This is a genomic window from Millisia brevis NBRC 105863, assembly GCF_001552615.1.
In the GTDB taxonomy this organism is placed as follows: Bacteria; Actinomycetota; Actinomycetes; order Mycobacteriales; family Mycobacteriaceae; genus Millisia; species Millisia brevis.
The window spans coordinates 56,977-113,742 of record NZ_BCRN01000013.1; the positions used below are offsets into that span (position 1 = coordinate 56,977).

At 68.2% G+C, this 56,766-nt stretch carries 53 protein-coding genes (2 of these 53 cut by a window edge); 17 read left to right on the top strand and 36 right to left on the bottom strand.

The window, feature by feature from the left end:
• Both MB1_RS17420 and cofG read right to left on the bottom strand, forming a co-directional pair.
• Positions 1-37, bottom strand: the beginning of a protein-coding gene (locus MB1_RS17420) for a flavin-containing monooxygenase (RefSeq protein WP_066910154.1). 1,421 nt of this gene lie to the left of the window's left edge; the window shows 37 of its 1,458 coding nt (coding positions 1-37); its start codon is at positions 35-37; its stop codon lies off the left edge, out of view.
• Positions 34-2,292, bottom strand: coding sequence for a 7,8-didemethyl-8-hydroxy-5-deazariboflavin synthase CofG (gene cofG, locus MB1_RS17425; RefSeq protein WP_066910157.1), 2,259 nt, complete (start codon positions 2,290-2,292; stop codon positions 34-36). Before cofG ends, MB1_RS17420 begins: the two co-directional genes overlap by 4 nt.
• A gap of 340 nt (positions 2,293-2,632) precedes the next feature.
• Here cofG and MB1_RS17430 point away from each other — a divergent pair, with 340 nt between their 5' ends.
• Positions 2,633-4,015: a purine-cytosine permease family protein gene (locus tag MB1_RS17430; RefSeq protein WP_066910160.1), complete on the top strand. Its 1,383-nt coding sequence runs from the start codon at positions 2,633-2,635 to the stop codon at positions 4,013-4,015.
• A 52-nt stretch (positions 4,016-4,067) separates the two neighbouring features.
• Here the strand turns inward: MB1_RS17430 and MB1_RS17435 are convergent, their stop codons facing one another.
• The 5 genes from MB1_RS17435 to MB1_RS17455 form a co-directional block, all read right to left on the bottom strand.
• Positions 4,068-5,039 carry an MsnO8 family LLM class oxidoreductase gene (locus MB1_RS17435; RefSeq protein WP_066910163.1) on the bottom strand — a complete coding sequence of 324 codons (972 nt, stop codon included), beginning with the start codon at positions 5,037-5,039 and terminating at the stop codon, positions 4,068-4,070.
• 90 nt (positions 5,040-5,129) lie between these two features.
• Complete coding sequence (idi, locus tag MB1_RS17440) at positions 5,130-5,684, bottom strand: isopentenyl-diphosphate Delta-isomerase (RefSeq protein WP_066910167.1); 555 nt, start codon at positions 5,682-5,684, stop codon at positions 5,130-5,132.
• The gene (locus MB1_RS17445; RefSeq protein ID WP_157084138.1) at positions 5,681-6,403 is read right to left on the bottom strand and encodes an NPCBM/NEW2 domain-containing protein; all 723 of its coding nucleotides are present in this window, start codon (positions 6,401-6,403) and stop codon (positions 5,681-5,683) included. Before MB1_RS17445 ends, idi begins: the two co-directional genes overlap by 4 nt.
• A gap of 97 nt (positions 6,404-6,500) precedes the next feature.
• Entirely contained in the window at positions 6,501-6,749 is a 249-nt protein-coding gene (locus tag MB1_RS17450; protein ID WP_066910476.1) for a metal-sensitive transcriptional regulator, read from the bottom strand.
• Positions 6,750-6,877: 128 nt separating this feature from the next.
• Positions 6,878-8,236, bottom strand: a complete 1,359-nt coding sequence (locus tag MB1_RS17455; protein WP_157084139.1) for a low temperature requirement protein A — start codon at positions 8,234-8,236, stop codon at positions 6,878-6,880.
• A gap of 213 nt (positions 8,237-8,449) precedes the next feature.
• Between MB1_RS17455 and MB1_RS17460 the strand changes: the two genes are divergently transcribed.
• Positions 8,450-10,432, top strand: a complete 1,983-nt coding sequence (locus MB1_RS17460) for an MDR family MFS transporter (RefSeq protein ID WP_245650241.1) — start codon at positions 8,450-8,452, stop codon at positions 10,430-10,432.
• A 49-nt stretch (positions 10,433-10,481) separates the two neighbouring features.
• On the opposite strand, the gene MB1_RS17465 is transcribed toward MB1_RS17460, so the two are convergent.
• From MB1_RS17465 to MB1_RS17490, 5 genes are all read right to left on the bottom strand, one after another.
• A complete protein-coding gene (locus MB1_RS17465) occupies positions 10,482-11,168 on the bottom strand; it encodes a hypothetical protein (protein ID WP_157084140.1) in 687 nt (228 codons plus the stop codon).
• Positions 11,169-11,402: 234 nt separating this feature from the next.
• Complete coding sequence (locus tag MB1_RS25695) at positions 11,403-12,449, bottom strand: DUF8320 family protein (protein ID WP_157084141.1); 1,047 nt, start codon at positions 12,447-12,449, stop codon at positions 11,403-11,405.
• Entirely contained in the window at positions 12,446-13,621 is a 1,176-nt protein-coding gene (locus MB1_RS17480) for a sensor histidine kinase (RefSeq protein WP_157084142.1), read from the bottom strand. Before MB1_RS17480 ends, MB1_RS25695 begins: the two co-directional genes overlap by 4 nt.
• Positions 13,618-14,214 carry a helix-turn-helix transcriptional regulator gene (locus MB1_RS17485; RefSeq protein ID WP_084352104.1) on the bottom strand — a complete coding sequence of 199 codons (597 nt, stop codon included), beginning with the start codon at positions 14,212-14,214 and terminating at the stop codon, positions 13,618-13,620. Before MB1_RS17485 ends, MB1_RS17480 begins: the two co-directional genes overlap by 4 nt.
• Before the next feature lie 263 nt (positions 14,215-14,477).
• A complete protein-coding gene (locus tag MB1_RS17490; RefSeq protein ID WP_066910187.1) occupies positions 14,478-15,797 on the bottom strand; it encodes an acetyl-CoA C-acyltransferase in 1,320 nt (439 codons plus the stop codon).
• Between the two features lie 192 nt (positions 15,798-15,989).
• Here MB1_RS17490 and MB1_RS17495 point away from each other — a divergent pair, with 192 nt between their 5' ends.
• Genes MB1_RS17495 through MB1_RS17505 form a run of 3 tightly spaced genes read left to right on the top strand, consistent with a single transcriptional unit; the run spans position 15,990 to position 18,471 of the window.
• A complete protein-coding gene (locus MB1_RS17495; protein ID WP_066910190.1) occupies positions 15,990-16,841 on the top strand; it encodes an ABC transporter substrate-binding protein in 852 nt (283 codons plus the stop codon).
• Between the two features lie 2 nt (positions 16,842-16,843).
• Positions 16,844-17,734, top strand: a complete 891-nt coding sequence (locus MB1_RS17500; protein ID WP_066910193.1) for an amino acid ABC transporter permease — start codon at positions 16,844-16,846, stop codon at positions 17,732-17,734.
• Positions 17,731-18,471 carry an amino acid ABC transporter ATP-binding protein gene (locus MB1_RS17505; protein WP_066910196.1) on the top strand — a complete coding sequence of 247 codons (741 nt, stop codon included), beginning with the start codon at positions 17,731-17,733 and terminating at the stop codon, positions 18,469-18,471. The genes MB1_RS17500 and MB1_RS17505 overlap by 4 nt, the downstream gene beginning before the upstream one ends.
• A 253-nt stretch (positions 18,472-18,724) precedes the next feature.
• Here the strand turns inward: MB1_RS17505 and MB1_RS25700 are convergent, their stop codons facing one another.
• Together MB1_RS25700 and MB1_RS25225 are read right to left on the bottom strand one after the other, a co-directional pair.
• Positions 18,725-20,041 carry a hypothetical protein gene (locus MB1_RS25700; RefSeq protein ID WP_157084143.1) on the bottom strand — a complete coding sequence of 439 codons (1,317 nt, stop codon included), beginning with the start codon at positions 20,039-20,041 and terminating at the stop codon, positions 18,725-18,727.
• Between the two features lie 32 nt (positions 20,042-20,073).
• Complete coding sequence (locus tag MB1_RS25225) at positions 20,074-20,970, bottom strand: OmpA family protein (RefSeq protein ID WP_218000263.1); 897 nt, start codon at positions 20,968-20,970, stop codon at positions 20,074-20,076.
• Positions 20,971-21,800: 830 nt separating this feature from the next.
• On the opposite strand from MB1_RS25225, the gene MB1_RS17520 reads away from it, so the two are divergent.
• Complete coding sequence (locus MB1_RS17520; protein ID WP_066910485.1) at positions 21,801-23,150, top strand: FAD-binding oxidoreductase; 1,350 nt, start codon at positions 21,801-21,803, stop codon at positions 23,148-23,150.
• Between the two features lie 141 nt (positions 23,151-23,291).
• Here MB1_RS17520 and MB1_RS17525 read toward each other — a convergent pair whose 3' ends face one another.
• The 4 genes from MB1_RS17525 to MB1_RS17540 all read right to left on the bottom strand — a co-directional run bounded on the left by MB1_RS17525 (position 23,292) and on the right by MB1_RS17540 (position 27,658).
• A complete protein-coding gene (locus MB1_RS17525; RefSeq protein ID WP_084352065.1) occupies positions 23,292-24,164 on the bottom strand; it encodes a sulfurtransferase in 873 nt (290 codons plus the stop codon).
• 19 nt (positions 24,165-24,183) lie between these two features.
• Positions 24,184-25,089 carry a LysR family transcriptional regulator gene (locus MB1_RS17530; protein ID WP_066910205.1) on the bottom strand — a complete coding sequence of 302 codons (906 nt, stop codon included), beginning with the start codon at positions 25,087-25,089 and terminating at the stop codon, positions 24,184-24,186.
• Between the two features lie 137 nt (positions 25,090-25,226).
• Complete coding sequence (locus MB1_RS17535) at positions 25,227-26,459, bottom strand: acyl-CoA dehydrogenase family protein (protein ID WP_084352067.1); 1,233 nt, start codon at positions 26,457-26,459, stop codon at positions 25,227-25,229.
• Positions 26,456-27,658 (bottom strand): LLM class flavin-dependent oxidoreductase, encoded by a 1,203-nt coding sequence (locus MB1_RS17540; protein WP_066910208.1) that lies wholly within the window; start codon positions 27,656-27,658, stop codon positions 26,456-26,458. Before MB1_RS17540 ends, MB1_RS17535 begins: the two co-directional genes overlap by 4 nt.
• A gap of 421 nt (positions 27,659-28,079) precedes the next feature.
• On the opposite strand from MB1_RS17540, the gene MB1_RS17545 reads away from it, so the two are divergent.
• From MB1_RS17545 to MB1_RS17560, 4 genes are all read left to right on the top strand, one after another.
• Positions 28,080-29,552 carry an HNH endonuclease signature motif containing protein gene (locus tag MB1_RS17545; protein WP_066910211.1) on the top strand — a complete coding sequence of 491 codons (1,473 nt, stop codon included), beginning with the start codon at positions 28,080-28,082 and terminating at the stop codon, positions 29,550-29,552.
• 133 nt (positions 29,553-29,685) lie between these two features.
• The gene (locus MB1_RS17550; protein WP_066910494.1) at positions 29,686-32,736 is read left to right on the top strand and encodes an alpha-mannosidase; all 3,051 of its coding nucleotides are present in this window, start codon (positions 29,686-29,688) and stop codon (positions 32,734-32,736) included.
• Positions 32,737-32,742: 6 nt separating this feature from the next.
• Complete coding sequence (locus tag MB1_RS17555) at positions 32,743-34,014, top strand: hypothetical protein (protein WP_066910214.1); 1,272 nt, start codon at positions 32,743-32,745, stop codon at positions 34,012-34,014.
• A 162-nt stretch (positions 34,015-34,176) separates the two neighbouring features.
• Complete coding sequence (locus MB1_RS17560; RefSeq protein WP_066910217.1) at positions 34,177-34,668, top strand: GNAT family N-acetyltransferase; 492 nt, start codon at positions 34,177-34,179, stop codon at positions 34,666-34,668.
• Between the two features lie 6 nt (positions 34,669-34,674).
• Here MB1_RS17560 and MB1_RS17565 read toward each other — a convergent pair whose 3' ends face one another.
• Positions 34,675-35,319 (bottom strand): TetR/AcrR family transcriptional regulator, encoded by a 645-nt coding sequence (locus MB1_RS17565; RefSeq protein WP_066910220.1) that lies wholly within the window; start codon positions 35,317-35,319, stop codon positions 34,675-34,677.
• A gap of 105 nt (positions 35,320-35,424) precedes the next feature.
• Between MB1_RS17565 and MB1_RS17570 the strand changes: the two genes are divergently transcribed.
• Positions 35,425-36,228, top strand: a complete 804-nt coding sequence (locus MB1_RS17570; RefSeq protein WP_066910223.1) for an alpha/beta hydrolase — start codon at positions 35,425-35,427, stop codon at positions 36,226-36,228.
• 23 nt (positions 36,229-36,251) lie between these two features.
• Here MB1_RS17570 and MB1_RS17575 read toward each other — a convergent pair whose 3' ends face one another.
• Positions 36,252-36,857, bottom strand: coding sequence for a cysteine hydrolase family protein (locus MB1_RS17575; RefSeq protein WP_066910226.1), 606 nt, complete (start codon positions 36,855-36,857; stop codon positions 36,252-36,254).
• A 77-nt stretch (positions 36,858-36,934) separates the two neighbouring features.
• On the opposite strand from MB1_RS17575, the gene MB1_RS17580 reads away from it, so the two are divergent.
• Positions 36,935-37,372 carry a VOC family protein gene (locus MB1_RS17580; protein ID WP_066910229.1) on the top strand — a complete coding sequence of 146 codons (438 nt, stop codon included), beginning with the start codon at positions 36,935-36,937 and terminating at the stop codon, positions 37,370-37,372.
• A 102-nt stretch (positions 37,373-37,474) separates the two neighbouring features.
• On the opposite strand, the gene MB1_RS17585 is transcribed toward MB1_RS17580, so the two are convergent.
• Positions 37,475-38,722, bottom strand: a complete 1,248-nt coding sequence (locus MB1_RS17585; protein ID WP_066910232.1) for a lipase family protein — start codon at positions 38,720-38,722, stop codon at positions 37,475-37,477.
• Positions 38,723-38,817: 95 nt separating this feature from the next.
• On the opposite strand from MB1_RS17585, the gene MB1_RS17590 reads away from it, so the two are divergent.
• Complete coding sequence (locus tag MB1_RS17590) at positions 38,818-39,978, top strand: LLM class flavin-dependent oxidoreductase (protein WP_066910497.1); 1,161 nt, start codon at positions 38,818-38,820, stop codon at positions 39,976-39,978.
• Positions 39,975-40,652, top strand: a complete 678-nt coding sequence (locus MB1_RS17595) for an FMN reductase (protein WP_066910235.1) — start codon at positions 39,975-39,977, stop codon at positions 40,650-40,652. The genes MB1_RS17590 and MB1_RS17595 overlap by 4 nt, the downstream gene beginning before the upstream one ends.
• Positions 40,653-40,662: 10 nt before the next feature.
• On the opposite strand, the gene MB1_RS17600 is transcribed toward MB1_RS17595, so the two are convergent.
• The gene (locus MB1_RS17600; RefSeq protein WP_066910238.1) at positions 40,663-41,310 is read right to left on the bottom strand and encodes a TetR/AcrR family transcriptional regulator; all 648 of its coding nucleotides are present in this window, start codon (positions 41,308-41,310) and stop codon (positions 40,663-40,665) included.
• Between the two features lie 91 nt (positions 41,311-41,401).
• Here MB1_RS17600 and MB1_RS17605 point away from each other — a divergent pair, with 91 nt between their 5' ends.
• Positions 41,402-42,364, top strand: coding sequence for an NAD(P)-dependent alcohol dehydrogenase (locus MB1_RS17605; RefSeq protein WP_245650242.1), 963 nt, complete (start codon positions 41,402-41,404; stop codon positions 42,362-42,364).
• Positions 42,365-42,506: 142 nt separating this feature from the next.
• On the opposite strand, the gene MB1_RS17610 is transcribed toward MB1_RS17605, so the two are convergent.
• The 4 genes from MB1_RS17610 to MB1_RS17625 form a co-directional block, all read right to left on the bottom strand.
• Complete coding sequence (locus MB1_RS17610) at positions 42,507-42,932, bottom strand: tautomerase family protein (RefSeq protein WP_066910241.1); 426 nt, start codon at positions 42,930-42,932, stop codon at positions 42,507-42,509.
• 101 nt (positions 42,933-43,033) lie between these two features.
• Entirely contained in the window at positions 43,034-43,810 is a 777-nt protein-coding gene (locus MB1_RS17615) for an SDR family NAD(P)-dependent oxidoreductase (RefSeq protein ID WP_066910244.1), read from the bottom strand.
• Positions 43,807-45,048, bottom strand: coding sequence for an acyl-CoA dehydrogenase family protein (locus MB1_RS17620; RefSeq protein ID WP_066910247.1), 1,242 nt, complete (start codon positions 45,046-45,048; stop codon positions 43,807-43,809). Before MB1_RS17620 ends, MB1_RS17615 begins: the two co-directional genes overlap by 4 nt.
• Before the next feature lies 1 nt (position 45,049).
• Entirely contained in the window at positions 45,050-45,847 is a 798-nt protein-coding gene (locus MB1_RS17625; RefSeq protein ID WP_066910250.1) for a crotonase/enoyl-CoA hydratase family protein, read from the bottom strand.
• 96 nt (positions 45,848-45,943) lie between these two features.
• On the opposite strand from MB1_RS17625, the gene MB1_RS17630 reads away from it, so the two are divergent.
• Entirely contained in the window at positions 45,944-46,486 is a 543-nt protein-coding gene (locus MB1_RS17630; RefSeq protein ID WP_066910253.1) for a winged helix-turn-helix transcriptional regulator, read from the top strand.
• On the opposite strand, the gene MB1_RS17635 is transcribed toward MB1_RS17630, so the two are convergent.
• The 8 genes from MB1_RS17635 to dinB form a co-directional block, all read right to left on the bottom strand.
• A complete protein-coding gene (locus tag MB1_RS17635; RefSeq protein WP_245650243.1) occupies positions 46,483-47,463 on the bottom strand; it encodes a zinc metalloprotease in 981 nt (326 codons plus the stop codon). The two genes, MB1_RS17630 and MB1_RS17635, sit on opposite strands and share 4 nt — an antisense overlap.
• A gap of 30 nt (positions 47,464-47,493) precedes the next feature.
• Positions 47,494-47,826 (bottom strand): hypothetical protein, encoded by a 333-nt coding sequence (locus tag MB1_RS17640; RefSeq protein WP_066910256.1) that lies wholly within the window; start codon positions 47,824-47,826, stop codon positions 47,494-47,496.
• Positions 47,823-48,896 carry a M28 family metallopeptidase gene (locus MB1_RS17645; RefSeq protein ID WP_066910259.1) on the bottom strand — a complete coding sequence of 358 codons (1,074 nt, stop codon included), beginning with the start codon at positions 48,894-48,896 and terminating at the stop codon, positions 47,823-47,825. The genes MB1_RS17640 and MB1_RS17645 overlap by 4 nt, the downstream gene beginning before the upstream one ends.
• A gap of 60 nt (positions 48,897-48,956) precedes the next feature.
• Positions 48,957-49,442, bottom strand: coding sequence for an SRPBCC family protein (locus MB1_RS17650; RefSeq protein ID WP_066910262.1), 486 nt, complete (start codon positions 49,440-49,442; stop codon positions 48,957-48,959).
• Positions 49,443-49,488: 46 nt separating this feature from the next.
• Entirely contained in the window at positions 49,489-51,399 is a 1,911-nt protein-coding gene (locus tag MB1_RS17655; protein ID WP_066910265.1) for an FAD/NAD(P)-binding protein, read from the bottom strand.
• Between the two features lie 101 nt (positions 51,400-51,500).
• Positions 51,501-52,514 (bottom strand): alpha/beta fold hydrolase, encoded by a 1,014-nt coding sequence (locus MB1_RS17660; RefSeq protein ID WP_066910268.1) that lies wholly within the window; start codon positions 52,512-52,514, stop codon positions 51,501-51,503.
• Positions 52,515-52,679: 165 nt separating this feature from the next.
• Entirely contained in the window at positions 52,680-53,276 is a 597-nt protein-coding gene (locus tag MB1_RS17665) for a winged helix-turn-helix domain-containing protein (protein ID WP_066910271.1), read from the bottom strand.
• A gap of 4 nt (positions 53,277-53,280) precedes the next feature.
• Positions 53,281-54,531 (bottom strand): DNA polymerase IV, encoded by a 1,251-nt coding sequence (dinB, locus tag MB1_RS17670; protein WP_084352070.1) that lies wholly within the window; start codon positions 54,529-54,531, stop codon positions 53,281-53,283.
• A 102-nt stretch (positions 54,532-54,633) separates the two neighbouring features.
• Here dinB and MB1_RS17675 point away from each other — a divergent pair, with 102 nt between their 5' ends.
• Positions 54,634-56,148 carry a flavin-containing monooxygenase gene (locus MB1_RS17675; RefSeq protein WP_245650244.1) on the top strand — a complete coding sequence of 505 codons (1,515 nt, stop codon included), beginning with the start codon at positions 54,634-54,636 and terminating at the stop codon, positions 56,146-56,148.
• On the opposite strand, the gene MB1_RS17680 is transcribed toward MB1_RS17675, so the two are convergent.
• Both MB1_RS17680 and MB1_RS17685 read right to left on the bottom strand, forming a co-directional pair.
• Positions 56,096-56,587: a roadblock/LC7 domain-containing protein gene (locus MB1_RS17680; protein ID WP_066910274.1), complete on the bottom strand. Its 492-nt coding sequence runs from the start codon at positions 56,585-56,587 to the stop codon at positions 56,096-56,098. The genes MB1_RS17675 and MB1_RS17680 overlap by 53 nt on opposite strands.
• A gap of 3 nt (positions 56,588-56,590) precedes the next feature.
• Positions 56,591-56,766 carry the final stretch of a GTP-binding protein gene (locus MB1_RS17685; protein WP_066910277.1) on the bottom strand. It continues 442 nt past the right edge of the window, so only the last 176 of its 618 coding nucleotides appear in the window; its start codon lies off the right edge, out of view; it ends in the stop codon at positions 56,591-56,593.

The window sequence follows — 56,766 nt, forward strand, 5'->3', positions numbered from 1 at the left end:
CGGCACCGACCACCGCCACCCGTACCCGCAGGGTCACCGGGCCACTCCATAGGTGGTCGTGCGGATGCGCAACTGTCGGCCGAGGGTCTTGGCGATCCGGCGGGCATCCTCGACCGGCAGCTGCCGACCGAACTCGACACCGGCCTCCGGCACCACCCGGCCGTCGAGCAAGGTGCCGCCGAGATCGTCGGCGCCGGAACGCAGTACGGTCAGCGCCCCCTCGACGCCGAGCCGCGTCCACGCCGCCTGGATATGCCGGATGCTGCCGTGCAACATCAGCCGGGCCACCGCGTGTACCGCCCGATGGTCGTCCTCGGTATGGGAGCCGCCCGGAAAGGCCATCGGCACCAGTTCGGTGAAGCCGCCGGTATCCGACTGGATTCGCCGCAGCCCCCGCAGGTGCGCGACCAGCTGTTGTGGCGTCTCGCCGTGCCCGTAGAACAGCACCGACGTCGAGCGCAGCCCCAGGCCGTGCGCCGCGCGGATCGCCTCCTCCCACCGCTGCACCGGCAGGTCGGTGGGGAAGACCCGCGCCCGGTAGGCCTCGTCGAGGATCTTGACCCCGGTGCCCGGCACGGTGTCGACCCCGGCCGCCCGCAGGGCCGCGTACTGCTCGGTCACCGAACGCCCGGTGCGCCGGGCCCCGTCGATCACATCGGCCGGGCGGAAGGCGTGCAGGTGCAGACCGGGGGCGGCCCGCTTGACCGCCGCCGCGATCCGCTCGTAGACGTCATCCGGGGCATCGGGACCGGCGGTGCCCTGGATGCACAGCTCGGTCGCGCCGAGGTCGACGGTGTCGCGGGCGACGTCGGCGACCACCGCGGGATCCCATACCCGGTCCGAGCCGAGGTTGCGGTTGCCCACCTGGGTGATCGTCGCGCCGACCATCGAGCGGCGCAGTTCGTCGGCCAGCTCGGTCAGCCGGTCCAGTTCGGCGCCGCGTGCGGTCAGCAGCGCCGCATAGTCGTCGTCCGAGAGCCCGGAGGGGTCGTCGGCGGCCCGTTCGATCGGATCGCGTCGGGTCCGGCCGGAGGTCTGTGGGTCGGCGGTCGAACCGAGCGGGGTGACCGGGCGGGCGCCGAAGCCGGCCAACCCGTCCTCGCCGGCGAGGGCGAGCACCGGCTCGTGCAGGGCCGGATCGATCCACCGGTCGCGGTCGTGGATATACGGCGGGTGCACGGTGATCCGTTCGCGCAGGGTGTACCCGGCGGCGCGGGTCGCCGCGGCCAGGGCCTCGACCTGGGGCCAGGGCCGTTCCGGGTTGACGTGATCGGCGGTCAGCGGGCTGACGCCACCCCAATCGTCGATGCCGGCGGCGACCAGTCGGGAGAACTCGGTCGGGTCGCTGAGGTTCGGCGGTACCTGCACGCGGGCGTCCGGCCCGAGCACGATCCGGGTGGTCGCGACGGTGGCGATATAGGCGTCCATATCGGCGTCGTCCGCGGCCTGCATCGCGGTTCCCGGCTTCGCCCGGAAGTTCTGCACGATGATCTCCTGCAGATTGCCGTGCCGCTGCTGGGCATCCCGCAGCGCGAGGATCGTCTCGAACCGTTCCTGCGGGGTCTCGCCGATGCCCATCAGCAGACCGGTGGTGAACGGGATGCGCAGCGTGCCGGTGTCCTCGAGGACCTGCAGCCGCACCGCCGGGTCCTTGTCGGGGGACCCGAAGTGAGCCTCGCCCGGGTCGGTGAACAGCCGGGTCGAGGTGGTCTCGAGCATCATGCCCATCGACGGCGCCGTCGGGCGCAGCGCGACCAACTCGTCGTGGCTCATCACCCCCGGGTTGAGGTGCGCGAGCATGCCGGTCTCCGCGGTGATCCGCCGCGCGAGGTGGCCGATGTAGTCGAGCGTCGAGGCCCACCCGTGTGCGTCGAGCCATTCGCGCGCGACGTCCCAGCGCTCCTCGGGGCGATCGCCCAGGGTGAGCAACGCTTCCTTGCAGCCCAGGTGCGCGCCCTGGTGGGCGGTCGCGAGGACCTGCTCCTCCGACAGATAGGGCGGGATGCCCTTGCGGGTCAGCTTGGCGGGGGTGTCGACGAAGACGCAGTAGTGGCAGCGGTCCCGGCAGAGGGTGGTCACCGGGATGAACACCTTGCGCGACCAGGTGATGACGCCGGGGCGGCCGGCTCGCTCGAGCCCCTCGTCGCGGATGCGCCCGGCCTCGGCGACCAGCTCCGCCAGCTCGTCACCGCGCGCCAACAGCATCGATACGTCGGGGGCGCGGCCACCGGAAACCACCGCGCGGGCGGGGCCGTGCGCGGGTCGCGTCGTGCCATCGACCACTGCTGCCATGGGCGGGTGCCTCCTCGTGCTGCCCGGCGGTCACCGTCGCGGAGGGGTCCGCGTGGTGCTCGACGGGCGGTTCGCGCCGACGTGCCTAGGTGGAACGCCACGACGGCACGGAATAGTCCGTCGACTCCCTCGAGGATGGCACGCCGCGCGGATCGGCGAGCGCACCCACCGCGTCTACCGCTGGTCGCTACTCGTGCACCCGGCGAGGTTGCGGTGTCCGGGTTAGCATTTTGTCCGATATCGACGCGTGCGATATCGGCGGCGGGCGCATCGGGTCCGCCGGATACGGGGCGGGCTCTGGCGTCGGTGCGGGATCCCCAGGCGAAATTCGGGAGTCTGCATGTCCTCTCTCTACGCCCGACTCGATCGGTATACCTCGGCGCAGGCGGAGGGTGCGGGCCCGGTCCGCGGCACCCTGTCCACCGGTCGCATCGGCATGATCTGGTTGGCCGCGAACCTGGTGGTCACCACCCTGCTGACCGGCACCCTGCTCGTCCCGGCGATCAGTTTCGGCACCGCGATCGCGATGATCGTCGTCGGCACCGTCATCGGGGCGATCGTGCTGGTCACCGTCGGCAATATCGGCACCCGCACCGGCCTGCCCACCATGGCGTTGACCCGCGGCTCCTTCGGCATCAACGGCAGCCTGCTGCCGGTCGCGGCCAATGTCGTCATCCTGATGGGGTGGAGCTGGGTGCAGGCGATGCTGGCCGGCCTGACCGTCGACTATCTGATCGCCGACCTGACCGGCTTCTCGAGCCCGATCCTGTTTGCGGTGCTCTGTCAGGCGATCGTGGTGGGACTGGCCATCTTCGGGCACGAGGGCATCGCCCGCGTCGAACCGTGGCTGGCCGCCATCATGCTGCTGATCATCGCGTGGGTCTTCGTCACCGCGTTCACCACCTTCAGCCCCGTTGAGTACCAGGCGATCCCGGTCGACATCGACCTCGGCTACACCCCGGTGATCGTGCTGGACATCGTCATCGCCACCGCGATGTCGTGGACGGTGTTGTCCGCGGACTTCAATCGGCTCGCCGGGTCCTCGCGGGCCGGCATCGTCGGTGGCGGCCTGGGCTATATCCTGTCGACGATCATCTCGATGTCCCTGGGCGCCACCGTCATCGGCTACGTCATCCTCAGCGGCGACGAGGCGATCTCCTTCGACCCGGGTGTGTTGGTCGCGGCCTTCGGTGCGCCGCTGGCGATCGTGATCTTCGTGTCGGTGATGGCGACCAATTCGATGGTCGTCTACGGCATGGTCACCTCGGTGGTCAACGCCCGCGTCGGCGGTCCGCTGAAGTTCCTGCCCACCGCGCTGGTTCTCGGGCTGGTGTCGATCCTCGGTGCCACCTGGTTCGGGCTGCTCGCCCAGTTCACCGACTTCCTGGTCATGATCGGCGCCCTCTTCGTGCCGGTCTTCGCGATCATGATCGTCGACTACTACCTGATCAAGCGCGGCTCGTATTCGCGCGACATCCTGCGGGCCCGCTCCGGAAAGTACTGGTACACCGCCGGAATCAACCCCCGCGCGGTGGTCGTCTGGCTGATCGGAGCGATCGTGTCCTATGTCTGGACCTATGTGTGGCCGCTGCCGATCGGCGCCACCATCCCGGCCTTCCTACTCAGCGCGGTGCTCTACGGCCTGGTGATGTTGCCCTACCGGGTGCAGCCCACCGACGCGCCCGCGGGCCACCTCGCACCGGCCACCGAGTCGGCTTCCTGAACGACTCCTGCCGAACGGTCCCTGCTGAACGACCCTCGCTGAACGACCCCCGCTACGAGCCGCCGAGCGAGGCCAGGACCTCGTCGGCGTGGGCGACGTCGGCGCGCTCGAAGGTGCTGACGCTCGCGAGGACCTCCGACGCCCCGGTGCGCTTCACCACCTGCGTGAGCGCCTCGGCCACCTGTTCGGGGGTACCGGCGATCGCCGAGTCGGTCCGGGCGCGCACGACCTCGAGCTTCCGGTCGCTCGCCTCGGTCCGCAGCAGCTCGCGGACCTCGTCGACGGGTCGCAGCGCGCGGAACTCGCCGACATCCCGCGAGTCGGCGTAGGCCCAGGAGTCGGGGAGCAGCAGGTCGCGCGCCTGCTCCTCGGAGTCGGCGACGGCGACCTCGACCCCGACCATCAGGTACGGCTCGGGTGCGTGCTCGCTGCCCCGGTAGGTACGGAAGTACGTCTCGACGGCGGCCGTATCGGTGACCAGTGGCCCGGCGATCACCGCCGGCATCCCCAATGCGGCGGCCAGGGTCAGACCGTTGCGGATGGCGAGCAGGAACAGTGGCGGCGGCGGCACGGACGGTCGGGCGGTGACCTCCGCGCGGCCGTCCAGGTAGGCGCGGACGCTCTCGATCTCGGCGGCGTACTGCTCGTCCCGCAGCTGCGTCCGCCCGAGGGCGCGGCGGATCGGGGCGGTGAAGCCGAGCGAACCGCCGAGGCCGATGTCGATGCGGCCGGGATACAGCGATTCGAGCAGCAGGGCCTGTTCGGCGATCACCAGCGGTGGGTGGTTCGGCACCATGATGCCGCCGGTGCCCAGGCGGATCCGTTGGGTGCGCGCGCCGATCGCAGCGAGCAGCACCGCCGGTGCGGCGGAGGCGATACCGGGGACCGCGTGATGTTCGGCGGTCCAGAACCGTTGGAAACCAAGCGCTTCCGCGCGCCGTGCCCGCGCGACGGTGGCGGCGACCGCTTCGGCATCCGATTCGCCCGCACGGGTGCGGGATCGGTCGAGCAGCGACACCCGCATCGGTCCGCACCCCCTCGGCTCGTCGTTCCTCATCGGGTGGAACCGGCGCGGGTGCCCCCGGATTCCCGGTGGATCGGATGCCCGGTGGAGCTAGGGGGTCTCCGACCCTCGGAAGCCGGGGACGTGGTCCGCCGCGGCGTCGATGACCGGTGCCAGCCACGGGGCGTGCGGGACGCCGTCATCGGGACGCCCGGCGACCCAGGCGAAGGCGGAGACCTCCGAGGGATCGGGATCGATCGGGGTGTCCGGTGTGATCTCGCCGACCAGGACGTGGTCGTATTCCCACTCCTCCCATCGGGAGTCGGGCATCGCGGCCTGGTACTCGAAGCGTCCGACCTCGGTCAGGGTCTCGACGGTGATCCCGAGTTCCTCCCGGACGCGGGTGCGCGCATCCTCGATCAGCGTCGCCTCGGAGGCGGGGTGGCCGCAGCAGGAGTTCGCGAGATAGCCCGGCCACCGCTCCTTGGCGCTCGACCGGATCTGCAGCAGCACCCGACCGGCGCCGTCGTGCAGGACGACGCTGAACGCGCGATGGCGGGCGGCCGGCGCGAGGTGCGCCTCGGTGACCGGGGCGGTGCCGGTCGCGCGGCCGTCCGCGTCGACCAGTTCCACCCGGGCCTCGGTCGCGCCGGTCGCCGCGCTCATTCGGTCAGGGTCGGGTCGCCCCAGGCGGCCTCACCGGCATTGCTGCACCGGCTCAGGTCGCCGTCGATGAACAGGTAGCCCAGCCGCAGGTTCTGCGTATTCGCCACCGAGATGTCGACATCCGCGGACTGTCCCTGGTCGAGATTGCCGGAGGTGTAGACCAATTCGTCGTCGGCGTAGATCTCGAAGCGCACCACCGAGCGGCTGTCGCTGTCGTCGGTGGTGCCGACGGTCGTCGCGAAGGAGCGGTAGTCGCCGCCCAGGTCGTAGGTGAACGACCCGTTGGTGTCACATCCGCCGATCCGCGTCGACAGCGAGTCGGGGAAGCTGCGCCCGTCGATCGTCGCCTCGCCGGTGGTCGGCCGCGTATCGCCGGTCGTCTGCAGGCTCGCCAACTCGGTGGTCCGCGCCGTCGTTGTGGTGGTGCTGCGGGTGGTCGTGGTCTCGCCGGTGGTGGTCGACTCGCTCGCCGAGGTGGTCGTCGACTCCTCGGTGGTCGTCTCGGCCGTGGTGGTCGACTCCGCGGTCGTGGTCTCCGCGGCGGACGTGGTGGTTTCGGCCGCGGTGGTCGTCGTGGTCGCCGACGCGGAGGTGTCGGCCGGCTCGTCGCCACCGCCGCGGGTGGCCGCGTAGGTGACCGCGCCGGCGGTCAGCAGCGCGACCAGCAGCATGACCAGGGTGGGAACGCGCGACTTCCGCCGACCGGAACCAGTAGACACGTCCGCCATCGTGCCCCGGGTGCCACCACGGGCGCCGCAGAATCGCGGCACCGCGACACAATTGTGGTGCGGTCGACGCCCCTACCGCGGAAGGCGCTCAGGCGAGAGCGAGGAACAGCTTCTCGAGTTCCTCTTCGGTGAGCGGGGCCTCCACCCCGTCGCCGTCCGCGGCGATGCACTGCCGCATGCCACTGGCGACGATCTTGAACCCGGCCCGGTCCAGGGCCCGCGAGACCGCCGCGAGTTGGGTGACGACGGCGCGGCAGTCGCGGCCGTCCTCGATCATGCCGATCACCCCGTCGAGCTGCCCCCGCGCGCGGCGCAACCGGTTGAGCACCGCGGCCATCGCCTCTTCGTTGTGCAGGGCCGGCGCGTCGGTCGGCTTGCTCTGCTCGCTCACCTGTAACTCCTCTGCGCTCATCGCGATCTGACCGCCCTCCCGTTCGAGGGCATCGTCCAGCATACCCCCGGGGGTTACTTCTCGGCGGTGGGAGGCGATACCCCATCCGGTATATCGGTCCGGTCGCCGCGCCTCCGACGGCGGGCGGCGAGGATATGCCAGAGCAGCACCGCGGCGACATACCAGGCCACCGTGGTGCCCCGGGTCTGGTCGGCGGTCGCGCCGATGATCGCCGGCAGCACGATCCCGGCGATCACCCACGGCACGAGCGACCGCCGCCGACGGTTGCCGCCCGCGACCGCCGCGATCAGTCCGACGCCGAAGTAGATCATCACCGCTGCGCACATCAACCAGCGCTGCGCGGTAGGCAGCGGCTGCCCCGCCACCTCGATCGTCTCTGCGAGCGCGGTCGCCAGCGCGGCGATCGATCCGGCGACGACGAAGTGCAACGCCAGGGTGACGCGGATGCCGAGCACCCCGGGCCGCAGATAGGGAATTCCGGCGTGCCCGTACAGCAACGACAGGGTGAACAGCCCGACCAGCAGCAGGAAGCCGACCAACCCGGCGCCGAGGAGACCCCGATCCCACGGGACCTCCCAACTGGTGCGGACCATCTGGATGATCCCCTCGCCGAGCACGATGATCACGAAGAGCCCGAGCCGTTCGGCGAGGTGTTCGGGGTCGAGACGAACGGAACCGACGCGCATCGCCTCGAGTCGGTCGAGCGCGGTGCGCCGATTGCCGCGCCGATCGTGATGCACCGGAAGCGGACCCTGCTGCGCGGATCGGTCGACACGACGGCGCATCTCGTCCGCCCGCCGCTGGTACGACGCGAGCATTCGCGAGCCGTTGATGATGATCAGACCGCCGACGTCGATCGCCAGGCCGAGGCCCCAGAGGGCCAGCTTCGCCTCGCCGTCGACCCAGAGTGACACCACCCACGGCAGGATGCCGAGGGTCTGCTGGGCGATCGGGAAGTCGGTGACCAGTTGTCCGCCGCGCCAGGACTGGGCGCCGAACCAGCGGGCGATCACATAGGCGAGGGCAAAAGCGTTGGCCGCCAACCAGGCGCCGTCGGTTGTCTCGTGGTGCAGCACCGCCTCGGTGACGCCGGGGATCGCCGCCGCCATCACCCCGAGCCCGAACATGCCGATAAGCAGCCGTACCAGCCGCAACTCGCTGCCCGCGGAATTGCCGTAGAGGGTGAAGATCAGCCACGTCATCCAGAAGGCCAGGAAGAGCGCCACGTACAGCGCGGGCGCCAACGGTCCGAACTCGCCGGCCAAGACGTGCGCCAACCCGGCCACCCCGGCGACCGCGACCAGATCGAAGAACAACTCGGCCCAACTCGCGTGCCGCTCGGTCAGCATCCCGGAATCGGGTGAGGCGGAATCCGCGGGATCCGATCCGGAGGGCTGCGGTTCGTCGGTCACATCGGTGCACGCTAGCCCCCGAATCGGGGAATGGGTGCGCAGGTGGGCCACATATGGGAAGTTGGGGAAGCTGTCGTGCAGGTCCACCGAAGCCGGAATAGGACATAAGCGATGAATCGGTCGAATACTGTTGCCTCGTCGACGGAATCGGAACCCAACCCGAGTCCCTCGACCACGCACGAAGACGGCGGTATCAGCCGCACGCAGATGAACATGGTCTTCATCACCGTGCTCTTCGGCATGCTGTTGTCGGCGCTGGATCAGACGATCGTGTCGACGGCCCTGCCGACGATCGTCGGTGATCTCGGCAGCGCCGGGCATATGAGCTGGGTGGTCACCGCCTATCTGCTCACCCAGACGGTGTCGACGGCGTTGTCCGGCAAATTCGGTGACCTCTTCGGCCGCAAACGCGTCTTCCTGATCAGCGTGGTCATCTTCATTCTCGGCTCGTTCCTCTGCGGTCTGGCCACCGATATGTCGATGCTGATCGCCAGCCGGGCCCTGCAGGGCATCGGCGGCGGCGGTCTGATGGTCACCGCCGTCGCGCTGATCGGTGAGGTCATCCCGCTGCGCGAACGCGGCAAGTACCAGGGCGCACTCGGTGCCGTCTTCGGTGTGACCACCGTGATCGGGCCGCTGCTCGGCGGATTCTTCACCGACAACCTGTCCTGGCGGTGGGCGTTCTACATCAACGTCCCGGTCGCGATCATCGTGGTGCTGCTCGCCCTGCGCACCATTCCCGACCACGGCCGGGTGGCGTCGCCGAAGGTCGACTATCTCGGCGTGATTCTGGTCGGCCTCGGCGCGACCGGCCTGACCCTGGCGACGTCGTGGGGCGGCACCCAATATGCGTGGGGGTCGGCGACGATCATCGGGCTGTTCATCGCCTCGGTGCTGGCCCTGGTGGCCTTCGTCTGGGTGGAAAGCCGCGCGGCGGAACCGATCCTGCCGTTGCGCCTGTTCCGCAGCCGGGTGGTCACCGTGTCGACGGTGCTCAGCTTCATCGTCGGATTCGCGATGATGGGATCGTTGACCTACCTGCCGGTTTTCCTGCAGTACGTCGGCGGCGCGTCGGCCACCATCTCCGGGGTGCGGACCCTGCCGATGGTGCTCGGTCTGCTGTTGACGTCGATCACGTCGGGAACGATCGTCGGACGGACGGGGCAGTACAAGGTCTTCCCGATCGCCGGTTCCGTGGTGATCGGTATCGGCCTGGTGTTGCTGTCGACCATGGATGCGAGCACACCGATCTGGCAGCAGAGCCTGTATTTGTTCGTGCTCGGCACCGGTCTGGGATTGATCATGCAGATCCTGACGATCATCGTCCAGAACACGGTCAGCCTCGCCGATCTGGGCTCCGCGACGTCGGCGATCACCTTCTTCCGCACCCTCGGCAGTTCCTTCGGTGTCGCGGTGCTCGGCTCGCTGTACAGCAACGACCTGCAACGACAACTGCCGGCGGCGATGGCGCAAGCCGGGGTGACCGAGGCTCAGATCGCCACACCTGCACTGGTGCACAGCCTTCCGGAGGCGGCGCGCGAACCGATCGTCGACGCCTACGCGACCGCGCTCAACCACCTCTTCCTGTGGGCGGCCCCGGTCGCCGTGGTCGCCTTCGTGTTCGCGCTGATCCTGCCGCAGGTCACCATGCGGTCGGTGGCGGCGAAGAACGCCAGCGATCCGGGCGGTGGATTTGCGATACCCAAGCCCGACAACGACGCCGACACCCTCGAGGACCTGGTCTGCCGCTCGATCACCGGCAGCGAGAGACATACCCTCGACGACGCGATGCGCCGCTCCGGGGTGACCACCGACCACGCCAAACTCTGGGGCGTCGCCCAGATCGCCCTGGCGGACCGCATGTTCGGCAAACATCCGACGCAGCAGCGCCTCGAGTACCGCATCGGCGTACCCGAACGCGTGCTCGACAGCTACATCACCGGCCTGATCGACGAGGGCTACCTGACCGAGGCGCCCACCGGCGAGCTGTATCTGGCCGAGCGCGGCAGTCGAGACTTCGACGCCGTCTACGCCACCTGGCGGGCAATCATCCTCGAGGACGTCCGCGACTGGGTTCCCGACGCGGGCGACCCCGGCCCGGCCCTCGACCAGGCGATCACCACCGTCGTCACCCGGCTGATCCGCGAGGACTTCGATGCGCGCCGGGACCAGAGGATGCGCAGCGCGCGGGTGTAGCGCCGATCCACTCGACGGCAGGTTGCCGACGGCCGTTCGCAGACGTCGATCAGCCGTGCGGGCCGTCATCATCGAAGTTCTGTAGACGCCTTGTGGCTTCCTTGACGAACTCGATATCGGTCATGGCAAGACGAATCGAACCGGAGATGTTGTCGTGGATCGTTCGGTACAGTTCCAGCACCGAGATCGATACCTCCGGGACCGCGAAAGGCGGAGGAGCACGGTCGTAGCCGGCGGCGGTATCGGTATACAGCTTCGCCAACGCCTCGATGGTCACGACCTCATCTCGGAAGTCCTTCAGCTTGAGCTTCGATCGCTCGAGGGAGGTCCAGAAGGGGCTGGATACCCGCTGCCCCCAATCAGCTTCCGCTTGTTTCAGAAATTCACCGGCCGCCTCGAGATGGCCCGGTAGTCTTCCGATCGCCTCCCATGCCCTTCTGTTCGAGTCCGACATCACCTCGGTCAACCGGGCATGTTGGTCCCGGCGGTTTCGTGCCTGTTCGTGGCTGATCCTCGCTGCGCGCTCGAGGTCACGATTCTTCTGCTCGACACTGTCTTCACGCTTTTTCACAGCTGCGGCCGTATACGACAATGTCACTCCCGCTGCGGTCAAGGCGAAAGCCAGGTGTATCCAGTCGTTCGGGTTGCCGTCGCTGCCGGTCGTGATCAGCAAACTGACCGGCGCGAGGAGGATCATGGTGTTGGCGATTCGGCCAGTGAATCTCGAGGTGGTCATGCTGTTTCCGTGTCGCTCGCTGCCGAATGCGGGCCGACGGGATTGCAGCTGCCGGTCCGGGTGCACCATGTGCGATGTGCCGGTGCGGGTGATGCACCAACGAGCACATGTGTAGTTCTTTTCGACCCGAATGGACGTTAACTTGGTGACGCATCGTGTCACCAGACCCGAATGGAGGGACCCCCGAGCAGGGGGCATAGTTAGTGCAGCTAATGAGATGGTTCGTTCGGGTCGCTACTCGCGCCGATTCTCGGAATCGACAGGTGTTCCGTCCGTGCCGAATTCCAGGCGGTCCGATCGTTCGCCGTGGACTGCCAATACGGTTGCCAGTCGTGTGCGTCCGGGAGGTAGAACCCGGGCGGTCACCGTGCCGGCGAAACACCGATCGAGCTGCGCGGAGATGCCGGCCAGGACGCGGGCGGTGGGCTCTTCGGCGACATGGTCGAGGCCTCCATCATCGAGCAGGACCACTTCGACACCACGCTGCCGGGCGGCGTTCGCGGCCGTCGAGACCGGCTCCGTCGCCAATTTCGGCGCGCGCAGACTATCCCGCAGCTGCGCCTCGAGAAGCGCACATTGCGTTAGCTCGGTGGTATCGAGCGGGCGGTCGGATGCGATTCGCTCGAGCAACGGACGCGTGAGAATGTCGAGTTGCTTCGCCAAGGCCTTTCGCTCGACCAGGGCCGCCCGGGCGGCCGACTCCGCGGCGGCTTGTCGAACGGTGCGTTCGCGCAGCACGAAGACCGCCCGCGCGATCGGTCGAATCTTGAACGCAAAGAAGGTGGCCATCAGCAGGGGCCCAGCTCCGGCAAGTTGGACCCCGACATTCATCAATGGCTCGCTACCGTTCATCGTGTTCCAGGCGATCAGGACGACGATGGTTGATGTCCATCCGGCCCATGCCAGTGCGGTTCGACCCCGTGCTGCCAGGAATGTCTGAGCAGGGGTTGCCGCGGTCGCAGGCCACAGGTACCAGGCGAATGTTGGTGGCCAAGCTGTAGACGCCAGGATGATCGCACTTGCGACCGGAGCCGCCAGCGCCGTGACCGTCGCGGCCGTCCGGGGCATGGGATCCCCGTCCACCGATATGACCAGGATGCTCCCGACTGCAACGACAGCAAGGGCGCTGAACGTGGCCACGGCGGAAGTCACGCCGGGCATGGTGTTGACCGCAATCAGACATATGACGGCAAAGAAGCCGGCCACCAGCACGCGTGCCGTCCACGTCTGCAAGCCGAGGAGGGTGCGGATGTCGCCGGATCGGTAGGGATCGGAGATCACGTGGTCCGCCCCCAGCCGAGTGTGACGGTGGTGCCTCGGCCCGGTGCGGAGTCGATGGCTGAAGTCGCGCCGGGGACGGTCCGCGTCCGATTGTGGATGCTGACCTGGATCCCCAGTCGGTGCGGGGGGACCGCACGCGGGTCGAACCCGCATCCGTTGTCGGTGACTCGAATACCGACCCTATCGGTATCGACGACCAGCGATATCGAGCGCTTTGCCGACCCGCCGGCATGCCGGACGCTGTTTCGGACGGCTTCGGCGGTGGCATCGACCAACACTCGCGCCGCCTCACCCGGAAGTCGAACGGCGATCGGAGCCAGGTCGAATTCGACGTTTGCATCGCCATCCAGATCACCGATGGCGGAGCGAACCGACGCTGCCAGATACGACGCATCGACGGTGCCGTCGATGTCGAAATCGGTAGACAGATCTCCCAGATCTTGGAGCGCCTTGTCGGCGCTCCGCCGAACCGTGGGTGTCGATCCTTGCCTGTTGACCGCGAGCAGTGTCGCCATGATGTGGTCGTGGACCAGTGCGTCGAGACGCTGCCGTTCGGAGGCCCGCGCCCGCGCAGCGGCCGCCCCTGCTGCAGCTGCCTCCGAGGTCGCGCGCGTTTCGTCGAGAAGACGACCCGTCCGCATGGCCATGACGGTAGCCGCGACGAACAAGGAGCTGAATGACGTGGCAAAAGCAACGTCCGTCCAGAACAAGTCATTGTTGTTGGAATTGACGAGATAGCTGAGCGTCTGAGCGGCGAGGGCTGAAACCGGCAAGTAGACGAGGCCGACCCGGTAGCCGCTGCCGGCGACGGCGGCCATCGTGCACAGCGCCGGGAACGCGGCAAGCCAGACCGGTGGTGGCGTGCTGGTTTGTGGGCCCACCCACGCAATGAAGCCGGTGGCCAGTGCGATCAGATAACCGCCCGCTGCGATATTCGCGCACCAACGCATCCGTCGTTGAGTACCGCGGAATCCTTCGACGCCGAGCCACAGTCCCGGTAGGAAGACGACCACCAACGCCAGCGGAGTCCACCACTCCGCAAATCGAGATGCATAACCGAGCGCATTCGGTACCGACAATGCCAGGTATATGACGTACCCGGCCGCAATGAACTGTACGAAGACTCGTCGAATGCGTGACTCGGCCGGCCCGGGAGTGATTGTCGCGCTCATGACCGCCGAAAGGACCGGCGTGGCACGGGAAGGTATCCGTCTTCCAATGCCCGTTTGTACAGTTCGGTCCTGGTTGGCGCCGGGCGACCGGCTTCGGCGTACCGCAGCCTGATGCGCCGAACGTAGTCGATGACCGTGTTTTCCTGCAGACCTGTCAGGCGAGCCACTCGGGACGTGGTTTCACCGGAGGCATACAACTCCAACACCTCGCGTTGTCGTGGGCTCAGGCCCACCGCGTCGAGTCCCGGGTCGCTGTCGATCGCGGCGGCCCACTCGGTGGTGATGATCCCTTCACCTCGGACCGCCATGCGGATCGCCGACACGACCGCCGCGTTCGGTTGGGACTTCCTCAACACGCCCAGGACTCCGGCCGACGCTGCGAGCCTGACCAGATATGGATCTTCCCCGCCGGTGAAGACGAGAACCGGGATACCCAGGGCTCGCAGCTGCCCGACGTTGCTAGTTGGCGAGGAGCCGTCTTCCAGGCGCAGATCCAGAATCACCAGGCTCAAGGTGGTGCTCTGTTCGAGCAATCCGTCAACGGTCGGAGCGTGCGCCGCCAGGTGGAGGTCCGGCTCGTCGGCGAGAAGCATCGATAGCCCGGCGATAACCGATTCGTGGTCCTCCACCAATCCGATCGAGTGGATGGCGTCATCGTCCGGGCTCGAGCGGTCGTCGACCACATTCTTCGCCACAATGCCTCCGCACGACGACTACTTACCGGGATCGCATCAACCTCTCGGATACGGGAGTAAGGGAGGGCGCCATTGGGTAATGCGCTGGAATGCGACCAGGGAATAATAGCCCTCGCTCGGACCAAGTGATCGAGGCCGGGAAAGTAGTTCCGGTCCGGCTGTCACTCCACCCGTTCGAGAATCGCCGAGGCCCCGATGCCCCCGGCGGCGCAGATGCCGAGCAGGGCGGTCTGCATTCCGGTGCGGTGCAGTTCGTTGGCCATGGTGGTCACCATGCGGGCGCCGGTCGCGGCGAAGGGATGGCCCAGGGAGATCGAGCCGCCGTGCACGTTGAGGCGGTCGATGTCGATGTCGCCGACGGGCTCGTCGGTGCCGAGGCGCTCGACTGCCCAGGTCTTGGAGGCCAGTGCGTCGAGCACCGACAGGGTCTGCGCGGCGAACGCTTCGTGGATGTCGACCAGATCGACGTCGGCCAGGGACATTCCGGCCTTCGCCAAGGCGCGGGGCATCGAGATCGCCGGACCGATCAGCACCTCGTCGGCCGGATCGACACCGGTGTAACTCCATGACCGGAACGCCGCGAGCGGGGTGAAGCCCAGGGCGCTGGCCTTCTCCTCGCTCATCAGCAGCACCGCGGACGCGCCGTCGGTCAGCGGGCTCGCGTTGCCCGCCGTCACCGAGCCGTTCTCCGCGAATACCGGCTTCAGCCGGGCGAGCTTCTCCACCGAGGTATCGGCCCGTACGAGACCATCGGTCGTCACCAAACCTCCGGCGGGCGTCGGAACGCTGATCACCTCGTCGTCGAAACGACCGGACGCGATCGCGGCGGCGGCCCGATGATGCGAGCGCGCGGCGAAGGCGTCCTGATCCGCGCGGCCGACGCCGTGGATGCGGGCCATCTTCTCCGCGGACTCGCCCATCACCTCACCGGTGGTGCGCTCGGCGATCTTCGGGCGCTTGGGCAGCGCATCGTAGAACGGGGCCAGCTGCCGGGCGGCCTCCAGATAGTCCTTGAATCCCGGCTTGCCCAACGCGATCGGCGCCGACGCGTGCACCACCTTCTGCGGCAGCTTCACCTCCGCATTGCTGGTCGAGTCGCTGCCGCCGGCGACCATGATGTCGTACTCGCCGCGTTCGATCGCCGCGGCCGCGCTGGTCACCGCCTGCAGGCCGGACGCGCAGGCGCGGGTGACGGTGTAGCCCTCGCAATCCGGGTCGAGCTTCAGATCGATCGCGATCTCGCGTGCGATATTTGGTGCGGCGCTGGGCAGTACGACACCACCCCAGACGATCGCCTCAATAGCGTTCGGCGCCAGGCCGGTCCGGTCGATCAAACCCTGCACCGCCGCGTCCGCCAGATCGATGCTGTCGAGGCGGGTGAAATCGGTGAACGCCCGCAGGAACGGGGTCCGAATCCCGCCGACGATGACGGCGCGCCGCCCGCTGCTCGTATTCGACCCGGCTGTGCCCGACCCACCCATATCCGACGCTCCTGTCGTGGAACCACTGGTGCGATACATGGTACGTGATGTCCCACTAAATGACCCGGGTCGGATCGGTGGAAACGGGGCGCACGCTGCGTTGTGTCCGAATCGATGCGATGAATACTCTGATGCATTCCCGGCATATGCGGCAGCATGTGTCGCGCCCGACCGCACCGATCCGGAGAAGAGATGTCCCGACGCGCCCTCGCTGCACTCGCCCTCGCCATGTCCGCCGCACTGGGATTGACCGCCTGCTCCTCCGGTTCGAGCGACAGCGCCTCGACCACCACCGACGCCGCCGATGACGGCTACGTCACCCCCGGCCGCTTCACGGTGGGAACCGGCGAACCGGCGTACTTCCCCTGGGTGATCGACGACGATCCGTCGTCGGGTGAGGGGTTCGAGTCGGCCGTCGCCTACGCCGTCGCCGACCAACTCGGCTTCGAACCCGACCAGGTCGACTGGGTGCGCACCACCTTCGACTCGGCGATCGCGCCGGGCCCCAAGGACTTCGACGTCAACCTGCAGCAGTTCTCGATCCGCGAGGAACGCCGCCAGTTCGTCGACTTCTCCAGCCCCTACTACGTGACGACCCAGGTGGTCGTCACCCGCGAGGGTTCCCCGGCCGCGGGCGCGACGTCGTTGGCGGATCTGCGCGATGTGCTGATCGGCGCCCAGTCCGGCACCACCAGCTTCCTGGCGGCGGAGCGGGCGATCGACCCGACCCGTCCGGTGGCCGCGTTCAACAACAATGACGACGTCAAGGTCGCGCTCGAGACCGGCCAGGTCGACGCCGTGGTCTTCGACCTGCCGACCGCCTTCTACGTCTCCTCCGCCGAACTGACCGGCGGCATCATCGTCGGGCAGCTGCCCGAGGCCGACGGCGAGCAGGGCGACGAACTCGGATTCGTGCTGCCCAAGGACAGCCCGCTGACCGGTGAGGTCACCGCCGCCGTCGACACCCTCCGGGAGAACGGCACTCTCGACCAGCTCGCCGACCAGTGGCTCGGCGGCGACGGCGTCGCCCCCGTACTGTCCTGAGCGTGACCGGTCCGGACCCGGCGGCGACAGGCGTCGCCGGGAACCCGCCCGCCTGGGTCCCCAGCAGTATCGAGGTGGAACGGCGGGCCTATCGCCGCCGCCAGACCGGCACTTCGGTGCTGATCGCCGCCGCGTCGACCCTGGTCTTCGCGGTGGCCATCTGGGTGCTGGTGATTCGGTCGCCCGGTTGGGAGCAGGTGCAGGACTTCTTCTTCAACCGCGACGCCCTTATCGCCGCGTGGCCGCGGGTTTTCGAGGGCCTGCTGCTCAATCTGCGGGTGCTGTTCTTCGCGGTGATCGGTGTCGCGATCCTCGGGTTGCTGCTGGCCGCGGCCCGCACGATCCGCGGCCCGATCTTCTTTCCGCTGCGCTTCCTGGCCGCCGCCTATACCGACGTCTTCCGCGGTACCCCGTTGCTGATCGTGTTGTACCTGGTTGGGTTCGGGCTCCCGGGTCTACAGATCTTCCCGCGGATGCCGATGGAATTCTGGGGCACGATCGCGCTGATCCTCACCTACTCGGCGTACGTCTCGGAGGTGCTGCGCGCCGGCATCGAGGCAGTGCACCCGTCGCAGCGGATGGCGGCCCGCTCGCTCGGTCTCTCGCACACCAAAACCATGCGGCTGGTGGTGCTTCCGCAGGCGGTGCGCAAGGTGACCCCGGCATTGATGAACGATCTGGTCGCCATGCAGAAGGATGTGGGACTGATCTCGGTGCTCGGCGCGGTCGACGCGGTGCGCGCCGCGCAGATCGAAACCTCGGCGCTGTTCAACTTCACCCCGTACGTCCTGGCGGGCCTGCTCTTCGTGGCGATCGCGTTCCCGTTGATCCGGGTGACGGACTGGCTCACCGCGCGGCAACGGCGGCGCGAACAGTTGGGAGCGGTCGTATGAGCGCGGTCCTGCGGCTCGAGGGTGTTCGCAAGGCCTACGGGTCGCGAGTGGTACTCGACGCCATCGACTTCGCGGTGGAGCAGCACGAGGTCATCGCCCTGATCGGGGCGTCCGGCTCCGGCAAGTCGACCCTGTTGAAGGTCGCCGGGCTGCTCGAACCGATCGACGACGGGCAGATCTTCCTGGGGGAGCAGGACATCTCCGATCCCCGCGTCGACGGGGACGCCGTTCGGGCGCGCATCGGCACGGTCTTCCAGCACTACAACCTGTTTCCGCATCTGAAGGTGATCGACAACGTCACCCTCGCCGCCCGACACGTCCACAAGCAGCCCGCCCGCGCCGCGAGGGCGCGCGGCCTCGAATTGCTCGAACGGATCGGCCTGGTCGACTTCGCCGACAGCTACCCCGACCGGCTCTCCGGCGGACAGCAGCAGCGGGTGGCGATCGTGCGGGCGATCATGAACTCGCCGGAACTGCTGCTGTTCGACGAGATCACCAGCGCCCTCGACCCGGAACTGGTGGGCGAAGTCCTCGACCTGGTGCGCGAACTCGCCGCCGACGGCGCCACCATCGTGATGGCCACCCACGAGATGTCCTTCGCCCGTGAGGTGGCGCATCGGGTGGTCTTCCTCGACGCCGGGGTGATCCGCGAGCAGGGGCCGCCCGAGCAGCTTTTCGGTGATCCGCAACAGGAGCGCACCCGCACCTTCCTCTCCCGGGTCCGGGTCATCGATTAGTTCCCTCGAATGTCCTTCCTCAACTTTTTCTGGTCCTTGCTGGTTGTCGGTTGGTTGTTGGCCCGAGTGTGCTTATCCAGCAATTCGCGCCGTTCCGCCGTTCGTTGAGAGGATTGGTTTGTCTTGTGATCGTTGTATTGCGCGGCGAGATGGGGAGGAAGACCGGATGCCGCATGAGTGCTGGCTGCGAACATGGCGGTCGATAGAAAGGTGTCTCCGGCTCGCTTTGCCTTCTTGCCCCAATTAGACCAACTCACTTTTTCAACTCCGAGTCCTCGACCCCTCCAGAAGAAGCCGAAAGTTGCGACAGCGTTTCAAGCTGGGAGAGGGTGGTTTCGAGGGGAACCCAGTCCAAGGTGGCCGGAGGTAGTTCGCCAACTGGTCCCGTGCCCTGATGAATCGACCGCGAATACCTGATTGTCGCGTCCTCGGGGCTGTTGATGGCCATAGAGCAACTCTTGGCTCTCAGGATCTGTCCCAGTCGTTGTCCTTCCAGGGTCAACTTCATGATGTCCTCCTCGAGAATGGCGGATAGGCGGCGAAGCGATTGGCGACTGCGGGAGTTTCGGTCAATTCCGTTGGCGTATGCATCGAGAAGCTCGGTCTCCGCAGATCCGTCGCGATACTCCGCTGCGTACACCACCCAGTTGAGGAGACCTGTAGCTGCACCCAGGACGATGCCGACGACAATGGCTACGGCAAGGCTCATCCCGGCCTCGATGATGTCGTTGCCAACGCGGAAGCCCATCAGACCGGCAATTGCAATCAGGATTCCCAACGCGAGCGCCCGCTCTGCCCGAAGCTTGCGATGGTCGGCCCACTGGCCGCTATCGTTCTTGTAGGCTCGGTGATGAGAGCCGATATACTTGAGGCCTCTGGCGACGGCGATGGTCGCCAACAGGCTGATGACCACGGCGAAAACCATTCGAATTATTCCTGCCGGCGTCATCCAGAAGCTGGTGATTGGAACGTTGAGCGCGCCAGTCAGGAAGTAGACGAATAGTGGAAGATCTAGCCAAATGAGTTTCTCAACGAATTTCCGTTGACGAGGAGGGACGCGACGGTGTTTCGTAATGCCATTCGCGCCCGCCGCGGATAAGACCTGATCAATGTCCCTGTGACGCTTGCTCGCAGCTTCCAGGCTGAGTGCTTCTCCGTGAGGACCGATTACCAGGTCATCATCCATGATGTCCTGGTCTCGCTCGTATGTGTTGCGTTCCTCCACCTTTACCGCAAGGGACTTGACAACGGGCTCCAGCTTTCCCTGGACAGACTTGAGTACCTGTGAGTTGATTCTTGCCTGCATCCGATGGCGGACGATCCACTCTTCGTGTGAGAGTTGCTCGGGCGAACGACGATATCCGATTCGATTCTGTTCATTCACCATCGCCCTGGCATCCGCCAAACCGCTTCGAGGACAAGGTTTATTGAAAAGCCAGGAGCGGACAGTATCACCCGCTCTGATCTTCGCTTTGCCGACAGGCTCCGAATAGTCCAACGACTCGTACGATGTCTGGTCCGAAATTGAGGTGCCGATCCGCACCGCCCGGGGTTCGATTGTATCAGTCACCCTATCGCAGCCTTTCGTGGCCATCTTTGATTCTACTTGACTTCGACGCTGATCTCCACGCGCCGGTTCATTGCAGCCAGCGCCTCGTCGAACTGGCCATCTACGTGGTTATCGACGCGACGCTCGGTATCAGCGGCTCCTCTGATTTCCGCGAAATACCTATCAGGAACACCAAGCTCGACCAGCCGATTTCGAGCCATGTATGCGCGCTGTTCAGAGAGATCCTCCCCGTCAATTCGGTCTGGATCTACGTCCGCTGAATGTCCGACTATCCGGATCGCGACTCCGGGTGAGCATGCAGTGAACTGTCGGGCCAACGCGGATAGAGATGCGTCTGCACTTGGTAGGAGTCGTGCAGTGTCGGGCTGGAATAGCACCGAATCGGGAATTCGGATCAAACCCGAACGACAGGAGGGCTCCTCGGTCGAGAGATGAGGTACGGCAACCACAGAAACGGGCAAGGTGGCCAGTGGCACTGTGAGGGTCACTTCTTGATCGGAGATCTCGCAGCTCTCGGCGCCTGATGCGGCACACACCTCCCGCCACAATTCAATCAGCAATTGCCGCTGCGGGCGCGGAAGTGCAGGTTGTGTACCGAGGGCTGTTCCGATTCCGCTCATAGAAACGTGGCGCCCCGCAGCGTCCGGGATAAGCCCTCGTTCTGCCAGGTCGATAGCTGCCTGTCGGGGGTCGAATGACCACCCCAACGTCGATAGATTGAGTGGATCGACAGTTTGGATGCCAGATGAGAGCACCATGACGGTGCCTCCCGGTGGTGTGCGTCTAACACCGCGGTCGAGTACAGTCAGCAGGTCCAGTTCGCTGGTCCCAGCGGTAAGCCTCGAAAGCGTCGCAGTTAGATCGGCAAGCCGTGCATCCACCAGGTGTCGAGCGCGCTCTGGAATCGCCTCGACCTCCTCATTGCGCATGGGTGTCAAGTCGACCGTTGTCGTCCTGTCCTGTCCTGCTGTAATTATCTCCACAGCGCCATCGCCGGGCTGAATTGAAGAGAGGGCCCGCTCAGCGAGGAGATCTTCGATGCCATCGATGGATGGAGCAGGCTCGGCGGCAGATGATGTCGTTACAATTGTTAAGGGTGAGGCTGATGTACCGCATGCTGATGCCATGGAAACGGTCAGAATAGTTAGAGCAATTCTGCAGATTCGGGTTGTCGAGTTAATCCGAGTAGGGATTCTTTGACGATTATGCTTGTGGAACATTGGTTAACTCGGACCTTGTCTCCGTGTGAACCGAAGCCGTCGGACGAGGATGTTGGCCTCAGTTATTGGGGTGAACCGCTGGAAGTAGTAGGAAAGTCGCACCTGGCACGAGCGATGGGCGAAGGCGCCCTTGGAGATTAGCGACAGCGGCCCCCGGGGTCGCAAGACGCCATTTTGGGTCCCAAGAAGAATGGGGCGAGGGCGGACAGATCGATCTATCCGATCGATTCGTCGGTTCGACTTCCTTTGATGCCCCTATCCGACTCGAGTCCCACGCGGTTGGCCCATTCCGGGGTATGGGTACGGACAACCGTCGAACTGAACTAGGTTCCTGATGACAGGGCGGTATCGGAGATGTTTCGGTTCCGCTCCACGGTGACGTACGCCTCAGTTCGGAATCCACCTGTTCATCGGAATTGAGAATGTGCACCCATCGGCAACTTCGATTCGCGGAATCTGTTCGGCGCCCGGCACCCGCGCGACGATGGAGGGTGGCCTCGATCGATCACCGGGATCGGTCGGCGAACGACGGGAGCGGGATGTCCACCCCGACACATATTTCGGTCGACGGGATAGCGGACCTGGTGACGGGTGATGCCGTCGAGGAGCGCTACCGCACGGATCGGTCGGGGTACATCGCGCCGGGACGACCGGAAGCCGTGGTGCGAGCGCACACGGTCGAGGACGTGCAGGCGGCGGTGCGCTACGCGGCGGGCGCAGGCCTTGCAGTTGTCCCGCGGGGCGCGGGAACGGGACTGGCCGGGGGAGCGGCGGCCGGCGCCGGAAGTCTGGTGATCGACCTGACCGGGCTCAACCGGATCGCCGACATCTCACCCGGCGAGGATCTGGCCGTGGTCGAAGCCGGGGTCATCACCGCCGACCTCGACGCCGCCGCCGCGGAGGTCGGGCTGCGCTACGCCCCGGACCCGGCGAGTGCCGCGATCAGCACGATCGGCGGCAATATCGCCACCAACGCCGGTGGGCTGCGGTGCGTCAAGTACGGGGTGACCGGCGACAGCGTGCTCGGGCTGAGCGTCGTGCTCGCCGACGGCACCCTGCTGCACACCGGTCGGCGCACCGCCAAGGGGGTCGCCGGGCTCGACCTGACCAGCCTGTTCACCGGCTCCGAGGGCACCCTCGGCGTCATCGTCGGCGCGACCGTTCGGCTGCAACCGATCCCGCTGCGCACGGTGACGATCGCCGCCCGCTTCGACGACGTCGAAACCGCCGCCGCCGCGACCTCCCGCGTGCTCGCCGAACGGGTACGCCCCGCGATCATGGAACTGCTCGACGAAGCGTCCACCCGACGGGCGCAGGACCACCTCGGCCTGGACGGCGCCGCCTCCGGAGCCTTTGTTGTCGCCCAGACCGACGGCTTCGGCGCCGACACCGAAGCGCAGATCGTCGCGGATACGTTCCGCACCTTCACCTCCCGCGTCGACGTCGGGTCGGACCCGGAGACCGTCGAGCGGCTGCTCGCCGTGCGGCGCGCCGCCCTTCCGGCCCTGGAGGCGCTCGGCCGGCCACTGATCGAGGACATCGCCGTCCCGCGCCCGCGCATCGCCGACGCCGCCCGCGCGGTCACCACCATCGCGGACAGCCACCGGGTGCCGATCTTCCTGTTCGGGCACGCCGGTGACGGCAACCTGCACCCGATCATCGTCGTCCCCGACGACCCGACCGCCGACGCCCGCGCCGAGCAAGCGGCCGCCGACATCTTCGCGCTCGCCCTGGATCTCGGCGGAACGATCACCGGTGAGCACGGGATTGGTGTCCTCAAACGCCGCTGGCTCGCCAAGGAGACCGGCGAGGAGTCCCTGTCCGTGCAGCGGGCGATCCGTGCGGCCCTGGACCCGCAGCTGCTGTTCAATCCCGGCAAGGTCTTCTAGCGACCCGGTGAGTCCCTGTTCACACCCGACCGTTTTTCAGGCGCCAAGACAATAGTCTCCTCGGCGGGTCGAAAACGTCGAGGTGTGAACAGGTACCACCGTCGGCTGGGTGAATCCGGTGCGTCGGTTAGGACTGCGGAGTCAGGACTGCGGAGCGGGATCGCCCACGGCGACGGGGTTGCTCGCCTCCGAGCTCCACTGCGACCACGACCCCGGAAACAGCGCGGCCGATACGCCGCGGCTCGCCAACGCCGCGAGGACCACCGACGCGGTCACCCCCGAACCGCAGTAGGCCGTCACCGGGCCGATGCCATCGACTCCCGCCGCCGCAAAGAGCTCGTCCAGGGTGGCGTCGTCGCGGAAGCGTCCCTGCTCATCGAGCAGCGACGTGCTCGGCAGATTGCGGGCGCCCGGGATGTGGCCGGCGACCGGATCGACCGGTTCGACCTCGCCCCGATAACGCTCGGGTGCACGGGCATCCAGCAGCAGCCCTTCGATCCCGTCGACCTGCTGGGCGGTCACCGTCGGCAGGCCGCCGGCGTAGAGGTCGGTGTGGGGGAGTGTCACATCGCCGGGATCGGTGGTGCCGGTGCCGGATTCGAGGGCGCCGCCCGCCGCCTTCCAGGCCGCCAGGCCGCCGTCGAGGATGCGGACGTTTGGCAGGCCCGCGGCGGTCAGGACCCACCACGCCCGCGCCGAACCGGCCCGGTTCCAGTCGTCGTAGACCACGACCGGGACACCGTCGCGCACCCCGGCGGCCCGCAACGCGTCCTGCAGGGCGGCGCCGGACGGCAGCGGATGCCGCCCGCGGCCGGTAACGGCATGATCGGACAGCGCGCCATCCAGATCGAGATAGCGTGCCCCCGGAAGGTGTTCGGCGGCAAACTCGTCGCTGCCGTCGGGCTTGTCGAGCCGCCACCGCACATCGAGCAGTACGGGGGCGGTGCCGCCGTCGATGGCCGCGGCCAGGTCGGCGGGGGTGATCAGGACATCGGTACGGGAGCCGGCAGTCAAGGCTCGTTCCTCTCGGTTGTCAGGCCGCGCCGGTGACCGAGCGGATCACCTCGGGGCGGTTGTGCAGGCGATGGGCGGCGACCTCGGCGAAGTGCTGGGCCACCGCGTCGACGGCGACACGTTCGAGCGCGACCGACAGTCCCCGCCGGGCGACGATACGCACGTCGATGGTGCCCATCGGGGGGAGGCTGTCGATCTGGACCAGGCCGTCGGGAACCGATCCGGAGATCGGCAGCAGCGCGATGCCCAGGCCGGCGCGGGTGGCGGCGAGAACGCCGTCCAGGCTGGTGGATTCGGCGGACACGATCACCTCGTGCCCCAGGTCGGTCAGCTGGCGGGTCGCGCGATCGCGCAGCCCGCAGGGTGCTTCGAAGGCGACCAGGTGCACCGGTTCGCCCGCGGTGGTTGCGCGCGCCGACGAGGACACCCACGTCAACGCCAGGCGTCCGACCTCGGCCCCGGTCGCGGTGGCGTTCCCACCCAGCACGACCGCCAGGTCGAGGGCGCCCTTGTCGACCGCATCGGCCAGCGAGGTCGACCGGTCGAGGCGGAACTGGATCTCGACGTTGTCGTAGGCGGTGCGGATTGCGCGCAACATGTTGGGCAGCAGCCGGTCGGCGGCGTGCTCGGTCGACCCGATCGTGATGCGCGTCGGCTCCGAGATACTCAGCCGATCGAGCATCTCCTCGTGCGCCGACAGCAACGCCTGCGCTTCGCGCACCAACGCGGTACCGGCCTCGGTGAACCGTGAATTGCGCCCGTCCTTGACCACCAGGGACTGCTTGAGACGCTTCTCGAGCAGCCGAACGTGCTGGCTGACGGTGGGTTGACTCAGGTGCAGGGCGTCGGCGGCGCGCCGGAAACCTCCGGTATCCGCGATCGCGACCAGCGTCTTGAGGTGCACCAGGTCGAGGGGGTCGGCCATGTGAATCGTGGCTCCTGTCCGATCTCGACAACTCTGGCGAGGCCAGTCTGGCCGAGACCGGACAATTGTCACAGGGTTGCGGTCCCCACGATCGGAACCGTTCCCATACCTATCGGTCTTCCCGGCGGCGGCTGTGGTCACGACAGCAGACGGGTGCCCGCGGCCAGCAGGGCGGCGTCCTCCTGTGGAGGGTGGACCCGGGCGCAGAGCACATCGCGCAGCAGCCGTTCGAACGGCTGGTGGCGGGTCAGCCCGGCGTTGCCCAGGGCCGCCGACGCGGCGCTGACCGCGGCGATCGCGGAGCGCACGATCTGCACCTTGATCACCGACGCCTGCGCCAGGTGGCTGTCGTCCCCGGACTGCGCGCGCAACAGACTGCCGAACAGCAGCGTCTCCGCCTGCGCGATCTGGGCCTCGATCTCGCCGGCGACCCCGCGGATGCGTTCGGTCTGCGCGATCGGCCGACCGAGAGCGGTGGGGACCCGCTCGCGGGCGTACCGCACGAACGCCGCCCGCGCCGCCCGCGCGACCCCGATATAGAGGGCGGGGTGACCGAGGCCCGAAATGCTCGCCGCCACGGCCGGATCGACATAGCGCCCGTCGGCACCGCGCGGAATCTCCAGGAACGCCGCCGCGGGGACATGCACATCGCGGTAGGTCACGTCGTGGGTATTCGACGCCCGCAACCCCAGGTGATCCCAGGTCTCGGTCCACGCGATTCCCGGTGCGTCGCCGGGCACCAGGATGTGGCCGACCCGCGGTGCGTCGGGATCGCCGCCCGGCTCGTCGGCGGTCACCCACACCACGTGATAGGCCAGACCCGTACCTCCGGTGGCGAAGGCCTTGTGCCCGTTGACCACCCACCCGTCGGAGGTGCGGGTCGCCACCGTCTTCGGCAGACCGCCGCGCGCCGGCGCGCCGAGCTCCGGTTCCGCGCGAATCGCGTTGACCAGGGTCGGCTCGACGGCGCTGCGCGCGACGATGTCGCGGTAGAGCTCGTCGGGCCAGGTGTGATCGATCGCCTGACGTTGGTGGACCGACAGGGTATTGGCCGCCAGCAAGGCGACCGATGCGTCGCCCTCGCCCAGCGCGATCAGGATGCGCAGCGCGTCGATCGCCGAGACCTCCGGGCCGCCGTAACGTCTGCCGATCGTGGCGGTCAGCAGCCCCGCGCGATGTGCCACCTCGATCCCCGGCCACGGCAAGGCGCCGGACCGGTCGAACGTCGGTGCGGCATCGGCGAGTTGCCGGGTCACCTCCGCCAGGGCCGCCTCGGACAGATCCGGCACGGGCAGATCCGGCACGGGCAGATCCGATACAGCCAGATCCGGGGCGGGCAGCGGCGCCCGGTCGGCGGCGTCGACGGTCATCGGGCGCCGGCCAGTTCCGCGGCGTCGAAGCCGGGCGCGAGGGCGCCGGGATGATCGCCCTGCAGGCTGCCCCGATGGCCCGTGGCCGCCCGGTGCGCGAGCTCCTGGCGAACCAGCGGCAGAACGTAACGCCCGTAATCGATCACGTCGTTGAGCGTGTCGTAGCCACGGATCGACACCAGCGACGCACCGAGATCGATGTAGTCGAGGATCGCCGCCGCCACCGTCTCCGGGCTGCCCACCAACGCCGTCGCCGACCCGGCGCCGTTGGTCGCCGCCGCGGTCCGGGTCCACAACGCCCGGTCGTAGACGTCCGACTTGTCGGCGAAGCTCAGGGCGCGCTGCGAGCCGACGTTCTGCGGGGCCGCGGCGATACCGGGGCGCTGCCCGGCCACCGACCGGAAGGTGTTGCCGATCCGATCGACGTAGTCGTAGGCCTTGCGCCAGGCGAGCTCGTCGGTCGGCGCGATGATCGGCCGGAACGTCACCCAGATCCGGGGACGATCGGTGCGCCCCGCCCGCTCGGCGATGCCGTTCACCCGATCGATCTCGGAGCGCAGATCGGCGAGCGGCTCACCCCAGAAGCTGAAGATATCGGCCTTGGCGCCGCCGACCTGGAAGGCGGCGTCCGACTGGCCCCCGATCGAGATCGGAATCGTCTTCCCGTACGGCGCGAATCCGGGGCCGAACCCCTCGAAGCGGTAGAACTCGCCGTCGTGATCGAACGGTTCGGTCTCGGTCCAGGCGCGACGCAGCAGGTCGATGAACTCCGAGGTCCGCGCATAGCGGCGATCCTTGGGCAGGTAGTCGCCCTGGCGGGCCTGCTCGGCGTCGCTGCCTCCGGAGATGAGGTGCACGACCGCCCGGCCGTCGGTCAGCTGGTCGAGGGTCGCCAACTGCTGGGCGGCGACCAGCGGAAAGACCGTATTGGGCCGGACCGCGACGATGGTGCGCAACCGCTCGGTCAACTGTCCGACCGCCGAGGCCAGCACAAACGAATCCGCCGAGCCGGACCCGTACGGCAGCAGCGTGTAGTCGAACTCGGCGTCCTCGAGCGCGCGGACGTAGCGGCGGAAGTAGGCCGGGTCGACACCGCGGGTCGGGATCGGGTTCAGCTCCGTCGACGGATTGAGATGCGACATGCTGATGAACTCGACCGTGGGAGACGCGGTGAGGGGAAGCGGGCTCGGGGAGGTCATGGGTCGATTCTTCGGTCGACCCGGGGCACTGGTCCAACAACGGATCGGAATGGGTACCGATCGGGTTCGGTTATCAAAGCCGGTCCGGCGACGAACGGCTCGTATCGGCTGTACAGCAGCATTATTCGAGAGCCTGCGCGGCGCCGGTATCGATCGGGATCGGCGGTCGGCTTCGACTCGAGATGAGCGAAATCGGCTCTCGATGATCCTCCCGGCAGTTCGGTCCGTGTCGTCACTGTGTGTGGTGAGGCCCGCTCGGGCGTGGTGCTGCTTCGTGCTGTGGATAGCCACGTTCGTGCGAGTGGCCTCTGGGCAACCTGTTTGACAGGCCTCGTGGAACGTGCATCGCCATGCTCGAATTATGTTGCCGCAATCCATGACTCGAGAAACATGTCGGTGGGTGTCGACTATCGTTTGTGGCATGTACTCGGGGGAGATCGATCGGGCGTACGCCGCGGCCGAACAGGCCGTCGCGGCGCTGGCCGCTCTGCCCACGCACCGGATGACCGCCACGGAACTGCTCGGCGCCCGCGCCCGCCACGAACGGTTGCTGCGCCTACTGGTCGCCGCGGACCGGGAGCCGCTCGCCCGGCTGGTGGAACGGGGCACCGACGATTTCGGTGGCGGCGCACTGAAGGCGATCCTGGCCGACCGGCTGCGCATCACCCGGACCGAAGCCGGACGACGTTTGGCGCAGGCTGCCGAGTTGGCGTCGCGCATTCTGACCAGCGGGCAGGACGTGCCGCCGGTTCTGCCCCTGGTCGCCGAAGCCGAGGCGCGGGGCGCGATCGGGACCGAACATGTGCAGGTGATCCGGACGTTCCTGCACCATCTTCCCGAAACGGTCGACGCACAGGAACGGTCGAATGCCGAGCGGGATCTGGTCGGGTACGCGGAGTATCTACGGCCGGACCAGCTGCAGAGATGCGCCGAACACCTGGCCGCGCTTCTGAACCCGGACGGTGAGTTCTCCGACCGGGATCGGGCCCGGAAGCGGTCGTTCACCATGCGGCCGCAGGGTCCGGACAAGATGCGATCGGGCCGGTTCTGCGCCGACCCCGAACTTGCCGCCTACCTCGAGGTCATCTTCGCGAAGCTCGCCGCACCGGGCATGTGCCATCCGGATGACATGCGGCCGGTGGTCGACGGCAGATCTGATGGCGATGGCCCGGACCGGGACGCAGCCGCCCGGGACACCCGCACCCCCGGTCAACGTCGCCACGATGCGCTGTCCACCCTCTGCCGGGATTCGCTGGCGTCCGGGCGGCTGGGGTCCCATCGGGGACTACCGGTCACCGTGATCGCCACCGCCACCATCGGTGAATTGCAGCGGTACGCCGGAATCGGCTCCGGCAGTGGGCCGGTCGAGGTGGCAGAAGAGCGCACCGACATCTCGGCACCGCCTGCCGACCGCGGATACGCGACCACCGGTGGCGGATCACTACTGCCGATCCGCGATCTGATCCGCATGGCCGGTCGTGCCCTGCCGTACCTGTGCATGTTCGACGACGACACCGGCAGGCCGTTGTACTTCGGGCGGGCCACGCGTCTGGCCACCCCCGACCAGCGTCTGGTCCTGCACGCCACCGACCGCGGCTGCACCTACCCGAGCTGCCCCGCGCCCGGATACATCTGCGAGACCCACCACGTGCACGAGTGGGCCGATGGCGGCAACACCGACATCACGAACCTGACCTTCGTCTGCCCGGCGCATCACCGACTGGTCGGCACCGATCCCACCCGGTGGCGCACCACCAAGAGTCGGGCCGGGCGCACGCAATGGACACCGCCGCACCACGTCGACCCCACCGCAACCCCGCGGATCAGCAGCTATCACCACGCCGACGATCACATCGGGAACCCGACGGGACCCGCCGCCGCACAACCTCCGTGACCCGGCGGTACCCGAGCCTTCGGGCCCGAGACGCCCCGGCCCGCGCCGCTCCGGTCCGCGGGATACGTCGGGGCGCGTGACATGTCGGTGCGTTCGGAACACTGCATTCGCGGCATGTTCTACCGTGGCGGACATGCATGACGACCGGCAGATCGTCGAGGCGCGAATCAACAGGTTCGCCGACCAATACCTGGCCCCGGCGGTGTACACGCGGTACGCACCGGTGGATCTGACCTCGTGGGATGTACCGGACGAACCGGTGCCGTTCGCCGAGGCGACCGCGCAGGACTTCGAGCCGATCGGCGTCGGCACCGCCTGGGGGCGGCCGTGGAGCACCATGTGGGTGCACGTCACCGGGGCCATCCCCGCCGACTGGTTCGACGCCGGCGGCGCACTCCCCGCCGACACGGTGCCCGAACTGCTGATCGACCTCGGCTTCACCGGCGGTCCGGGGTTCAACGCCGAGGGTATGGTGTTCCGGCCGGACGGCACGATCGTCAAGGCGGTGGCGCCCTTCAACGCCTACGTTCCCCTGGACCCGGACCATCCGGGCGTCGATTTCTACGTCGAATGCGCCGCCAACCCCGACGTCGCCAACAGCTTCGGTTTCCGGCCGACGAACCTCGGCGACAAAGCCACCGCCGGCGACACCCCGATCTACCGGCTCTCCCGCGTCGAGATCGCGCTGCGCAACGTCGAGGTATGGAAACTGCAGCAGGACATCGCCGTGCTGTCGTCGCTGATGCACGCCCTCCCGATGGACCTACCGCGCCGCTACGACATCCTGCGCGCCCTCGAACGGATGCTCGACATCGTCGACCCCGACGACATTCCGGGAACCGCCGCGATCGGTCGAGCCCAACTTGCCGGCGTCCTGGCGCAACCGGCCTACGCCAGCGCCCACCACATCGTCGCGACCGGCCACGCGCATATCGACTCGGCGTGGCTGTGGCCGACCCGCGAGACGGTCCGCAAGTGCGCCCGCACCTTCTCGAATGTGGTCGCGCTCATGGACGAGCACCCAGACTTCGTCTTCGCCTGCTCGTCGGCGCAGCAATTCGCCTGGGTACGCGATCACTACCCGGAGCTGTTCGAACGCATCCGCGCCAAAGTGGCGGCCGGGCAGTTCGTTCCGGTCGGCGGCATGTGGGTCGAGTCCGACACCAATATGCCGGGCGGGGAGGCGATGGCCCGCCAATTTGTCGAGGGCAAACAGTTCTTCCTCGACGAATTCGGTTTCGAGACCGACGAATGTTGGCTGCCGGACTCCTTCGGCTACTCCGCCGCGCTCCCGCAGATCGTGGCCGCCTCGCAGTCGGAAAACTTTCTCACCCAGAAGATCTCCTGGAATCAGACCAACCGGATGCCACACCACACCTTCCTCTGGGAGGGGATCGACGGCACCCGGGTGTTCACCCATTTTCCGCCGGTCGACAAGTACAACTCCGACCTCGGCGGCAGCGACCTCGGCCACGCCCAGCGCAACTACCGCGACTCCGGCAACGGTTCGATCTCGCTGGTCCCCTACGGTTGGGGCGACGGCGGAGGCGGCCCGACCCGCGAGATGATCGCCGCCGCCCACCGCACCCACTCCCTCGAGGGTTCGCCGACCGTCGACTTGGACAGCCCCCGCATCTTTTTCGATCAGGCGCGCGCCGACTATCCGCATCCACCGGTGTGGTCGGGAGAGCTCTACCTCGAACTGCATCGCGGCACCTACACCACCCAGGCGAAGACCAAGCAGGGCAATCGTCGCAGCGAACATCTACTGCGCGAGGCGGAACTGTGGGCGGCGACCGCGGCGCTGCGCACCGGCGGCGCCTACCCGTACGACGACCTCGAGGAACTGTGGCAACTGGTGCTGCTGCAGCAATTCCACGACATCCTGCCCGGCAGTTCGATCGCCTGGGTCCATCAGGACGCCGAGCGCAACTACGCGGCGATCGCCCGCCGCCTCGAGGCGATCATCGCCGACGCCCAGAAGCAGTTGGCCGGGCCCGGCGCCGAGCCGACCGTCTTCAACGCCGCCCCGATCGCCCGCGCCGGGGTGCCCGCCCTCGGCGCCGCGGTGGCCGAGCCGCCGCGCCGGCATGTGCGGGTCGACGGCGACGGCTGGATCCTGGACAACGGCATCGTCAGCGCTCGCGTCGACCGGCGCGGCCTGCTGGTCTCGCTGATCGACGCCGACACCGGCCGCGAGGCTATCGCACCCGGAGCTGCGGGCAACCTCCTGCAACTGCACCGCGACATCCCCAACCAATGGGATGCCTGGGATATCGACGAGTTCTACCGGCACGTCGTCACCGATCTGACCGACGTCGACGAGATCGCGATCGCCGACGACGCCCTGGTGATCACCCGCAGCTTCAGCGACTCGACCATCGTCCAACGCCTCACCGTCGAGGACGGGGCGGCGGCGCTGCACATCGTCAACGAGATCGACTGGCACGAAACACGCAAACTACTCAAACTCGCCTTCCCGGTCGACGTGCACGCCGACCGCAGCGCCGGCGAGATCCAGTTCGGCCACGTCTACCGCCCCACCCACTCCAATACCTCCTGGGACTTCGCGAAGTTCGAGATCTGCGCGCACCGGTGGGTGCACGTCGGCGAGGTCGGCTACGGGGTTGCCGTCGCCAACGACTCCACCTACGGACACGACATCGGGCGCACCACCCGCGACGGCGGCGGCACGACCACCACCATCCGACTGTCGCTGCTGCGTGCCCCGACCTACCCCGACCCGCACGCCGACCGGGGCCATCACACTCTGGCGGTGTCGATCCGACCCGCCGCGGACATCGGCGCCGCCGTCGAGGAGGGCTATCGCATCAACCTGCCCACCCGCACGGTGCCCGGCTCGGGCGATCCCGTCGTCCCGCTGGTCGAGGTGTCGAACCCCGCCGTGATCGTCGAGTCGGTCAAGCTCGCCCGCGACCGCAGCGGCGATGTGGTGGTGCGCCTCTACGAGTCGAGGGGCGGCCGGGCCACCGCCCGCGTCACCCCCGGATTCGACTACGAGGACGCCATTTTCACCGATCTGCTGGAACGCCCCCTGCGCCCGGAATCGTCGTACACCTCGACGGTTCCCGCATCGACGCAGCAGTTCGAACTGCGCCCCTTCCAGGTGGTGACGCTGCGCTACCGTCTGCGACCCGGCCCCGATACCCAGCCGATACGCTGAACTCCCGTGTCCGCACCCGACGATGTCACCGAGCCCGACCCTCGCCCGGCCGATATGTTGTGGTTCCTGGCCGGCGGCCTGCCGTGGATTCTGTCGCCGCGGGATCGGCTGCGGTCGATGGGATCTCGAACCACCCCCTTCCTGTCGTCGATGCTCGTGGTGGCGTTGCTGCTCTGGGTGATCGCGCTGTTGTTCGACGTCCCGGAAGCCGAACTCGACCGGCGATTGCAGGAGACAGGCTGGCTGCTGGCACTGCTCGGTTGCACGTTGGCCCTCGCCGTTCTGCCGATCGTCACGGGATTCGCGGTCGACCGCCATGTCGACGGTCCGGCCGGCCAGTCGCTGGTGGTCGCCACATATATCGGTGCGGCGGTGGGGCTTCCGGTGCTCGACGTGGCGACCGGCAGTCGGCTCTACGGCCAGTCGCTGTGGCCGACGCTGATGTGGTCGGTCGTCGGGTGCGCGCTGGTGGTGGCGTTGACCTATGCCGGGATCGGTTCGATTCTGGCGTGGTCGGCCAAGTTTGCGCTGTCGCGTCTCGGGGCGGTCGGTGCGACCGGTGGCCGGATGCTGCCGCTGCTGATGATCGTGGTGGTCATCTACTTCACCGGCGAACTGTGGCAGTGGGCCGCCGGGGTCAACCGCACCCGGGTATGGATGGCGATCGGCGTGCTCGCGGTCGTCGCGCTCGGATTCATCGCGGCGACGACCCGTGACGAGTTCGAGCGGATTCTCGACCTGCGCGAGGATTCCGATCGACACCGCGACCTGCTGGTCGGCACGCCCTTCGAACACCGCACCGGTAGCTCCGCCGACGTTGCGGGTGGTGGTCCCGGCGCGGCGATCCCGCTGCGGCGCAGCGAGCAGCTCAATCTGCAGGGCAAGCTGATGGTCGCCCAAACCTTGCAGGCGGTCGCGATCACCGTCGCCACGTTCATCTTCTTCCTGATCCTGGGCGGTGTGATGCTGCCGGACGGGATCGTCGAGACCTGGTCGGGCGCCCCCGTGGTCGACACGGTCTGGTTGGGCGTCCCCATTCCCGTGCCGCAGGCGGGGATCAACGTGGCGTTGTTCGTGGCGGTGCTGGCCGGGCTCAACTTCGTGGTCTCCGCCCGCAGCGATCCGGAGTACCGCGAGCACTATCTCGATCCGCTGGTCATCGATGTGCTGATCGGTCTGGCCGCCCGCAACGTCTATCGCGGCGCCGGCGCGCGTCCGGACGCCCCGCAATCGACCCCCGAGACGCCTCCCGGGCCCGCGCCGGAACCGACCGGATAGGCGACGATCACCGGAGTGGCCCCCACATTGTCGCCCAATCGAGATGACGGGGACCGTGTCGCGCGGCGATAGCGTGATCTAGGGTGCGGACATGTACCCGCGCCGCGCTCCCGCCCGGACGGGACAGCCGTGCGGGCGCCCGATCGTGTCGGCGGGGGCTCGATGACCGCGACGATCCGTCCGGCGCGCGGTGACGACGCGCTAGCCGTGGCCCGAGTCCACGTGCGGGCCTGGCAGCTTGGATACGCCAACATCCTGCCCGCCGACCGGCTCGCGGCCATGGATCCCGAGGAGCGGGCCAAGCGGTACACCTTCGACGATCCCGAGGATCCGCATACCTACGTCACCGACGAGGACGGCGAGATCACCGGCTTCGTCACCATCATGATCGACCCGGAGCCGGCGGTGATCGCCTCCCTCTACGTCGACCCGGACCACTGGCGCACCGGCGTGGGCACCCTGCTGCTAGGCAGTGCGCGGCGTGAACTGACCGCTGCCGGTCGCAATGAAGCGGAGCTGTGGGTGCTGGCCGGCAATATCCGAGCCGACCACTTCTACCGTCGCCGGGGTTGGCAGCGCACCGGCCGCACCAAACGCGACGAGGTCTGGGGGATGGAAGCGGAGATGGAGGAGTACCGCACCGCCCTCGGCTGATTCGGCCTAGCTGTTTCGGCCCAGCTGTTTCGGCCTGGCTGTGGGGGGCTCCAACTCCGCGGCCCGACGGGCGGCGGTGACGAATGCCGCCTTGACCCGCGGCCAGCCGTCGAGATATCCGCCGACCAGGGCGGCGTCGCGCAGCAGCACCAACTGTCCCGCGACCAGTTGCGGGTCGGCCACGCCGGTCGCCGCGACCAGATCTGCCAACGTGCCTCGAAACCACTCGCGATGCCGTGTCACGGTCGCTCGCACCGGGCTCCGCGCGTCCGGGTACTCCGCGGCGGCATTGATGAACGGGCAGCCGCGGGTGTGCAGCCGCTGCACGTCCTGGCCGATCGCGTCGATTACCAGAGCCAACAGTTCGCGCGGGCCGGCATCGGTCCCGGCCGCGGCGGCGAAGAGGGCCCGAATGCGTGCGTCCTCATCATCGAGATAGGCCACCACCAGGTCTTCCTTGCCGGGGAAGTGGCGGTAGAAGGTGCTGCGCGTCACCCCGGCCTCGGCGATGATCCGATCGACGCCGACCGGGTGGATGCCCTCCGTGTAGAAGAGGCGCACGGCGGTTTCGAGCACCCTCGTGCGGGCGCGCGAGTTGCCGTTCGCATCCTTGCGTCGCCGTTCGGGCTCCGCGGTCGGGGCCTGTGCCATCCAGCAATAGTAGAACGTTCGTTCCTCCTGTTGACAAATAACGGTCCGCGCAGTCTCATTATAGAGACGGAACGATCTGTCTACTTAAATGAGAGCGAGAGAGCGATGACAACCCCGCCGATCCTGTTGGTGCACGGACTGTGGATGACCCCGAAGAGTTGGGATCCCTGGGTGCAGATGTACCGCGACCTGGGGCACGAGGTGATCGTGCCCGCGTGGCCGGGAATCGGGGATCGCAGTCCCGAGGAGGTTCGTGCCGATCCCACCGCGTTGCGCGGCATCGGGCTGGGAGCCGTCATCGACAGCATCGCCGACGTGGCGGCCGCCCTGCCGGAGCGGCCGATCATCATGGGCCACTCCTTCGGCGGCCTGATCACCCAGGTGCTCGCCGATCGCGGGCTGGGGTCGGTGTACGTCGGTGTGGCTCCCGGTCAGCCCGCCGGGATTCCGGTGCTGCCGCCGTCGACCTTCCGCTCGGGTCTACCGGTGCTGTCCAACCCGTTCGGGATCAATTCCGCATCGCAGATCAGCAAGGGGCACTTCCACTACACCTTCGGCAACGACCTGACCCGCGCCGAGTCGGACGTCATCTGGCAGGAGCAGGCCATCCCGTCGTACAACCGACTGTTCTTCGAGGGCGTCGCCGGGGCGGTCACCGGCCGCGGCGCGAGCCGGGTGGACTTCGGGAAGGCCGATCGGGCCCCGCTGCTCATCATCGCCGGTACCCGCGACCACGTCGTTCCGCCGTCGATCGCGCGCGCCATCGCCCGCCGATACCAGTCCTCGGGGACGGCGCTTGTGGAGTATCGCGAGTTCGAGGGACGCACCCACCGGTTGGTCAGTCAGGACGGATGGCAGGAGATCGCCGCCGCGGCGCTCGAGTGGGCCGTCGAGCACCGGGTCGGCTGACCTGCCGGCTGGGTGTGGAGCGGTCAGCCGAGTTCGTCGAGGAACTCCTTGGCGGTCACCGGGCGCGAGAACATCGGGTAGTCGTAGGTGATCGCGTTGTCGTGCTCCTCCTGGCTGGTGCCGGCGACGCAGTCCGACAGCGTGATCACCTGGTAGCCGTTCTCGTAGCCGCTGCGCATGGTCGACTCGACGCAACAGTTGGTCAGGAAGCCGCCGAGGACCAGCGTGGTGATGCCCTTGCTGCGCAGGATGAAGTCGAGGTTGGTGCTCGCGAAGGTGTCCAAACCGCGCTTGCCCTCGATGACGATGTCGCCGGCCACCGGGGTCAGATCGTCGACGATCGCCGCGCCCCAGGTCCCCTTGACGAAGGCGTTGCCGTCGACGACGCCCTTGAGGATGCCGTACGGGTGCTTGGTGATCTCGTTGTAGCCCGGCGCGAAGGTGATCGGCGCGTGCATGATCGCGACGCCCTTCGCGCGGGCCGCCTCGACGACGTCCTTGGTCTTGTCGAGCATCCCGGTCGAGTCCATGACGCCGGCGACCGCGTCGTGCAAAACCCCTCCGGGGCTGGTGAATTCGTTCTGGTACTCGATCAGTACCAGGGCGGTGGTCGACGGATCGATGGCCATGGTGGACTCCCTTGTTCTCGCGACCCGCCGGCCGATACGGCTATCTTTGCGGGCAGCCTCCTCGTACGGTCAAGCCTATGACCATCAGGCTCGAAAACGTCGGGATCGCGGTGGAAGATCTCGAGGCGACCATCGCGTTCTTCACCGACCTGGGGCTCGAGGTTCTCGGGCGCGACACCGTCAGCGGCGAATGGACCGACACCGCCGTCGGCCTCGACGGCAACCACGCCAAGATCGCGATGCTCCAGACCCCGGACGGCAACGGGCGCCTCGAACTGTTCGAGTACATCCACCCCGACGCGATCCCCACGAAGCCGACGCTGCCCAACGAGATCGGCATGCACCGCGTCGCCTTCTCCGTCGACGACATCGACGAAGCCCTCCGCATCGCCGCAACCCACGGCTGCCGGCCGCTGCGCGGCGTCGCCAATTACCAGGACGTCTACAAACTGACCTACGTGCGCGGCCCCAGCGGAATCATCGTCATGTTCGCCGAGGACCTCACCAAGAGCTAGTTGCCGGCGCGGCCGATCTCGACCGGGCTTCCGGTGGAGTGACGATTTCTGCGGCTCGACCGTAGGAACCGTCACTTTCGCGGCGGTGGAGAAGGGGAGGGGTCAGGGGGCGTTGCAGGCGTCGGGGACGGGCAGGCCGGCGAAGCGGTCGAGGACGAATTGCAGGCCGGCGGGGTAGCCGGCGACGGCGGGCAGGGCGTGGTTCGGACCATTGCCGGGGCTGATCGGCGGCAGCGGGTCGACGCTCAACACGGCGGTCGCGCCGGCGGCGCACCAATCGGACACCAACGCCGCCGACTGGTCGAACGGGATGAAGTCGTCCACCGGCGAGGCGTGCACCATCACCGGGGCGTTCGGCACGAGCCGGCCGATGCGCTGCTGATCGGCCAGCGCCACCGCCTGCGGGGCGTCCGGGAACAGGTTGACCAGGCGGCGTCCGTCGACGGTCCAGGTGGACGAGTCCTCCCGGCCGAAGGTGCGCTGCGAGTCGAGGATGCACTGCTCCGCGACGGTCGCGAGCATCTCCCGGCCCCGATCGTTGAGCTGCGGCAGGATCTCCGCGCGCGTCTGCGGATACCGCTCCATCAGGCCGTTGAGCGCGTACCCGATCACCGGGGCGAGGGCGGTGCCGTCCAGATGTTCGACCACCGACAGCAGATCTCCCGGCGGGGCGCTGGAGAAACTGCCCGCCACCTGCAACTCCGGGGCGTACTGCTGCGCGAGTTCCGCCGCACCGCCGGACGCGGCGCCACCCTGGGAGTGACCCCAGAACGCCACCTGCCGCTGCGCCCCGCCGGCGGCGCGGGCCGCGTCGAGCATGGCGTGCGACTGATCGAGCCGGTTGATATAGGTGTGCACCCCCGGCGTGCCCAGGCCGATGTAATCGGTGACGAATACATCGAGGCCCTGCGCGAGGAAGGAGTTGATGAACAGCAGGTCGTAGTTGACCCGGAAGCCGCGTTCGGACTGCTCGACGCCGTTTTCCATCAGCCGCGACGGTGCGCACTGGTCGCCCTGGCCCTGCGAGCCGGGGCCCATCACGATCGCCGGGCGCGCCCCGCCCCGCGTCCACGCGGCGTGCGGTCGCAGCATCGTGCCCGACACCGCCACGGGGGTACCGTTGGCGTCGATCGATGAATAGATGACCCGCTCGCCGGTCCCGAAGTTGCCCAGGGGCCGAATCGGCTCGCTGCGCAGGATCGAACCGGGCTCGCCCACCGCCAACCCGGTGGTGTCGTAGAAGCTCGCGGAGTCATCGGGATCCGCTGCCGCCGGTGTCGCCGGCACGAGAACCAACCACAGCGTGATGGCCAGGACGCGGCTCGCCAGTGAGCGGAGCGGGTTCACCATGTCTCGCACCGTACCGGTAGGGAATACCACAGCCCGGCCGTTGTTGATTGAAGTGTCAACTACTTGGCTTTAGCATGGGAGGCGTGATGAGCGGCATGCAGTTCGGAATCTTCACCGTTGGTGACGTCACCACGGACCCGACCACGGGCAAGACTCCGACCGAGAACGAGCGGATCAAGGCGACGATCGCGATCGCCAAGAAGGCCGAGGAGGTGGGCCTGGACGTCTTCGCGACCGGTGAGCATCACAACCCGCCGTTCATCGCGTCCGCGCCGACCACCACCCTCGCCTACATCGGTGCGCAGACCGAGCGCATCATCCTGTCGACGGCGACCACCCTGATCACCACCACCGATCCGGTGCTGATCGCGGAGAACTACGCGAAGTTGCAGCATCTGGTCGACGGTCGCCTGGACCTGACGCTCGGTCGCGGCAACACCGGCCCGGTCTACCCGTGGTTCGGCAAGGACATTCGTCAGGGCATCAACCTGGCGATCGAGAACTACGCCCTGCTGCACCAACTGTGGAGCGAGGACGTCGTCAACTGGAAGGGGCGTTTCCGCACGCCTCTGCAGGGCTTCACCTCGACCCCGCGTCCGCTCGACGGCGTCGCGCCGTTCGTCTGGCACGGATCGATCCGGTCGCCCGAAATCGCCGAGCAGGCCGCCTATTACGGCGACGGCTTCTTCCACAATCACATCTTCTGGCCGCCGGAGCATACCCAGCAGATGGTCGAGCTCTACCGGCGTCGCTTCGCCCACTACGGGCATGGCACCGAGGAGCAGGCGATCGTCGGCCTCGGCGGGCAGGTCTTCATGCGCAAGAACAGCCAGGACGCGATCCGGGAGTTCCGGCCGTACTTCGACAACGCGCCGGTCTACGGACACGGGCCGTCGTTGGAGGACTTCATGGCGCAGACCCCGCTGACGGTGGGTTCGCCGCAGCAGGTGATCGACCGGACCCTGTCGTTCCGCGACTACGTCGGCGACTACCAGCGCCAGCTGTTCCTGATGGACCATGCCGGGCTGCCCCTGAAGACCGTGCTCGAGCAGCTCGACCTGCTCGGTGAGGAAGTTGTCCCGGTGCTGCGCAAGGAGTTCGCGGCGCTGCGCAAGCCGGGCGTGCCGGATGCGCCCACCCACGCGTCTCTGGTCGCGGCCGCCGGCGGTGGACACGACTCCACCGTGTACGGCGAGCCCGATGCGGCCACCGGCACCTCGGATCGCGACGAGATTTCAGCGGGAGCGCAGCGATGAGCACCACCGATCGGCCGCGGCGGATCGCCGTGGTCAGTGCCGGACTGAGCAATCCGTCCTCGACGACGCTGCTGGCCGACCGTCTCGCGTCCGCGGTGACGCGGGCGGCGGCCGGCCGCGGCGGCGCGGTGGAACTCCACCGCATCGAATTGCGCCCGCTGGCACACGCTTTGGCCGATCACATGTTGACCGGCTTCCCCGGCGGCGACCTGGCGACCGCGATAGCTGCGGTGCGCGATGCCGATGGGCTGATCGTGGTGACGCCGGTGTTCTCGGCGTCCTATAGCGGGCTGTTCAAGTCGTTCTTCGACGTCCTCGAACCGGGAACGATCGACGGAAAGCCGACGATCATCGCCGCCACCGCGGGCACCGCGCGCCACCAATTGGCGCTCGACCACGAGCTGCGGCCGCTGCTGTCGTATCTGCGCGCGGTCGTGATGCCGACCGGTGTCTTCGCCGCGTCCGAGGACTTCGGACACGAGGGACTCGACCAACGGATCGACCGGGCCGCAACGGAATTGGCCGCCGCGGCGATCGGAACGCCGCCCGCGTACGGCGCCGCCGGTGCGGCGCCCGAAGCCGTCGCCCCCACCTCGACTCGGCGTGACGAATTCGCCGATCCCACACCGTTCGAGGCCCTGCTGCGGCAGGCGTCGGGGGACACCATCCGCTGATCGCTCGCGATCAGCGGACGGCCGTGAGCCGCACCTCGAGGGCGTCGAGTATCAGATCGAGCCCGAAGGCGAACTCGTCGGCGTAGGTATACCGGGCACCGACCACCAGTTCGGCGAACATCTCCGCCATATGTGGATACTCCTGCGCCGGAAGATGCAGCGTCTCCACGAACTGCTCGGTGTCCTCGGCGGTCTCGATCGGTACCGACAGCTCGGTCAGCACAAATCCGTGCACATAGGAGTCGATCGCCGAGAACGTACTGGTCGCCAGTGCGACCGGAAAGCCGTTGTACCGCAGGCATCCCAGGATCGTGTCGTGATGGCGCAGCAACGCCGGACCCGGGTTGCTGCGCGACTCGGTCAACCCGAGCGCCCACGAATGCGCCGACAGGACCGCGCGTGCCGACTCCGCCCGCAACACCATCTCCGCCCGCCACGGCTTCTCGATCGTCGGCAACTCGATCTGCGCGAAGATCCAGTCGGCCAACAGATCGAGCAACGCCTCCTTACCGCGGATGTGGTGATAGAGCGACATCGCCTCGACGCCGAGCTCCGCGCCGACATGACGCATGCTCACCGCCGCCAACCCGCCCCGATCGGCGACCGCCACGGCCGCATCGACGATGCGCTCGACGGTCAACGCCGGCCGCCGCGCCATATGTCCCCCTTCTCCGGGTTTCCCCCCATTGCGAACTTACGCCTGTAAGTCTAACGTCATGCACGGCGGCTTACAGGTGTAAGGAGACATCATGGACAACGGCACAATGCGAGCCGCGGTGGTCGAGCGGTACGGACCACCCGAGGTCGCCGAGGTGCGAGACGTAGCTCGGCCCACGCCGGGACCGGGCGAGGCGCTGGTCCGCGTGCGAGCGACGGCGGTGACCACCGGGGATGCCCGCATTCGCGCGGCGCGCTTCCCGACCGGCATGGGACCGATGGCGCGGCTGGGGCTCGGACTGACCAAACCACGGCGTCCGATCCTCGGCGGCACCTTCTCCGGTGAGGTCGAATCGGTCGGCGCGAAGGTCACCACCGTGGCCCCCGGCGATCGGGTTTGCGGGATGAATGGCATCCGCATGGGCGCCCACGCGCAGTACGTAACGGTTCCGGCGGCGCGTCTGGTGACGGTGCCGGACTCGGTCAGCCACGAGCAGGCCGCCGGAGTGCTCTTCGGCGGCACGACGGCGCTGTACTTCCTGCGCGACCGCGCGTCGGTGCGTGAGGGGGCAACGGTGCTGGTCAACGGCGCTTCCGGCGCGATCGGCACCAACGCTGTGCAGATCGCGGCCCGCCAGGGCGCGGTCGTCACCGGGGTCTGTTCCGCGGCGAACGCGGAGTTGGTGATGAAGCTCGGCGCCACTCGCACCATCGACCATCGCGACGGTGGCCTCGACCGGCTGACCGATCGGTTCGACATCGTGCTCGACACCGTCGGCAATCTGTCGGTCGCGAGCGGCCGGGCGCTGCTGGCCGACGGCGGCGTACTGCTGCTGGCGGCGGCCGGTCTGCCGGACATGTTGCGGGCGCGTGGGAATGTGCGGGTGGGCACCTCCAAGGAGACCGCCGAAGCCTTCGCGACCCTGGTGCATCAGGTGGCCGACGGCACGCTCGAGGTGATCGTCGAGGAGAGCTTCCCGCTCGACCGGATCGCCGACGCGTATCGCCGGGTCGACACCGGCCGCAAGGTGGGCAACGTGCTGATCACCCCCTGACAGCAATCGAGTGCGAACGCCCGTCGAGCAGGACCGAATGGACCCGGTGGGCATCGACCGCCATCGACGCGCTGCCTGCCGATGCCGTCGGCGCGGATCGTCCGTCACGCCGTACGTGAGACGGACGATCCACGCGACGGCGTCAGCCTCCGAGCACGCGGGCCAGCTTGTCCTGATGGGTCGCGAACCACGCAGCTTCCTCGCCGGGCGCCGGCATGATCACGCCGGCTTCCATGGTCGAGGTCGCGTCGATCTCCACCAGGCCGAGAACGACTTCGGCCGGGTCCTGTCCGGTGATGTCGTGCCAGGCCTGCGACAAACCCGACAACAGCGCGGCGCGGGTCTCCCGATCACGTCCGGCCCGAATGTACCCGGAGATGATGCTGTGCTGCGACGGTCCACCCGCGGTGAACATCATGCCTTCCTGCCGGTCGACGAAGGCGACGCTCACGAAGGCCGCGGGTGCCCCGGTAACCTCCGTATGGATCCGGGTGAATTCGGTGGCGATATGGGACCGCCGATCCGCGTCGAGAAGATTCGGCGCGGGAAGGCAATGGTAGAACGGCACGGGTGTCTCCTCTACGCGATCGGTCCGACGCCTCGATCATGTCCGCCGAGACGTTCTCGATAGGACGGGCCGAGTCGGCGATGGGCGGGTCTCGGAGATCGTCATCGTTGGGCCACAATCCCTCCGTCCACCGGGATCACCGCTCCGGTGATATAAGTGCTGCCCGGACCCAGGAGGAACTCGACAACTCCGGAGATATCGGCCGGGCGGCCGGCGCGACGCAGCGGGATCTGCTTGGCGACGGCCTCTTCGCCGAAGGCCATGATCGACGCGGTCATCTTGGTCGGAAACAGGCCAGGCGCGATCGCGTTGACCAGGATCTCCGGCGCCAACTCTCCGGAAAGCTGTTGGGTGAGCATGTGAACGGCCGCCTTTGAGGCGCTGTACGAGAAGTTGTTGATGCCGGGGGTGGGCGCTCGCAAACCGTCGATGCTGCCGATGTTGATCACCCGAGCGGGATCGTTCTCGGTCGCCGCGGACCGAAGCAGCGGCAGCAGTGCCTGCGTCAGTAGGAAGACCCCGGTGACGTTGACCGACAGCACCCGCTGCCAGGCGGCGGCCGGGAAGGTGTCGAGCGGCGCTCCCCAGTTGGCCCCGGCGTTGTTGATCAGGGCATCCACCCGAATATGCCGTTCGGAGATCGCGTCCACCAGCGTGGCGATACCCGCCTCGGTGCCCAGGTCGGCGGGGACGGCGAATACCTCGCCCAGGGTGGACATCTCGCCGGCGGCCGCCCGCAGATCGGATTCCTTGCGGCTGCTGATGTAGACGGTGGCGCCGGCGCGCAGCAGTCCCTCGGTGATCATCCGACCGATCCCGCGGCCGCCGCCGGTGACCACGACGACCTTCCCGGTCAATGTGCCGGAACCGACGGTCATCGAATTCTCCTGCCGGACAGCGAGCTGGCGATCATCAGCCGCTGGATCTCGCTGGTGCCCTCGTAGATGGTGAAGATCTTCGCGTCGCGGGCCCATCGCTCCACCGGATAGTCGCGGGTGTAGCCGTTTCCGCCGAGGATCTGGATCGCCTTTTCGGTGGCACGGACCGCGACTTCGCTGCCCGCCAGCTTCGCCATGCTGCCCTCGCCCCGGGTGAACCGACGGCCGGTTGCGGCGAGGTTTGCGGCGCGCCAGGTCAGCAGGCGGGCGGCGTCGATGTCGGTTGCCATGTCGGCCAACATGAACGCGATCGCCTGGTTGTCGATGATCGGCCGGCCGAACTGCTCCCGCAACAACGCGTAGTCGAGGGCGTACTCGTAGGCCGCCCGGGCCACACCGATCGCCATCGCGCCGATGCTGGGTCGGGTCGATTCGAAGGTGGCCATGGCGGCCGGCACGCGAATCCGGCGACCCTCGCGCACCGCGGCGAGCCGCTCGTCGAGTTGTTCCTTGCCGCCCAGGACGTGGTCCGCCGGTATCCGCACGTCCTCGAGGACCACCTCCGCGGTATGCGAGGCGCGCAATCCGTGCTTCGAGAACTTCTGTCCCTGCGACAGTCCGGGGGTATTCGGCGGGATGTAGAACAGCGCGTGACCGCGCGCGCCGAGGTCGGGGTCGGTCATCGCGTTCACCACGTGCACGGCGGCGATGCCGCCATTTGTCGCCCAGGTCTTGACGCCGTTGAGCACCCATTCGCCGCTCGCCTCGTCGTACCGGGCGCGGGTGCGGATGGCCGCGGCATCGCTACCGGCCTGCGGTTCGCTGGCGCACAGGGCCGCGACGGCCGGTTCGGACTCGCTGCCGAAGAACGACGGCAGCCAGGCGTCGATCTGCTCCGCAGTCGCGGCGCCGAAGAGGGCGAAGGCCGGCAGGTAGGTGCCCATCAGCGCCTGCCCCATGCCGCCGTCGCCCCAGAAGATCTCCTCGGAGACAACCGGTCCCAGCAGCCCCGTCGGGTCGTTGCGCATCTGGAGCGCGAAGTCGGCCGAGTACAGTCCAGCCTTCGCGGCCTCCCGGATCACCGGCCACGGTGTCTCCTCGCGCTCGTCGTATTCGGCGGCGACAGGTCGCACGTACCGCTCGGCGAAGTCGTGGGCCCACGACCGGGCTTCGACGATCTCCTCGGGAAGGTCGAACAATCCGGCGGACGTGCCGGTGAACGTGGTGGTTTCGGTCATCTCAGCGTCCCGCGAAGACGGCGTCGCGACGTTCGACGAACGAGGCGACGCCTTCGGCGCCGTCGGCGCTGCCGAAGAGGCGCACCACATCCGGTCGCAACCGGTCGATCGCCGCCTGCTGCCCTTCCTCGAGGGCGGTGTGCGCGGATCGCAGGGTCGCCCGGACGCCCAGCGGCGCACATCGGTCGGCGATGGTGTGCGCGATTGCGGTCGCCTCGGCACGCGCGGACGCGGCGTCGGGCGTCACCTGCTGGATCAGGCCGATGCGATAGGCCTCGGCGGCGTCGAATTCGTCGCCGGTCAGAATCCAACGCATCGCATTGCCCCAGCCCGCCGTGCGGGGGAAGCGGAAGCTGGCACCGCCGAACGGGTAGATACCGCGGCGGTTTTCGATCTGCGCGAACCGGGAGTCGGCGGCGCCGACCGTGATGTCCGCGGCGAGCGCCAATTCGATGCCGAGGGTCATCACCCACCCGTGCACGGCGGCCACGATCGGGGTGGTCCACGTGCCGTCGAGCCGCCAGGGGTCGCGGGCCCCGTCGGGCAGCGCGGTGTTCCCGGACATCAGATCGCCCGCGACGTCGGCCAGGTCGAGGCCGGAGGTGAAATGATCGCCGTGCGCGAAGAGCACGCCGCACCACAGGTCGTCGTCCGATTCCAACAGACCGTAGGCCTGCGCCAGTTCCGAGAGCATGGCTCGGTTGAACGAATTGCGCTTGGTCGGCCGGTTGAGGCCTATCAGCAGAACATGGCCGTCACGTTCGACCGTTACCGTCCGGTCGGCTTGATCGTCAACCACCTGAACTCCTTCGTTGCATGATGAGACTTACCGCACAGTACGGTCCGAATGCGGATCGGGCGATAGTCTCATCATGAAACTGATATGGTCTTAGGTGTGAAAACGCGTTCCTTCGCCTCGTGGCCGTGCACGGTCGCCCGCACCGTGGACATCCTCGGTGACGCGTGGAGCGTGCTGATCCTCCGGGAGGCCTTCTACGGACTACGCCGGTTCGACGAGTTTGTGGTGTCGCTGAGCATTCCGCGCAATACCCTCACCGCTCGACTGAACGCGCTGATCGAGCACGGGCTGGTCCGCAAGGTGCAATATCAGAGCGAGCCGGTGCGTCACGAGTACGAGCTCACCGAATCCGGCCGCGATTTCTTCCCGGTGATGGTGGCGATGAAGACCTGGGGCGACAAGTGGACCGCGCATGCGGAACCGCTGCCGATCATCCTGCGGCACAACATCTGTGGCCACGAGCTGCACGCCACCGTCGTCTGCGACGAGTGTGGTCGCGAGGTGCGCCTCGACGACACCACGCCGCACGCGGGCCCCGGCTTCCCTCAGCGGTTGTTGGACAATCCCGCGATCGCGGCCCGCCTGCATCACACGGCGGCGCAGGCCACCGATCACCCCGCGGCGCCGGACACGCCCTAGTTGTCGCCGGACCCCGGCGGATCCGTGTCCCGTACCCGGTACGCGCCGGCCTCGGGATCGTTGCAGTCGACCGTGCTCCCCAGCGCCGCGCGCGGCCCGGTGAGAGCGGCCTGCATCCGCGCCACCTGGCCCGCGGTGAACATGACCATCGCCGCGTCGTCGAGATAGTTCATGAACATGTCGCCATTGGGGCCGTTGCTGCAGGAGATGGTCGGAAACGTGGGGACCCCGTAGTTCGGACCACCCTGATTCGGGGTATCGGCGACGAAGTCGCTTCCGCTGCAACCGTCGCCGTCGTCACCCCAGATATGGCGCAGATCGAGCCAATGGCCGACCTCGTGCGTGGCGGTGCGGCCGCGGTCGAAGGGGGCGGTCGCGGTGCCGGTGGTGCCGAACGCCGAGGTGGTCACCACCACCCCGTCGGTGGCGGCCGGGCCGCCGGGGAACTGTGCGTAGCCGAGCAGACCTCCGCGCAGCCGGCCGACCCAGATATTGAGGTATCGATCGGTGGGCCACGGTGAACTTCCCCCCGCGGCATCGGATTTGATGGCGTCGCCGCTGTCGAAATCCGCCCGGGTGCTGCGGACCCGGACGATCCCGTCGGTCGGGTCGCCGTCGGGGTCGGTGTCGGCCAGCGCGAAGCGGATCCGCGCGTCCGCGGCAATCGGCGCGAAGACCTCCGGTACGTCGGCGAGATCGGCATTGCGCATCCGGAAGTCGCGGTTGAGGACCTCGATCTGGCCGTCGATCTGTCCGCGGGAGATGTTGTGTTCGGCGGAATTCCAGATCACGTGCACCACCACCGGGATCAGGGTGCACCCCGGTCGCTCGACCACGCGGGCGCCGTGTTCGATGCGAAACGCCTGATCCTCGATGCGATCGCGGGCCTCCACATAGGGCGGGGAGGTGTCGAGCAGCCGATGGTGCAGGGCCATCGTGGCGCAGGTACGCCGTTGTGGCAGTGGATCGTCCGCCATATCGTTCCCCCTCGATGGTGTGCGGGTCGGTCAGCTTCGCTTGCGGATGACCAGGATGTCCTCGCCGAGCTGGGCGATGCCGTAGCAGCCGGCCCAACCGGGACCGTCCAGGGTCAGCTCGTCCCCCTCGGCCGACCAGGTACCGGACCGGGTCGCGGTGGCATCGGTCGGCCCCGGATGCCCGACCAGCAACTCCGACGGTGGGATCAGGTCGATCTGCCGACGCCCACGCGCGGGAGGGATATCGGCGCTGTCGGGTCGCAGAACGATCCGATCCGCGGTGGACTCCTCCCGAATCTCGACCCAGCAGCCGGGCAGCTTCGACAGGTCGGGTTGCTCGTCGTCGGTCCGGTCGTCGGTCACGACGGATCTCCGTCCGCCGTCGGGGTGCGGCGATATCCGGCGATATCGGCGACCACCGCGCCGACCGCGGTGAGGATGTCGGCGGCGAAGGTCGGGTCGATCCGGTCGGCGGTATCGCGGGCGGTATGCACGGCGTCGTTGGCGCCGTCGCCGCCCTCGATCGCCAGGACGGCCGGGATGCCCGCCTCGATGAAGGGGACATGGTCGCTGGCATAGGGGATCAGCGAGGTTTCCACGGCCGGCGACGTCTGGGCGGCCGCCGCGTCGGCGAGCCGGTCGATCAGGTCGGCGCTGATCGGTGCCCCCTCGAACAGTACGGTGGGCGGCTCGGTGTTCACCCGTCCGATCATGTCCATATTGAGCACCGCCCGGATGCGGGCCCGGTCGGCGGGGGACAGGTCCGCGACGTAGGCGCGGCTGCCGTACAGCCCCTGCTCCTCGCCGCCGAAGAGCACGATCGTCACATCGTGTTCGGTGTCCCCTCGGGTGAGCCGGCGGGCGATCTCCAGGGCGCCGCAGGACCCGCTCGCATTGTCGTCCGCGCCGGGGGCCCGCGCCCGCGGGCCGTCCTCGTGGTTGATCGCGTCGAGATGAGCGGTCACGAGGATCTCGCCCCGGTCGTCGCCCGTCCCGATCCGTCGGCCGACCACGTTGACACTGGAACCGGCGGTGCCGACGGCAAATTCGGGCATCTCGACCGTATAGCCGAGGTCGCGCAGTCGGCCCGCGGTGTAGTCGGCGGCCTGCCGGTAGAGCGGATCGGTCGACAGTCGGGTGAACAGGTCGGTCAGATGGCTCAGGTCCGCGGTGAAGGCCTGCCGGTCGACCGGCCCCAACGGGGTGCCGAGGCGGCCGGTGGTGGGCTCATGCGGCGGGCATGCGGTGTGGACGACGCGGCCATTCCCGAGCGGTTCGATGCCGTAGTCACCGTCGCGGCTGGTCTCGACCGAAGCCGGGTCGATCGCCACCACCAGGTGGCGTCCGGCGTCGAGCAGGACCGGGACCCACGGACACGCCCGCTGGAAGCTGCGCCCCTTCTGGACGACCAGGTGGAACTCGTCGCGCCCCACATCGGTCCCGCTCGACCCGGTGTCCCTTGTCCCCGCCGCGCGCGCGAACCGCGGGGGAGATCAGCCGCGCGCGGCGACCTTCGCCAGTCCCTTGGTCATCTGACCGAAGGCCAGCTTCAGGGCGGGGACGACGACGGGACCGGCGATATTGAGTCGGCCGAGGTCGACCGCGACGGTCCAGGCCAGCGCCGAACCGGTCGGGGTCTCGCTGAGCACGTAGTCCTCGGAGAATCGTCGGATACCGGGCCGATTGGCCGACAGCACCGTAAAGGTGGCCCGCTCGTTGACATCCCACCGGTAGAACCGCTCCCGGACGGTCACCACGCCGCCGATCGTGACCTCGCGGGTGGTGCCGACACCGCGCGGCTGCCCGCTCCACACCGCCTTGGTGACGGCGGGCGACCAGGACGTCAGGGCGTTGTCGGCGACGATCAACTCCCACAGTCGTTCGATGGGGACCGGGACCTCCACGTGCACGGTGGCCTTGATCGGTGCGGACGCCAGGAACTCGTCATCGGTCGGCGTCAGCGGGGTCCAGCTCGTCATTCACAGGCTCCGGTCGTCGGGGGCTTCGAGTATAGGCGCGCCGACGTCAGGCGCCGATATCGTCGACCTCGCGGTACCGGGCAGCCGGCAGGACACCGAGATCGTCGAGGATGTGGCGGGCGATCGCATCGTTCTGCCGGAACGACGGCGCGTTCGTCCGCGGTCGCGAGAAGGTGCCCGCCGCCGGACGGCTGGTGAAGACGCCGACCGCATAGCGCCGCGGATGCGAGGAGCCGTCCGCGCGCAACGGTTGCAGCCGCGAGCCGCGGACGACGACCTTTCCGGTATTCGCCTGCCAGGCGCCCTCTTCGGCGATCTCCTCGACCACCTCACCGCGCTCGAAGAGGGTGCGTAGCAGCCGGTCGCGCGAGCGGGACGTCGTCGGGGCGGCGATCCGCGCGTCGACCAGGACCCGCGCCCGGATCGTCTCCGGATGCGCGGAACTGCCGGCGACGAAGCCGTCCGGCTCGGTGGTCACCGTCATGCCGGGGCCGACGAAGCGGACCACTCCGGCGTCCGCCAATGCCAGCAGTTGGCGCAGCCGCGCCGGCGGCGGTCCACTGGCGAAGTAGGAGAACCGGCCCAGCCATGCCGAGAGGTCCTCGACCCGCGACCGGGGTGAAAGCCGTTCGGCGAGCGCGCCGATCGCCGTGAAGGCGGACAACAATGCCTCGAAGGCGCCGAGATCCGCGCTGAACGACGGGTCGGTACGCCGGGCGAGGTCCTCGCGAATGTGCGCCTCCACGGCGCCGCCCAGCTCGTCGAGGCCGGCGAAGGTGCGCCCGGCAAAGGGCTGATCCAGGGTGTCGAAGTCGAGGATGTCCCGAGGATCGGGGACCGCCGCGGCGATCCACCGGCTGCGGGTCAGGCCGTCCGGGGCGCTCGCGTCATCGGGGCGCGCGTCGAGTCCGGCGGCGAACTCGTTCCAGGGCAGCGTCGTTCGGTCGGGGTGGGCCAGGAACAGCTCGTGGTAGTAGCCCCACTCGGTCTCCTGCCGGATCAGGGGGGCGACATCGCGGCCGAAGTCGAGATCCTCGGCGCGGGCGAGCAGCCGGGCGATCGTCGGCCGGTCGAGGGCGTGCGGGTACTGCGCCCGCGGCCCGATGCGCTCGTAGTCGATCTTGGACCGGTAGGGCACGCCACGCCGTGACCCGACGAACAGGATCGGCTCGTCGCCGGACGCGCTGTAGCGGGTCTGCTCGCCGTCGGTCTCGAAGCGCCCGCCGCGCCCCTCGGTGAGCAGCACGACCAGGTCGGTGAACGCCTGGCCGAAGCCCCGCACGATCACCGGCTCGCCGGATTCGATGCCGCCCCATTCCAATTCGGCGGTATGCCCGGCCGGGATGTGCAGCAGCGGTGCAGGGGGCGGCTCCGGAGCCTGCGCGTCGAGGTGGCCCAGGGCGAGCACGACCGCGTCCGCCTCGACCGAGCCGCCGTCGGCGAGGTCGATGCGCTGCCGCCCGCCCGGGATGTCGTGCAGATCGACCGCGACGCCCCGCACCGTCAGCACCCGCACACCGTCGGGTAGATCGGCCAGGGTGTGGGCGAAGAACCAATCGAGGTAGGCGGATTGCACGCGGCGGCTCGGAAAGCTGGTTCCGCTGAGACCCCGGATCTCGGCGGTCAGGTCGGCGTCCGCCCGGCCGACCAGATCCTCGTCGCTCACCTCGGCGGCCCACTCCTCGAGGGTGGGCCCGGGTCGGATCGGCCCGTCGATCGTCGAGGTGTCGTCGGTGAACATCGTGACATCTCGTGCCAATGAGTTCATCCACAGTCCGGGGTGGTTCTGCGCGCTCCACACCCGCCCGGAGCCGGGACGATGCGGATCGATCAGCACCACCCGGATCGGCCGTGCGACGGGCGCGCTCGACAGGTTGGCGACCAGCCGCTCCAGCAGCGACGACGCGGATGGCCCCGCGCCGACCACGCCGATGACCAGAGGATCGGATCCGCTCATCGAGCGGCGTGGATCGTCGGCGTTCGACCGTCCCGGACGGCGGCGGAGGCATTCATGCGCCCACCTTTACCACCGCGGGGTGGCGCTGCCCGGGGTTGCGATCAGGCGGATGCTGTCGGCGGTAGGCCGGTGACGTGCCGATCCTCGAGCAGGCGCAGCACGTAGCCTGCGGTCTTGCGCGGTCGCTCGCTCTGCGGGCAGTGGCCGGTGTGCGACATCACCACCACATCGGTGTCCGCTCCCAGAGCGGCGGCGGCCTCCTGCGCCCGTTCGACGGTGACCAACCGATCGTGATCGCCCACCACCAGCAGCACCGGTGTGCGGCTCGCCGGAACGTCGGTCGACCGGGCGCCGGGCGCCGGGAGGTCGGGGGTGGGGAAGTCGGAGACCGACTCGGCGATGATGCGCCGGGCGATCGCGAGTTGGTGGCGCATCCGGGCGGCGCCCATGTGATTGCTGAACATCCAGCCCTGCCGCAGCCCGGTCAGGCGCGCGGGGTGGGCGGGAATGGTCATCGCGACCGCCGCCGCCTCGAAGGGCCGGGTCAACGGGTGCGGCAGCGGAAGCCGGGCCACCCGCTTCGCCCCGGACAGCAGCGGCCCGCCGAGCCAACCGCGCAGCCCGATATTGGCCGGCGCCAGCGCGATCGCCGCCGCCAGGTCGGGGCGGCGGCGCGCCGCGCGCAGGGTCAGTGCGCCGCCGAGTGAGTTGCCGATCAGGACCACAGGACCGGGTGTCGACGCGTCGACGTGGTCGAGCACCGCGTCGACCACCCGATCCAGTTCCGGGTAGACCGGCGCGGGGGTATCCGGGGTGGCGCGCCCGACCTGCAGCTGCTCGCTGCGTCCGAAGCTCGGCAGGTCGACCGCGACCAGGTGGGCGCGATGACGCAGATAGCGCGCCATCGGACGCCAGGTATCCGCCGAATCGGAGAACCCGTGCAGCATGACCAGCGTCGGGGCGCCATCCAGGCCGCATTCGCTCGAAAGCCTGCGCAGGCGATAGCCGCCGATCGTCGGAAAGTCGGTGGTCAGCTGCCGCCCGGCATCCGGGGGGTGTGGTCCGACATCACGCCCGGAACGACCGGATATGCGGGGCAGGGACGTGGACGCCATACCGGGTTCCTCCTCGACCGGGGCCGGGAGTCGGCGCCGATGTATCGGTCCTGCGGTTGAACGGCCGGTCGGTATCTGAGCCGAGTCGGTAGCCGCATGCGGTCACCTGTGACCAGCCGAGACTAGGGGAGTTTTCCGGTGCGAGCGTACCGTTTGTGAGTGCCCTCACGAGGTGGGATCGACTGTGACCTCGCGGTTCAGCGCCGCCTGCCCGCGCGGTGAGAGCCGGTAGCCGACGTCGAGGGATTCGGTCAGCCCCATCGCCTTGAGCCGGCGGATGCGGGTCTTGAGTTCCGGGCGGGGCAGCCCGATCGCCTCCGCCAGAACGGTCGACACCACCGCGGGATTATCGCGGATCAGGCCGAGTACCTCGCGGGTCCACGGGCCGGTCGCCGAGCGGGCGTCCATCCGGTCCAGGCGGGCCGTCAGCGCCGACCACTGCGCATCGGTCAGGTCGACCTCCTCGCGCAGGGCGATGCGCGGATCGTCCCCACCGAGATGAAAGCCGATCCGATAAACCCGGCGCCCCTCGCCGGCTCGCAACCCCGCGCGAGCAGCGTCCGGATGGGCATAACCGGCGCGCAGCGCGTCCTCGGCGGTGATCGTCGCCGGATCGATCGGGTCGACGCTGTCGATCGCCAGGGCCCCGATCCGCGTGATCAGCGTGCCGCCCGCCTTGACCGTGGGCCGCAGCCACGCCCGAAAGGCGACGGTGACCTCACCGGTGGCCACCCGCGCGAGGATCGGGCCCGGAATCAGCATGCGGTCATGGTGGCACGTTCCGGTGGGCGCGCGGGTCGGTGGAGGCAAGCTCGTGCGCGGTCGAGGTGAGGGTGTCGTGCGAGCCGCGACCGAGCATGCGGGTGCGGGTGACCGCGCGGGATCCGAAGCGCCGGCGGATCTCGTCGAGGGTGTCGTCGAGCGTGGCCGGGGCCTCGGCGAAGGGCAGTTCGAGCTGGTCGGCCGAGTCCCCGAGATTCGTCACCGCGATGCCCACCAGGGTGATCCCGCGATCGCAGATCATCGACCACGACTCGGTGACCAGGCGGCGGGCGGCGTCGAGCACATCGGTGGTGCGGGCGGTCGGATCGGGCAGCGTCCGCGACCGGGTGGCGCGGGTGTAGTCGTCGAAACGCAGGCGCAGCACCACCGTACGACCGCGGTGGCCGCCGTCGCGCATCCGGCTGGTCACCCGTTCGACCAGGCCGGTGACCACGGCGTCGATGTCCTCGGCGCTGCGTCGCCCGCGGCCGAGCGCCCGCTGCGCGCCGACGCTGCGCCGCCCCCGACCGGTGACCACCGGCCTCGGATCGTGCCCCACGGCCAGGGCGTGCAAATGGTGCCCGGCGGCGGGCCCGAGCAGCGACACCAACGTCACCGCGTCGATCCGCGCGACATCGCCCACCGTCCGCAGCCCGACCGCGTGCAGCTTGGCCGCGGTCTTGGCACCGACACCCCAGAGCCGCTCGATCGGCAGGGGGTGCAGGAATTCGAGCTCGCGATCGGGCTCGACCAGCAGCAGGCCGTTCGGCTTCGCGACTCCGCTGGCGACCTTGGCCAGGAACTTCGTGCGCGCGACTCCGACGGTGATGTCGAGGCCGACCTGCGCGGCGACCCGCGCGCGCAGCGCCGCCGCGATGGTGACCGGATCACCCGCGGTCCGCCGCAGGCCGCCGACGTCGAGGAACGCCTCGTCGATCGAGATGCCCTCGACGATGGGGGTGGTGTCCCGGAAGATCGCGAAGACGTCCTTGCTCGCCCGGGTATAGGCGGCGAAGCGCGGCGTCACCACGATCGCCTCCGGGCACAGCAGCAGGGCGGTGCGCACCCCCATCGCGGTGCGCACGCCGCGGCGCTTGGCGGCATAACTCGCGGCCAGGACCACCCCGGGCCCGACGATCACCGGCCGTCCGCGCAGCGTCGGGTCGTCGCGTTGGTGAACCGACGCGAAGAAGGCGTCCAGGTCGGCATGCAGGATGCAGGCTCCCCGGTCGGACGATGCAGGCGACACGAACATATGTTCGCATCCACCACCGACATGCGCGGGTGAAACGGCGCCGGCGCGAGCGGGGCGGGCGGTGGAATAGTGGGATTATCGGAACGGATCGGAGGAGGGGCTGTGGACACCGTCGAGACCGATGTCCTGATCATCGGGGCGGGGCTGTCGGGTATCAACATCGCCTACCGCCTGCAGGAGGCGTTCCCGGACCTGTCGTACCTGATCCTCGAACGGCGGGAGAACCTCGGCGGCACCTGGGATCTCTTCCGCTACCCGGGCGTGCGCTCCGACTCCGACGTCTACACCCTGAGCTTCCCGTTCCATCCCTTCCCCGGCCGCGACACGATCGTCGCCGGCGGCGAGCTTCTCGACTATCTGGCCGACACCGCGCAGCGCTTCGGGATCGATCGCCACATCCGCTACTCGACCGAGGTGCGCGCGGCGAACTGGTCGTCGGCCGAGCAGCGGTGGACGGTCACCGTCGCGGGCCCGGACGGTATCGGCGAACTGCGGACCCGATTCCTGATCAGCGCCACCGGGTACTACGACTACGACCACCCGCACGATCCGCGGTTCCCCGGTATCGAGGACTTCACCGGGACGGTGGTGCATCCGCAGTTCTGGCCGAGCGATCTCGACTACCGCGACAAGAGGGTGGTGGTGATCGGCAGCGGCGCGACGGCGATCACGATCGTCCCGGCGATCGCCGAGGACGCCGCCGAGGTGACGATGCTGCAGCGCACGCCGACGTATGTGCTGTCCCGGCCGCGTCGCGATCCATCGGACGGACTGCTGCGGCGGCTGCTGCCCGCGGGGCCCGCGCACCGGGCCGCGACGGTGAAGAACATCGTCGGTAACTGGGCGTTGTTCCAACTGGCCCGGCACTTTCCGGCGAAGGTGCGCGCGCTGCTGCTCGGGCGGGCCCGCCGCCAGGTCGGTCCCGAGGCGGTCGAGGAGCACTTCACCCCGCCGTACAACCCCTGGGAGCAGCGGCTCTGCGTCGCCTCCGACGGTGACCTGTTCCGGGCGGTGCGCAACGGTTCGGTGCGCATGGTGACCGATACCGTCGACCGGGTGGTCCCCGAGGGGATCGTCACCGGCTCCGGCGAGCTGATTCCGGCGGACATCATCATCACGGCAACCGGCTTGTCCATCAAGATCTTCGGTGATATCGACATGATCGTCGACGGCGAGCCGGTGCGGGTGGGCGAGCGCTTCGCCTACCTGGGCGCCCTGCTGAGCGGAGTGCCGAACTTCGGCTACTGCATCGGGTACATCAACCTGTCGTGGACGGTGCGCTCCGATGCGACCGCCCGCCTGCTGACCCGGGTGATCGGGCGCCTGCGCGACGGCGACGCCGCCGTGGTGACACCGCGGCTGTCCGAGGTTCGGGACTCACATCCGTTGATGGACATGAAGTCCGGCTACCTCGCCCGGTCGGTCGACCGCATGCCCCGCACCACCGGGCGCTACCCGTGGGCGATGGACAAGAACGTGGTGCGCGACCTGTGGGCGGTATCGCGCGCCTCCCTGGACAACGGCCTGGAGTGGTCCGGCACGCGGGAGAGCGACCCCGCCGCGGTCAGATCTTCGCGAGTTCGCGGGCCAGCTTCGTCGAGGTCATCCGGCATTTGAGCAGCAGCTCGCCCAGGGTGACCTCGGCGACCGCCGCTGCCAGGACCAGCTCACCGAAGTCGGGGTGCTCGAAGGTGATCGACAGCAGCAGCGTCCTGCCGGCCTGGACCGACACGACGTCGAGCGGTTCGGCCTCCTTCTCGCCCGGCAGCGCGCCGACCGAGGCGCTCGACACCGCGTGCAGCGAGCTCGACAGCGCCGCAAAGCGTCCGACGGCCTCCTCGGTCAATCCGACCGCGCACAGGTTGAACCCGGCGCCGGTGCAGACCATGGCGACGATCGACTCCGGGAACTCGTCCAGGAGATCCTCGAGCAGCGGGGTGGCGGCCACGCCGATGCGTTCGGCGCGATCCTCCCAGTCCTCGCCGGTCGGCCAGTCGGGGTCGGGGCGGGAATGCCGGCCCCGCGTGGTCCACCGGGGTGCGGATGTTGCGGTCATGGTCTACCCCACCTCCTCGCGCACGACGTGCAGAGTCGTGGTCGGCTGTTTCGGACGTCGAAGTGCCGGAAGTCGTAGCGCGGACATGACAACCCGTGCGATGTCGTCCCTGTTCCGGGGGTCCGCCGACTCGAGCGCGATGTCGGTGTCGTAGCGGTCGAGGACGTCCCGGAAGTCGT

What these genes read in the sequence shown, in the direction of transcription:
- cofG (WP_066910157.1), bottom strand. Translation starts at nt 2,292, where the DNA reads ATGGCAGCAGTGGTCGATGGCACGACGCGACCCGCGCACGGCCCCGCC.
- MB1_RS17430 (WP_066910160.1), top strand. Translation starts at nt 2,633, where the DNA reads ATGTCCTCTCTCTACGCCCGACTCGATCGGTATACCTCGGCGCAGGCG.
- MB1_RS17435 (WP_066910163.1), bottom strand. Translation starts at nt 5,039, where the DNA reads ATGCGGGTGTCGCTGCTCGACCGATCCCGCACCCGTGCGGGCGAATCG.
- idi (WP_066910167.1), bottom strand. Translation starts at nt 5,684, where the DNA reads ATGAGCGCGGCGACCGGCGCGACCGAGGCCCGGGTGGAACTGGTCGAC.
- MB1_RS17450 (WP_066910476.1), bottom strand. Translation starts at nt 6,749, where the DNA reads ATGGCCGCGGTGCTCAACCGGTTGCGCCGCGCGCGGGGGCAGCTCGAC.
- MB1_RS17460 (WP_245650241.1), top strand. Translation starts at nt 8,450, where the DNA reads ATGGTCTTCATCACCGTGCTCTTCGGCATGCTGTTGTCGGCGCTGGAT.
- MB1_RS17465 (WP_157084140.1), bottom strand. Translation starts at nt 11,168, where the DNA reads ATGACCACCTCGAGATTCACTGGCCGAATCGCCAACACCATGATCCTC.
- MB1_RS17480 (WP_157084142.1), bottom strand. Translation starts at nt 13,621, where the DNA reads ATGAGCGCGACAATCACTCCCGGGCCGGCCGAGTCACGCATTCGACGA.
- MB1_RS17485 (WP_084352104.1), bottom strand. Translation starts at nt 14,214, where the DNA reads ATGCTTCTCGCCGACGAGCCGGACCTCCACCTGGCGGCGCACGCTCCG.
- MB1_RS17490 (WP_066910187.1), bottom strand. Translation starts at nt 15,797, where the DNA reads ATGGGTGGGTCGGGCACAGCCGGGTCGAATACGAGCAGCGGGCGGCGC.
- MB1_RS17495 (WP_066910190.1), top strand. Translation starts at nt 15,990, where the DNA reads ATGTCCCGACGCGCCCTCGCTGCACTCGCCCTCGCCATGTCCGCCGCA.
- MB1_RS17505 (WP_066910196.1), top strand. Translation starts at nt 17,731, where the DNA reads ATGAGCGCGGTCCTGCGGCTCGAGGGTGTTCGCAAGGCCTACGGGTCG.
- MB1_RS25225 (WP_218000263.1), bottom strand. Translation starts at nt 20,970, where the DNA reads ATGCGCAATGAGGAGGTCGAGGCGATTCCAGAGCGCGCTCGACACCTG.
- MB1_RS17520 (WP_066910485.1), top strand. Translation starts at nt 21,801, where the DNA reads ATGTCCACCCCGACACATATTTCGGTCGACGGGATAGCGGACCTGGTG.
- MB1_RS17530 (WP_066910205.1), bottom strand. Translation starts at nt 25,089, where the DNA reads ATGGCCGACCCCCTCGACCTGGTGCACCTCAAGACGCTGGTCGCGATC.
- MB1_RS17535 (WP_084352067.1), bottom strand. Translation starts at nt 26,459, where the DNA reads ATGACCGTCGACGCCGCCGACCGGGCGCCGCTGCCCGCCCCGGATCTG.
- MB1_RS17540 (WP_066910208.1), bottom strand. Translation starts at nt 27,658, where the DNA reads ATGACCTCCCCGAGCCCGCTTCCCCTCACCGCGTCTCCCACGGTCGAG.
- MB1_RS17545 (WP_066910211.1), top strand. Translation starts at nt 28,080, where the DNA reads ATGTACTCGGGGGAGATCGATCGGGCGTACGCCGCGGCCGAACAGGCC.
- MB1_RS17550 (WP_066910494.1), top strand. Translation starts at nt 29,686, where the DNA reads ATGCATGACGACCGGCAGATCGTCGAGGCGCGAATCAACAGGTTCGCC.
- MB1_RS17560 (WP_066910217.1), top strand. Translation starts at nt 34,177, where the DNA reads ATGACCGCGACGATCCGTCCGGCGCGCGGTGACGACGCGCTAGCCGTG.
- MB1_RS17565 (WP_066910220.1), bottom strand. Translation starts at nt 35,319, where the DNA reads ATGGCACAGGCCCCGACCGCGGAGCCCGAACGGCGACGCAAGGATGCG.
- MB1_RS17570 (WP_066910223.1), top strand. Translation starts at nt 35,425, where the DNA reads ATGACAACCCCGCCGATCCTGTTGGTGCACGGACTGTGGATGACCCCG.
- MB1_RS17575 (WP_066910226.1), bottom strand. Translation starts at nt 36,857, where the DNA reads ATGGCCATCGATCCGTCGACCACCGCCCTGGTACTGATCGAGTACCAG.
- MB1_RS17580 (WP_066910229.1), top strand. Translation starts at nt 36,935, where the DNA reads ATGACCATCAGGCTCGAAAACGTCGGGATCGCGGTGGAAGATCTCGAG.
- MB1_RS17585 (WP_066910232.1), bottom strand. Translation starts at nt 38,722, where the DNA reads ATGGTGAACCCGCTCCGCTCACTGGCGAGCCGCGTCCTGGCCATCACG.
- MB1_RS17590 (WP_066910497.1), top strand. Translation starts at nt 38,818, where the DNA reads ATGCAGTTCGGAATCTTCACCGTTGGTGACGTCACCACGGACCCGACC.
- MB1_RS17595 (WP_066910235.1), top strand. Translation starts at nt 39,975, where the DNA reads ATGAGCACCACCGATCGGCCGCGGCGGATCGCCGTGGTCAGTGCCGGA.
- MB1_RS17600 (WP_066910238.1), bottom strand. Translation starts at nt 41,310, where the DNA reads ATGGCGCGGCGGCCGGCGTTGACCGTCGAGCGCATCGTCGATGCGGCC.
- MB1_RS17605 (WP_245650242.1), top strand. Translation starts at nt 41,402, where the DNA reads ATGGACAACGGCACAATGCGAGCCGCGGTGGTCGAGCGGTACGGACCA.
- MB1_RS17615 (WP_066910244.1), bottom strand. Translation starts at nt 43,810, where the DNA reads ATGACCGTCGGTTCCGGCACATTGACCGGGAAGGTCGTCGTGGTCACC.
- MB1_RS17620 (WP_066910247.1), bottom strand. Translation starts at nt 45,048, where the DNA reads ATGACCGAAACCACCACGTTCACCGGCACGTCCGCCGGATTGTTCGAC.
- MB1_RS17635 (WP_245650243.1), bottom strand. Translation starts at nt 47,463, where the DNA reads ATGGCGGACGATCCACTGCCACAACGGCGTACCTGCGCCACGATGGCC.
- MB1_RS17650 (WP_066910262.1), bottom strand. Translation starts at nt 49,442, where the DNA reads ATGACGAGCTGGACCCCGCTGACGCCGACCGATGACGAGTTCCTGGCG.
- MB1_RS17655 (WP_066910265.1), bottom strand. Translation starts at nt 51,399, where the DNA reads ATGAGCGGATCCGATCCTCTGGTCATCGGCGTGGTCGGCGCGGGGCCA.
- MB1_RS17660 (WP_066910268.1), bottom strand. Translation starts at nt 52,514, where the DNA reads ATGGCGTCCACGTCCCTGCCCCGCATATCCGGTCGTTCCGGGCGTGAT.
- MB1_RS17665 (WP_066910271.1), bottom strand. Translation starts at nt 53,276, where the DNA reads ATGCTGATTCCGGGCCCGATCCTCGCGCGGGTGGCCACCGGTGAGGTC.
- dinB (WP_084352070.1), bottom strand. Translation starts at nt 54,531, where the DNA reads ATGTTCGTGTCGCCTGCATCGTCCGACCGGGGAGCCTGCATCCTGCAT.
- MB1_RS17680 (WP_066910274.1), bottom strand. Translation starts at nt 56,587, where the DNA reads ATGACCGCAACATCCGCACCCCGGTGGACCACGCGGGGCCGGCATTCC.